The organism is Streptomyces sp. NPDC041124 (assembly GCF_055592385.1).
In genome coordinates this window covers 114,069-169,448 of the sequence record NZ_JBVIYR010000004.1, presented here as the reverse complement: position 1 = coordinate 169,448, position 55,380 = coordinate 114,069, and the positions used below count along the sequence as shown (strand labels likewise).

The window sequence follows — 55,380 nt, the reverse complement described above, 5'->3', positions numbered from 1 at the left end:
CGCCCGCGGGGACGTGGCGCGGGCGCGACTGGCGCTGTGCGCCCTCGCCGCCGCCGTGCTGGTCCCGCTCGTCGCCGCCGGGTTGCGGGGCGTGCTCTGGGCGCTGCTCGGCCTCGCCGGACTGGCGGTGGCGGCGGTGGGACTGTGGTGGACGCTCGCCCACGCCGGGGCGGTGCGGACCCTGGGCGCGCTCCTGTGCGTGACCGCGCCCCTGACGGTCCTGGCCCTGTACGCCGCGGGCGGAATGCTGGGGCCGGCCGCCCTGTCCCTGGCCCTGTGGCTGCTCGCCGTGGGCGCGGCCCGTACGGCGGTGGCGCCCGTGCCCGCCAGGCCGGTGCCCGCCCCGCCGCCGGCCCGTCCCTGGGCCGTGATGAACCCGCGCTCGGGCGGAGGCAAGGTCGACCGCTTCCGGCTGGCGGAGCGGGCGCGTCGGGCGGGCGTCCGGGTGGTGCCGCTCGGCGCCGGGCACCAGGACGTGGCCGCCCTCGCCGAGGACGCCGTCCGCGACGGGGCGGACCTGCTGGCGGTGGCCGGCGGGGACGGCACGCAGGCCCTGGTGGCCGAGGTGGCCGCCCGGCACGACCTGCCGTTCCTGGTGATCCCGGCCGGCACCCGCAACCACTTCGCCCTCGACCTCGGACTCGACCGGAACGATCCGGCGAAGGCCCTCGACGCCCTCGCCGACGGCGTCGAACTCCGCGTCGACCTGGGCTTCGCCGCCGGGCGGGTGTTCGTCAACAACGCCTCCTTCGGCACGTACGCGGCCGTCGTCGGGGAGCCCGCCTACCGGGACGACAAGACCCGGACCACCCTCCGGACGCTCCCCGGGCTGCTGTCCGGCCCGTCGGCGCACCGGCTGCGCATGACGGCCGGCGGGAGCCGGGCGGAGGGGTTGCAGGCCGTGCTGGTCAGCAACAACCCCTACCCGCGGGCGGTCGACGCGGCCCGGCCGGGGCGCCGCGAGCGGCTGGACTCCGGACGGCTCGGCGTGGTCGCGGTGCGTGTGCGGGGAGCGGCAGGGGCCGCCGGCCTGGCGCGCGGCCCGCGCGCGGCCGGGCTGCTGCGGCTGACCGCCGGGGAAGTGGTCGTCGAGGCGGACACGCCGACCGTCCCCGCCGGCGTCGACGGGGAGCACGTCCTGCTGCCGGCCCCGGTGGTGTGCCGGATCGACCCCGGAGCGCTCCGCGTGCGCGTTCCGCGCGCGGTGGCGAGTGGACGGCACCGGAGCGGGGCACCCGACTGGCCGCGGGTGGCCGCGCTCGCGCTGGGACGGCGGGACGGCGGTCCCTGACACGGCGGTCCGTGACACGGCGGTCGCGCCGACGACCGGGAAGGCGGTGGACATGTGCCGTTGGCTGGCCTATTCGGGCACTCCGATCATGCTCGACACCCTCCTCTACAAGCCGGCCCACTCGCTGATCGACCAGAGCCTGCACGCCAAGATGGGCGTGGAGACCACCAACGGTGACGGGTTCGGCGTCGGCTGGTACGGGGCGGACAGCGACAGTCCCGCGGTCGTCCGCGACATCGGGCCCGCCTGGAGCGACCGCAACCTTCGGGAGATCGCCCGGCACGTGGTCTCGCCGCTGTTCTTCGGCCACATCAGGGCCTCCACGGGGACGGCCGTGCAGCAGACCAACTGCCATCCGTTCCGCCACGGGCCCTGGATGTGGATGCACAACGGCGCGATCGAGGGCTTCCACCTCACCCGGCGGGACCTCGCGATGTCCGTCGACCCGGGACTGTTCGCCGACATCGAGGGGTCCACGGACTCCGAGATGATGTTCTACCTGACGCTGTCCCTCGGTCTGGAGGAGGACCCGCCGCGTGCCGTCGCCCGCATGGCCGGCCTGGTGGAACGCACCGGGCGCGCGCACGGCGTGGAGTTCCCCCTGCAGATGACGGTCGCGGTGACCGACGGCACGCGGCTGTGGGCGTTCCGCTACTCCAGCCAGAAGCGGTCGCGCTCGCTCTTCTACAGCACCCGCGTGGAGACCCTGCGCTCCCTCCACCCGGACCTGGACTTCCTGCGCGGTGCCTCCGACGACACGCGCCTCATCGTCTCCGAACCCCTGGGAGACCTGCCCGGCGCCTGGAACGCCGTACCGGAGGGGGCGTACGGCGTCGTTCAGCCGGAGGGCGACAGGATGGCCGACTTCACGCCGCAGGCCGCATAGGGGCCCGCCCCCGCCGCACCGGCAGACCCACGGCCCCGGACGAGAGGGCCGGCAGCACGGGTGGACGGCAGCCCCTGGTCGGCGTCCGCCCACCGCATCCAAGGAGTGTCATGGGCACCAGCGACGTCGGCTCGCACGAGCACCGGACGCAGACCCTGGTCGTCCTCGGCGCGAACGGCGACCTCGCCGCCCGGCTTCTCCTGCCGGGGCTCGGCGGGCTGGTCGCCGCCTCGTCGCTGGACGGCCTCCACCTCGTCGGCAGCGACCGGGGCGACGGAAGCGACGAGGCGTGGCGGACGCTCGTCGCCGGGGCGTTCGCCGAGGGCGGCGCGAGCGGGGCGGCCGTCGACGCCGTCGTCCGCGACGCCCGCTACGTGGCAGCCGACGCCACCGACGAGGACGGTCTGCGCCGCCTGCTGGAGTACCGCCGCGGCCGCCTCACGCTGTACTTCGCGCTGCCGGCGGCCGTCACGGTCGAGGCGTGCCGGGCACTGTCCCGGATCGGTGTGCCGGAGGGGACCCGGCTGGTGCTGGAGAAGCCCTTCGGGACCGACGCGGCCAGTGCCGGCGCCCTCAACGACCTGCTGCACGGCTTCGTGCCGGAGGACCACGTCCACCGCGTCGACCACTTCCTCGGCATGTCGACGGTGCTCAACATCCTCGGCATCCGCTTCGCCAACCGGGTGATCGAACCGCTGCTGACGTCGGAACACGTGGCCGCGGTCGACATCGTGTTCGACGAGGCGCTCGGCCTGGAGGGCCGCGCCGGCTTCTACGACGTGACCGGAGCCCTGCGCGACATGCTGCAGAGCCATCTGCTCCAGGTGCTGGCGCTGGTGGCGATGCCCGCGCCGAGCACCCTCGACCCGCTGGACGTGCGGGACGCCAAGGCGCACGTCCTGCGCGCCACCCACGTCCGGGAACACGACCCCGGGCGATTCAGCCGTCGCGCCCGCTACACCGCCGGCACCGTCGACGGCCGCTCGCTGCCCTCCTACACCGACGAGCCGGGCATCGACCCGGCCCGCGAGACCGAGACGCTGGCCGAGATCGTGCTGGCCGTCGACACCTGGCGGTGGGCCGGCGTGCCGTTCCGGGTCCGCTCGGGCAAGGCGATCGGATCGCCCCGGCAGGAGGTCACCTTCTGGTTCAAGGCACCCCAGCACGTCCCCGACGGGCTCACCGGTGCGGTCCGGGGCAACCGGCTGCGCATCGGCATCGGGCCGCGCAGGCTCCGGCTGGACCTCAACGTCAACGGCCCCGGCGACCCGTCCACCCTCTCCCCGGTGTCGCTCGACGCCGGCTTCAGCCCGGGCGAACTGCTCGAGTACGGCGAGGTCCTCCGGGGCGTCCTGGAGGACGTCAAGCCCCTGTCGGTGCGGGACGACATGTCGGTGGAGTCCTGGCGCATCGTCGAGCCGGTGCTGGACGCGTGGCGCGACGGCCGTGTCCCGCTGGACGAGTACCCGGCCGGAAGCTCCGGCCCGGCGGGCTGGGAGGGCGATGGGCGGTAGCGGGACGGGCTCGAACACACCCCGTAGGCGTTCACCCGAGCCGGGTGAAGGCGAGGAGCGCCGCGTCGTCCTGGAGGCGTCCGCCGGTGTGCCGCAGCACGGCGGTGAGGAGGGCGTCGAGCACCGTCTCCGGATCGGGCGGCAGGGGCCGGGACAGCACCGGTACGGGGTCGAAGAAGAGACCCTCCTCGTCGCGGGCCTCGTCGATGCCGTCGGTGAACACCACCACGGTGGCGCCGACGGGCAGGCCGAAGACGTCGACCGGAACGCCGTCGCCGCCGAGGGCGCCCAGGCCCAGGGGCAGCGACGGCGCGGCCGGCTCCAGGGCGTGGACGGTGCCGTCGTGGACCAGCAGCGGCGGCTCGTGGCCCCGGTTGGCGACCCGCAGTTCGGACCGGCCCGGGGGGAGCTCGGCGACTACGGCGGTGGCGAACGCCTCGGCCTCCGCGCCGGTCGTCTGCGCGGTGCCCGCCTGGAGGCGGTTCTCCAGCTGCCGGACGACCCCCGCCAGGTCCGGCTGGTGGTCGCAGGCCTCGCGGAAGGCACCGAGCAGGGCGTTGACCGTGCGGACCGCCTGGAGTCCCTTGCCGCGCACGTCGGCGAGGAGGATCCGCACGCCGTGCGGCGTCTCGTGGACCGCGAAGAGGTCCCCGCCGATGGCGGCCTCCTCGTGGGCGACCTCGTACCGGGAGGCCACGGCCAGCCGCCCCACCCGCCCGGGCAGCTCCGGGAGGACGGCGCGCTGCACGGCGGCGGCCACCTCGCGGCTCGTCCGCAGCTGCCGCCGGTCGCGCGCCAGCAGCACGTTGAGCACCGCCGCGACGACGGTGAGGAGGATCAGACTGGTGAACGGGACGAGGTCGCCCCCGGTGGGCTCCCTCTCGATGTACACCAGGGCCAGTCCGGCGACGTTCGCCGCCACCCCGGTGGCGATCGTCCCGCGCAGGGAGAGCAGGGGCGCGGCCACTCCGGGGGCGGCCGCGAGCAGGGGGAACACATTGGTGCTCCTCGGGATGAGGAGGTCGATCATGAACGCGCCCACGATCACGGCGGCGGGCAGCCACCGCAGCCGCTGCCGCCGCTCTTCCGCTTTCCTCTGGTGCTCGGGCATTCATGTCCCCGGATCGGCCGGCAGGGGGTCTACCGCGTGATGGCGGACCGCTCCAGATCGCGCAGCGCGGCCACGACGCGGTCGGTGATCTCCTCCGGGGTGCCCGACACGTCCACCGTGACACCCGCCTCGTCCGGCTCCAGCGGCTCGAGCTCGGCGAGCTGGGAGTCCAGCAGTTGCCGGCGCATGAAGTGCCCCTGCCGGCGCGCCAGCCGCTCCTCGATCAGCTCCCGGTCGCCGGTGAGGTGCGCGAACACGATCCCGGGAGCCGCAGCCCGCACCCGGTCGCGGTACGCCCTGTGCAGCGCGGAGCCGCTGATCACCCCGCCGAGCCCGGCCCGCCCGCGCGCCCACGCCCCGATCCGGTCCAGCCAGGGCTCCCGGTCGGCGTCCGTGAGCGGCACACCGGAGGACATCTTGGCGACGGCCGCCCGCGTGTGGAAGTCGTCGCCCTCGGCGTACGGAACACCGAGCCGGGCCGCCAGCAGGACACCGATGGTGGTCTTGCCCGTACCGGTGACGCCCATGACCGCCACGACCCGGGGGCCGCGCCCGCTTCCCTGTGCCATGCCGCGATCCTCTCAGGGAACCGGCACGGCGGCAGTCCGGGAGCGGCACGGCGGGACCCTGCCCGCCCCCGTCCGCCGGACCGGACACTTCGGCCGTCACCGAAGCGTCCCGCTCGTAGCGTGACCGCATGAACGAGAGCACGCAGACCGCAAGCCCCTCCGCGGCCGTCACCGGCATGGTCGACCACGTCCTCGCGCTGGCCGCCACCTGGACCCGCTGGAACGGCGAACCCGTGCACGCCGACGGCCGCGTCCACACCCCGCACAAGGCGATCCGCCGTGTCACCGACCACCTCATCGACCATCTCGCGGAGATGGAGGCCCGCCTCGCCGGCGAACAGCCGCAGCCCGACCACTGGCACGCCTCCACGATCACCACCGGGGCCGATCTCGCCCCCTTCACCCCGCAGGACCTCGACGAGGCCCGCAGCCGCCTCACCCGGCTCGCCCGCATCTGGGCCGCGCGCCTCGACGTGCTCACCGGCGAACAGCTCGACGACTCGCCCGGCGAGGGCTGGAGTTTCCGCGAACTCGCCCGCCACGTCCACGAGTCCGTCTACTACGCCGACGCCGTGGGGGACCTCTCGTAACCGTCTCCGCCGGTCTCCACCGCGCGGGCGACGCGGGCCACGAAGGGTCCCGGGGTCCGGGCGGAATCCCCGGCTCGTCGCGGGGGCCGGGCGAGCCGCCGTGTCCGGGGCAGACGGCGCTCACCCGATGGTCGTTCAACGTTCACGCGGTTCCTCGATCCTCGACGCCGCGGCGCGCTCGCGCCGCGGCGTCGAGGAGACAGGCACACCATGGGGCACGGGCACGCACACGGACCGCATCACCACCACGGACACGACCACCGGCACGAGGCGACGGCGCCCCTGCCCGCAGCCTTCGACACCTCGGTGCCCGACGAGGCGCTGAACCCCGAGCAGAAGTCCCGCCGCACGCTGCTGCGCCGGGCCGGGCTGCTCGGCGCGGGGCTCGCGGCCGGCACCGTCCTGTCCGCCGGGGCCGGTGCGGCCACCCCGGCACACGCGGCGGGCGACAGCCGTCGCGGCAGCGGCAGCGGCAAGGGCAAGGGCTTCCTGTGGCTCGCGGGTGACCACCACATCCACACGCAGTACAGCAGCGACGGCAAGTACCGCGTCGTCGACCAGGTCCGCCAGGGCGCCCGGCACGGCATGGACTGGCTGGTCATCACCGACCACGGCAGCACCACCCACGCGAAGATCGGCGTGGAGAAGGTCAACCCGGACATCAAGGAGGCCCGCGCCGCCTACGGCGACACCCTGGTCTTCCAGGGGCTGGAGTGGAACATCCCGGCCGCCGAGCACGGCACCGTCTTCGTCCACCCGGGCCGCCACGAGGTCGCCGTCCTCAAGCAGTTCGAGACCGACTACGACGGCGGCGTCAAGGGCGCCGGCGACTCCACGCCCGCCAACGAGGCACTCGCCGTCGCCGGCCTGAACTTCCTCGCCGACCAGGTGAGGAGACGCAAGGTCGAGGACGCCCTGATGCTCGCCAACCACCCCTCGCGCAAGGGCATCGACTCCCCGCACGAGATCCGCGCCTGGCGCGACGCCACCGGCACCGGCCGGCAGATCGCCGTCGGCTTCGAGGGCGCCCCAGGCCACCAGGCCGCGGGCCTGCCGAAGCCGCTCGGCATGGGCCGCGCGCGCGGCATCTACGACGGCAGCCCCGGCGCCAACTCCTTCCCCGGCTACCCGCTGGAGAGCTACCGCACCTGGGGCGGCTTCGACTGGATGACCGCCACCGTCGGCGGTCTGTGGGACAGCCTGCTCGCCGAGGGCCGCCCCTGGTGGATCACCGCCAACTCCGACTCCCACCAGGTCTACGCCGACACCGCCGTCCGCGGCCCGGGCGGCGACTTCGCCACCGACGGCCGCTACCCCGACCCCGTCTACGGCGGGCGGATCGACGTCACCGAGGGCGACTACTGGCCCGGCCAGTACAGCCGCACCCACGTCGGCGCCGCCGGCTTCTCCTACGCCGCCGTCATGGACGGCATCCGCGCCGGCCGCATCTGGGTCGACCACGGACAGCTCATCGGCGGCCTCGACGTCCGGGTCTTCGGCGGTGGCCGCTGGGCCACCCTCGGCGGCGCCCTGCACGTCCGCAAGGGCACCAGGGTCACGCTGACCGCGGACATCGCCCTCGCCGGCGGCAACAACTGGGCCGGCTTCACCCCCAAGCTCGCCCGCGTGGACGTCATCCAGGGCGAGGTGACCGGACCGGTCGCCGACAGGGACACGTTCACCGCGCCCACCGCGAACGTCGCCCGCTCGTACGACGTCGACAAGTCGGCCGGCACCGTCCGCGTCACCTTCGACCTCGGCCGCGTCGACCGTCCGGTGTACGTCCGGCTGCGCGGCACCGACGGCAACCGGAGCGCCGTCGGCGCGATGGGCGCGAAGGTCGACCCGGCGGGCCCCGCCCTCGACGTCGTCGGCGACGCCGACCCGTGGCGCGACCTGTGGTTCTACTCCAACCCGGTGTGGGTCCTGCCGTCGTGACCCCGTACACCGTCACCGTGGACGCGGGTATCCGGGACCTGCTCGCCGCCGACCGCCTGCTGCACCGGATGGCCGCCGAACTCGTCCTCCCCGAGGACACCTTCGGCTGCACCCACCTCGTGCGTGACGACCGTCCGCGCGTCGTGGTGTCGCTGTCCCTGCCCGTGCGGCCGCTCCCGGACTCCGTCCGGGAGCGCCTCGCGGGCTACGGCGCCGTCTTCCCGGGCCTGCCCGACGCGGTGGGCCGTGCGGTGCTCTACCCGGGCGCCTGCGCCCTCACCGGCACGACGACCGTCGCGGAGCTGCTCGCGGGCTCCGCGATCGACCGCGTGACGGTGCTGGGCACGCCCGGGCCTCCGGCGCCGGAGACCCGCGTGGTGACCCGCGACCACGTACGGCCGCAGTGGCAGGGCGGCGAACTCGTCCTCGCCGCCACCCCGGCCCTGGGCGGCACCCTCGTGCCGTTCGAGGCCCCGGACCCCACGCCCTGCTGCGCGGACCACTGAGCCGGGTCAGCCGCGCGGCTCCGAGAAGACGAAGGAGAACTCCGTGGGCTCGGCGCACCGGCCGGACGCGCGGGGCCGGCCCGTCGGGGTCAGTCGCCCAGGACGTCCCGGACGAAGGCGTTGGTGAACGTGCCGGCCGGGTCCAGCTCACGCACCAGCGCCCGGAAGTCGTGCAGGCGCGGGTAGCGCGCCTGCAGCTCCGCCGCCGGTGTGGTGAACACCTTCCCCCAGTGCGGCCGCGCGCCGTACGGTGCCAGCGCCTCCTCCACCCGCGTCACCACGGGCAGCACGGTCCGGGTGTCCTCGACCCAGGTGAAGTGGACGGCCACCGTGTCCCGGCCGTACGCGGGGCCGAGCCACTGGTCGTCGGCGGCGACGGTGCGCACCTCGCAGGTCTGCAGCACCGGGGCGACGGTCTCCCGGACCGCGTCCAGCGCCCGCAGCGCGCCGATGGCCGATGCGCGCGGCAGCAGGTACTCCGACTGGAGCTCCGCCCCGCTGCTCGGCGTGAACTCCGCCCGGAAGTGCGGCAGTCGCTCGTGCCAGGGCCCCGGCACCCCGAACTGCTCCGTGCAGTTCACCGCCGGCATCCCCGGCACCGGGTGCATCTTCTCGGCGGCGGGCGGGGCCCAGGGGAAGTCCATCAGCGGCTGGTCGGTGCGCCGCTTCACCCACACCTGGCCGAAGCCCGGCTTGCGCCAGTCGGTGAACAGGCTCACGCTGTACGCCGCCGACATCACCGCTTCGAACACGGCGGCGTCCAGCCCTTCCAGGGGCAGCTCGGTGAACACGTACTGCTCCACCTCGAACGCCGGCTCCAGGTCCAGCGTGAGCGCGGTGACCACGCCGAGCGCGCCCAGCGAGGTGACCGCACCGCCGAACCGCTCGTCGCCGCGCGCCAGGGTCACCGCCGAGCCGTCCGCCGTGACCAGGTCGACCGCGCGCACGGACGAGGCGAGCGGACCGTTGCCGACCCCGGAGCCGTGGGTACCGGTGGCGACCGAGCCGGCCACCGAGATGTGCGGCAGTGACGCCATGTTCGCCAGCGCCAGCCCCTGCCGGTGCACCTCCCGTGCCAGCTCCGCGTACCGCACGCCGCCCCCGACCCGTACCGTCCGGGCGGTCGTGTCCACGTCGATCCCGGGCGGCAGCGCGCCGAGGGAGAGGAGGACACCGTCCTCGCCGGGCTCGGCGATCTCGTTGAAGGAGTGCCCGCTGCCGAGGACGCGCACGCGCGCACTCCCGGCGACCAGATCCCGCAGCGCGTCCAGGCTCCGCGGGCGGTGCGGCTCCCCGGCGGCGAACGTGATGTTGCCCGCCCAGTTGGTGACGCTCTCGGCCATCCCTCCACCTTCCCTGCCCCCGGGGCCGGAAGAGACCCCGGTCGGAACCTATCCCGGGAGTGACCCACGCCATGTGGGGGGACCCGCCACCACGGATGTCCGGCCGGGGGCATACCGTGAGGAGTCGTACGTCCGAACCGGGAGGAGAACACGGGATGGGCAGCCGTACCGCGCTGGTCGAGGATCTGATGGAGCGGTTCCCGCACGTGCCGCGCGAGGCCGTCTTCAAGGAGGACCTGCTGCGCGGCGGTGTGGCCTTCGATCCGTCCGCGCTCAGCGACAACGAGAGCGGCGAGGTCAAACCGAAGTCGTACTTCATCTTCTCCTTCGACCACGGCACCCTGCCCGAGCTGGGCGAGGCCGCGCTGCGGCGCCCGCCGGAGGAGATCATCCTCACGGGAGGTCCGTACGACCTGCGCCGCACGGTGGTGTCGGTGCGGGTGAACCCCGCCTCCCCCTACCGGGTCGCCGCCGACGAGCACGGCGTGCTCGGCCTCTACCTCGACGGCAGGCGGATCTCCGACGTCGGCGTGCCGCCCATGCCCGAGTACTACCGGCACACCCTCTCCAGCGGGAAGTCCGTCATGGAGGTCGCCCCCACCATCCAGTGGGGCTACCTGATCTACCTGACGGTCTTCCGGGTCTGCCAGTACTTCGGCGCCAAGGAGGAGTGCCAGTACTGCGACATCAATCACAACTGGCGCCAGCACAAGGCGGCCGGCCGGCCCTACACCGGCGTGAAGGACGTCGAGGAGGTGCTGGAGGCCCTGGAGATCATCGACCGGTACGACACGGCGAAGGCCTCCACCGCCTACACCCTCACCGGCGGCGCCATCACCAAGACCGTCTCCGGACGCGACGAGGCCGACTTCTACGGCCACTACGCCAAGGCCATCGAGGAGCGCTTCCCCGGCCGCTGGATCGGCAAGGTCGTCGCCCAGGCGCTGCCCCGCGACGACGTGCAGCGCTTCAAGGACTACGGCGTGCAGATCTACCACCCCAACTACGAGGTGTGGGACGAGTACCTCTTCAAGATCTTCTGCCCGGGCAAGGAGCGCTACGTCGGCCGTGACGAGTGGCACCGGCGCGTCCTGGACTCCGCGGACGTCTTCGGCGCGCGCAACGTGATCCCCAACTTCGTGGCGGGCGTGGAGATGGCCGAGCCGTTCGGCTTCAAGACGGTCGACGAGGCCATCGCCTCCACCACCGAGGGGCTGCGCTTCTTCATGTCGCACGGCATCACGCCCCGCTTCACCACCTGGTGCCCCGAGCCCACCACCCCGCTCGGCAAGGCCAACCCGCAGGGCGCCCCGCTGGAGTACCACATCCGGCTGCTCCAGGCCTACCGGCAGACGATGGAGGACTTCGGTCTCTCCTCGCCCCCCGGCTACGGGCCGCCCGGACCCGGCCAGGCGGTGTTCTCGGTCAGCTCCTTCATGGACAGCCTGCCCGCGCAGGACGCCGCGGACGCCGCGGACGGCACGGGGACCGCGGAGGCCGCGGAGACCGTCTGAGACATCGGAGGGCCGTCGTCGAACGGCCGTCGAAGAGGAATCGGGAAGGCCGGAACCGAGACGTTCCGGCCTTCCTTGCGTATTGTCCACGCGAGGGGTTGCCGCGCGGCCACGGAAAGTGAAGGCAGCGCTTGTCAGTTGTGTCGACGACGTGAAAAGCTCTCGTCCACCTCCGCGAGGTTCCCCAAACTCCACTGCCAATAAGGCGAGTTGACCTCGTTCGTGGATGCAGGAGCCTCATGCCCGACCTGCCGAGCCCTCAGGACGCCACCGAAGCGGTCCTGTTCACCGAGTGCTGGGACGCGGTGCTCTCCTACGCCGACCTGTGCACGGCGGGATCCGCCGCCACCGCTGAACTGGCCCGCGAGGCATTCACCCAGGGCATAGGAGAACTGCGCGCCGCCGAGACCGGCTCCCCGCGCGGAACCGGCCGCCGCTCCGCCCGGCTGCCCCGGATACCCCTGCTGCTGACCGCCGTCCGCACCACCGCGGCCGCCTGGGAGGAAGCCGGACAGGGACACAAGCTCGACCCCGACCTCCGCCTGTGGCTGCACTCCGGGCAGGCCGCCCGCTACACCGGGCCGCCGCTGCAACGCCCGGTCGCCGTACGCGGGTTGCGCGACCTCCAGCAGGCGGACGCGGAACTGCTGTGGCTGGCCGAGGTGGAGGCGCTGCCCCTGCCCCTGGTCGCCCGCCGGCTCGGCCTCGACCCCGACACGGTCACCGACGAACTCGCCCAGGTCGGCCTCCTGTTCCGCGACCGCTGCCACCGCAACCACCTCGACTCCCCGCTCGACGCCGAGTGCCGCAGCTACGCCCGGCTCCTCGACGCCGTCACCCGCTCGCCGGCCGCCGACACCCCCGGCGACCTCTCCCGGCACCTCGCCACCTGCCACCCGTGCGCCGAGGCTGCCGCCTGTCTGCGGCTGCACGGCGGAGGCCTGCCCGGCGCACTGGCCGGCGGGGTGATCGGCTGGGGCGGCCTCGCCTACCTGGAACGCCGCCGCCGCGCCGCCGAGGTCCGGCTCGGAGCCGGACGCCCGGACCGGCCCGACGGCGACGACCCGTCAAACGGCGACGGCGGGAACCGCGTCGCCCGGCACGGGCTGCTGGCCGCCGCCGCCCTCGTCTCCCTCCTCGCGCTCGCGGTCTCCCTGATGCCGTTCGGGGACGGTGCCGCCGAGAGCGCCGCCCGCCCCGACACCGACCGCCCGCCGGCGGCCGACTCCGGCCCCTCCCTGCCGCCCGCCCCCACCGCCGAGCCGGACGACACCGCCCCCGGATCCCCGGGCCCGTCAGCCGGGCGCACCCCCGAGCGCACCCCGGAAGGGACGCACCCCGACCCCGAACCCCAGGGCACCTCGTCCGCCACCGCCGCGCCCGAGACCACCGCCGCCCGCGGCGGCCCCGCCCCCTGCCGGGTCGACTACGCCCTCGTCAACCAGTGGCCCGACGGCTTCCAGGCCACCGTCACCGTGACCGCGCCGCACCCGCTCGACTCCTGGCGCGTCGGCTTCACCTTCCCGGACGGCCAGCGCATCACCCAGGCGTGGGACGCCTCCGCGGACCAGGACGGCTCCCGCGTCACCGCCACCCCCGCCGACTACAACAAGACGGTCGCGGCCGGCGGCACACTCGCCTTCGGCTTCCTCGCCTCCTGGCACGGCACCAACACCCCGCCGACCGGCTTCACCCTCAACGGCCGCACCTGCGTGACGGCGTGAGGCGGGCCCCCGGACGGCACGGCATGACACCGGCGTCAGGAAAAACCGGTTGACGGGCCGGGACGCCCACGGGCTACTCTGACCACGGATCGCACGGCGGCCATCCGCCGCCGTACCGGAACTCCGAGCACCGAGGAGGTGTCGAACGATGACTGTCGCCACGCCGGGCGCTGCCCGCGCCCACGCATCCGTCACGTCCACCTCCGTGGCCACCGGCTGACCTCACCTTTTCCTGTCCGCGTACGCCTGCCGCGTCCGTGTGACCGCCGGGGCCGCCCACCCGAAGGGTCACCCCCTTGAGTTCCCTCTCCCCGTCCTCCGCGCTCGCCCCGTACGGCTGGGACGACGCATGGGCCGAACAGTTCGCCCCCTACGACGCCGAAGGGCTCCTGCCCGGACGCGTGGTCCGCGTCGACCGCGGCCAGTGCGACGTCGTCACCGCCGACGGGCTGCTGCGCGCCGACACCGCCTTCGTCACCCCGCACGACCCCCTGCGGGTCGTGTGCACGGGCGACTGGGTCGCCGTCGAACCCGGCGGCAACCCCCGCTACGTACGCGCCTGCCTGCCCCGCCGGACCGCCTTCGTGCGCTCCACCTCCTCCAAGCGGTCCGAGGGGCAGATCCTCGCCGCCAACGTCGACCACGCCGTCGTCGCCGTCTCCCTCGCCGCCGAACTCGACCTGGCCCGGATCGAACGGTTCCTCGCGCTCGCCTGGGAGTCCGGGGCGCAGCCGGTGGTCGTGCTCACCAAGGCCGACCTGGTGCCGGACGCCGCCACCCGGGGGCATCTCGTCCACGACGTGGAGACCAGCGCCCCCGGCGTGCCGGTGATCACCGTCAGCGCCAGGGACGGCGACGGCATCGACGTCCTCGCCGCCGTCACCGCCGGCGGCACCACGGTGCTGCTCGGACAGTCCGGTGCCGGCAAGTCCACCCTGGCCAACGCGCTCCTCGGCGAGGACGTGATGGACGTCCGGGCGGTCCGGGACGTCGACGGCAAGGGCCGCCACACCACGACCACCCGCAACCTGCTGGTGCTGCCCGGCGGGGGAGTCCTCATCGACACCCCGGGGCTGCGGGGCGTCGGACTGTGGGACGCCGGAACCGGCGTGGGCCAGGTGTTCGCCGAGATCGAGGAGCTCGCCGGGAACTGCCGCTTCCACGACTGCGCCCACGAGAGCGAGCCCGGCTGCGCGGTCCTCGAAGCCGTCGAGACCGGTGAGCTGCCGCAGCGCCGCCTGGACAGCTACCGCAAGCTGCTCCGCGAGAACCAGTACATCGTCGCCAAGACCGACGCCCGGGTGCGCGCGGAGATCCGCAAGGACTGGAAGCGCAAGGGCGCCATCGGCAGGGCGGCGATGGAGGCCAAGCGGGGCCGTCTCCGGTAGCCCACCGCCATGTCCGATTTCCGCCAGCCGGGAGCCCCCGGCCGGCGGAGACTGGACGGTGTGAAGGACGACGACAGCAGGTACGAGGCGGTGCGCAGCCGGGACGCCCGGTTCGACGGGGCGTTCTTCTTCGCCGTGGCGACGACCGGCATCTACTGCCGGCCCAGCTGCCCCGCCGTCACCCCCAAACGGCCCAACGTGCGGTTCTTCCCGACCGCTGCCGCCGCGCAGGGCTCCGGGTTCCGGGCCTGCCGGCGGTGCCGCCCGGACGCCGTGCCCGGCTCCGCCGAGTGGAACGTACGGGCCGACGTCGTGGGCCGGGCCGTACGGCTGATCGCCGACGGCGTCGTCGACCGCGAGGGCGTCGCCGGGCTCGCCGCCCGCCTCGGCTACAGCGCCCGCCAGGTGCAGCGCCAGCTCACCGGCGAACTCGGCGCGGGACCCGTCGCACTGGCCCGGGCCCAGCGGGCGCACGCCGCGCGCGTGCTCCTGCAGACCACCGGCCTGCCGGTCACCGAGATCGCCTTCGCCGCGGGATTCGCCAGCGTGCGGCAGTTCAACGACACGGTGCGCGCCGTGTACGCCACCACGCCCAGCGCACTGCGCGCCTCCGCGCCGTCCCACCGGGCCCGGGCACGCGGCGGCACCCCCTCCGCCGGGATCCCCCTGCGGCTCGCCCACCGCGGCCCCTACCGGGCGGGGCCCGTCCTGGACCTGCTGGAGCGGGAGGCCGTCCCGGGCGTCGAGGAGGTCGGCGGCACCCCCGGCGCCCGCACCTACCGGCGCACCCTGCGCCTCCCGCACGGCACCGGCATCGCCGCCGTCGACGAGCGCACGCACACCGGTTCCGGCGCCCACGCCGGGGGCTGGCTGGACGCCCGGCTCCACCTCACCGACCTGCGCGACCTGACCACCGCCGTCCAGCGACTGCGGCGGCTGTTCGACCTGGACGCCGACCCGTACGCCGTCGACGAACGCCTCGGCGCCTTCACCCGGCTCGCCCCGCTGGTCGCCGCCCGGCCCGGCCTGCGCTCCCCGGGAGCCGCCGACCCCGACGAACTGGCGGTGCGCGCGCTGGTGGGCCGCGAGGAGGCCGCGGAGCTGGTCCGGCGCTACGGCAAGAGGCTCGACGCCCCCTGCGGGAGTCTCACCCACCTGTTCCCCGAACCCGGCGTCCTCGCCGGGGCCGAGCCGCACGGCACGCTCGGCGCGCTCACCGCCGCCCTCGCCGACGGCACGGTACGCCTCGGTCCCGGCGCCGACCGGGACGCCGCCCGGGACGCCCTCGCCGCCGTCCCCGGCCTCGACGACCGTACGATCGCGGCGATCCGCACCCGTGCCCTCGGCGACCCGGACGTGGCCCCGCCCGGTCCGGACGTCCCCGACAGCTGGCGCCCCTGGCGCTCGTACGCCCTGAACCACCTGCGTGCCGCAGGGGAGTTGGAGTGATGATGGACACCGTGACGTACTGGACGCGGGTCGACAGCCCCGTCGGGCCGCTGCTGCTCACCGCCGCCCCGACCGGTGAGCTGACCTCGCTCTCCGTGCCCGGCCAGAAGGGCGGGCGCACCGTGCTCGACGACTGGCGGCGCGACGCGGGGCCGTTCCGCGAGGCCGAGCGGCAGCTCGCCGCGTACTTCGCCGGGGAGCTCAGGGAGTTCCGGCTGGCCACGAGCGCCGTCGGCACACCCTTCCGCGAGAAGGTGTGGGCCGCGCTCGACGACGTCCCCTACGGGGCGACCGTCTCCTACGGTGAGATCGCGGCGCGGATCGGCGCGTCCCGGCCCGCCGTACGCGCCGTGGGCGGCGCGATCGGCGCCAACCCGCTGCTCATCGTCCGCCCCTGCCACCGGGTGATCGGCTCCGACGGCTCACTCACCGGGTACGCGGGCGGCCTGGAGCGGAAGGTGCGGCTGCTGACCCACGAGGGTGCGCTGAGGTCCTGAGCACCTGCCCCGGCCCTGAGCACGTGCTCCGGCGAGCCCGTCAGCTCCAGAACACCGCTCCCAGCCAGGCCGCCGCGATCAGCTGGCAGGCGAACAGTTCCGTCAGCAGGCTCCAGCCGCCCGAACGCATCGCCGTGCGCGTCGCCGCGACCGCCTCGCCGCGACGGCCCAGGCGGATCCGCTCATGGAGGTAGATCCCGGCGAGGAACCCCGGGACCGCGCCGACCACGGGCAGCAGCACGAAACCCAGGAACGAGCCGCAGCCCCCGTACGCCAGCATCCGCGTGTCGGCGCCGCCCGCGCGGAGCCGGCGCGGCGGCAGGGCCCAGCGCGCCACCTGCGACAGCAACAGCACCGCGGTCGCCCCCACGCACACCCACCACGCGACGGGCCGGGGGTCCTTCAGCGCCCACCACAGGACCGCGGCCCACACCAGCCACGACCCGGGCACTCCTGGCAGCAGCACTCCGCACAGGCCGAGCAGGAGCACCAGTCCGGCCAGCAGGAGGTCCCACGCTCCCATCTGTCCAGGGTGCAGGAGGCGGGGGAGGGCTGCACCACGGGAGGCCGCGCGGCCGCCCGCCCCGAGGCCGTTCCGCCTCCCGTCGCACAGCCGCCCCGCCCTTCACCCGAGCGGCCCTCCGGCGCGCGGCCACGGGCGGGGATTTTCCGGATGCGCCGTTTTCATCCGGCCCGCCGGGGCGAGAATGGGGGGCATGAGTCAGCAGGGGGGAAGGCCCACCGGTCCTGAGGACGACTGGTGGGCACAGCTCTACGACGACGCCGCCGGCGACACGGGTCCCGCCCCGGCGCCCGATTCCCTGGACGACCGTTTCGCCTCGGCGTCCGGCACGCTGGACTCCGGCCGGCCGACCCCGCCGCCCTCCGTGAGGAGAGTCCCCCCGCCCCGCCACGCCCCTACGTCCCGCGCCCCGTGGGAGCCCCCGCCCGCCGCCCCCACACCCCCGGTCACCTTCCCCCCGAAGCCCCCTCGCCCGCCCACCCCGCAGCACCCGCAGGCCGCGCCGCCCCCGGTCACCCCGCAGCACCCGCAGGCCGCGACCCCCGACACCGCGCGAAAACCCGGCCGGGCCACCCCGCACCACTCCGACCCAGCCGCACCGACCGACGCCGGCCGGGACGCCCGGCAGGGCGTGGACGGAGACGCCCCACGGGACACCCGCCGGGACGTCCCGGCGGGCACCGGTGGTCCGAGGGGGGCTTCTCCCTCCCCGCCACCCATGGCCTTCGGCACGTGGACGCCCTTCCCCGACCCGGCCGCCGACGAGCGGGGACCCGCCACCCCCGTGCCCGCGGACGCGCCGCCACCCGCCGACCCGCGCGTCGCCCCCCGCCCGGCGCCCCCCTCCCGCGGCCACGTCGGCTCCCGGCCGCCCACCTACGACGCGGAACCCACCGCGCTCCCCGAGGCCGACCCCGACGAACTGGACGGCCTGGTACCGGACACCGTGCTGGAGGGCGCCCGGTACGGCGCCTGCACCCTGCGCGCCGCCTCCGTACGCGGGGACTCCGCGCGCTACCGGGGCGAATCCCGGCGCGACGCCCTGCTGACCGCCCGGTTCGGCTCGGGCGAGCGGGCCCTGCTCCTGGTGGCCCTGGCGACCGGCACCCGTGCCGCACCCGGGGCGCACCTGGCCGCCGCGGAGGTCTGCCGCTGGATCGGCCGGGAGGTGGGGCGCAGCCACGCCCGCCTCGTCGACGACATCAGGGCCGCCCGGCGCGGCGAGCTCAAGTCGGGCCTGCACCGGCTCACCGACCGCAGCCTCGGCAGGCTCCGCGCCGGCGCCGCCGAACAGGGCCTCGCACCCGACGCCTACGCGGCCACCCTGCGCGTCCTGCTGCTGCCCGCCGACCCCGAGTGCCGCACCCGGGTCTTCTTCGGGGTCGGTCCCGGCGGGCTGTTCCGGCTGCGGGACGGCGAGTGGCAGGACATCGAACCCGAGGCCGCCGAGGTCAGGGGTGAACCCGTCCTCGGTTTCGGCTCACCGCCCTCCGAGACGCCCGGCGGCGACCGCCTCACCATGGACCTGGGCATCCCCACGCCCCCGAGCCCTTACGAGCCCGCCCCCGAACCACCCCGCGAGCCCTTCCGCTTCCGCACCTCCGTAGCCCGCCCGGGTGACACCCTGCTGATGTGCGGCACCGGCCTCGCCGACCCGATGCGGGGCGAGCCGGAACTCCGTGCCCACCTGTCCGACCGGTGGAACCGGCCCGAACCGCCCGGCCTCGCCGCCTTCCTCGCCGACACCCAGGTGCGGGTCAAGGGGTACGCGGACGACCGTACGGCGGTCGCCGTTTGGGAGGCGTGAGCGCGCCCGGTGTGACTTCATGGAACCCGTCAGGCATCTTCGGCACCGGAGGGGCAGACGGAACCCATGGCCAAACAGAACATCGCGGAACAGTTCGTCGACATCCTCACCCGCGCGGGAGTCAAACGCCTCTACGGCGTCGTCGGGGACAGTCTCAACCCGGTCGTGGACGCCGTGCGCCGCAACTCCGCCATCGACTGGGTCCACGTCCGGCACGAGGAGACCGCCGCCTTCGCCGCCGGAGCCGAGGCGCAGGTCACCGGGAAGCTCGCCGCCTGCGCCGGCTCCTGCGGCCCCGGCAACCTGCACCTCATCAACGGCCTCTACGACGCCCACCGCTCCATGGCCCCGGTCCTCGCCCTCGCCTCGCACATCCCCTCCAGCGAGATCGGCCTCGGCTACTTCCAGGAGACCCATCCCGACCATCTGTTCCGCGAGTGCAGCCACTACAGCGAGCTGATCTCCAGCCCGAAGCAGATGCCCCGGCTGCTGGACACCGCCATCCAGCACGCGGTCGGCCGCTCCGGCGTCAGCGTCGTCTCCCTCCCCGGCGACCTCGCCGACGAGCCCGCCCCGGACCAGGCCCCCGAGACCGCCCTGGTCACCTCCCGGCCCACGGTCCGCCCCGGCGACGACGAGATCGACCGCCTCATCGACATGATCGACCGGGCCGAGAAGGTCACCCTGTTCTGCGGCGCCGGGACCAAGGGCGCGCACGCGGAGGTCATGGAGTTCGCCGGGAAGATCAAGGCCCCGGTCGGGCACGCCCTGCGCGGCAAGGAATGGATCCAGTACGACAACCCGTACGACGTCGGTATGAGCGGGCTGCTCGGCTACGGTGCCGCCTACGAGGCCACCCACGAGTGCGACCTGCTGATCCTGCTCGGCACCGACTTCCCGTACAACGCCTTCCTCCCCGGCGGCGACGTGAAGGTCGTCCAGGTCGACGTGCGGCCCGAGATCATCGGCCGGCGCTCCAAGCTGGACCTCGCCGTGTGGGGGGACGTGAAGGAGACCCTGCGCTGTCTGACACCCCGGGTCCGGGCCAAGGACAACCGCAAGTTCCTCGACCGCATGCTGAAGAAGCACGCGGAGGCGCTCGAGGGCGTGGTCAAGGCGTACACGCGGAAGGTGGAGAAGCACGTACCGATCCATCCCGAGTACGTGGCGTCGGTACTGGACGAGATGGCCGACGACGACGCGGTGTTCACCGTCGACACCGGCATGTGCAACGTCTGGGCGGCCCGCTACATCTCGCCCAACGGCCGCCGCAGGGTGATCGGTTCCTTCTCGCACGGCTCGATGGCCAACGCGCTGCCGATGGCGATCGGGGCGCAGTTCACCGACCGGGGCCGGCAGGTCGTGTCGATGTCCGGCGACGGCGGGTTCACCATGCTGATGGGCGACTTCCTCACCCTCGTGCAGTACGACCTGCCGGTGAAGGTCATTCTGTTCAACAACTCCTCTCTCAGCATGGTGGAGTTGGAGATGCTGGTCGCGGGCCTGCCCTCGCACGGCACCGCCATGAAGAACCCCGACTTCGCCGCCGTCGCCCGCGCCTGCGGCGCCTACGGGGTGCGGGTGGAGAAGCCGAAGGACCTCACCGGGGCGCTGAAGTCGGCGTTCAAGCACAAGGGTCCGGCCCTCGTCGACGTCGTCACCGACCCCAACGCGCTGTCCATCCCGCCGAAGATCAGCAAGGAGATGGTGACCGGCTTCGCCCTGTCCGCCTCCAAGATGGTGCTGGACGGCGGAGTCGGCCGGATGGCGCAGATGGCCCGCTCGAACCTGCGCAACGTGCCCCGGCCGTAGGGCGGTTCACTTCACGCGTGGCCGCCAGCCGCGTGCGGAGGTGTCGTACTCGTAGTGGGGCAGGCCCTCGATGCCGCTGGTGCGGAAGGGACGCCCGCGGTCGTCGACGCGGACCGTGCCGGTGCGGCCCTGCGAGGACCAGTCCAGCTCCAGGTACCAGCGGCAGTCGCAGCGGGCGGTCCGGGCGGTGACCAGCAGCACCTCCGGGTCGCTGGCGGAGACGCTGTAGGGCATCCTCACGGCCGGGATCGGGGTGCCGGCGTCGTTCCCGGCGACCGCGCGGGCGACGGGCCGGTCCTTGTCCAGGTCCACGTCGAAGGACCGGGGGGTGAGCGCCGCGCCGCAGCCCTGGTCCATGGCGTAGGCGTTCCCGGAGGCGGGTGCGGTGCGGCCGGTCACCCGCACCCGCAGCGCGGTGAGGACGACGGCCGTCCCGGACGTCCCCTGGACCGACAGTTCCACCCGTGTCTCGCCCCCGTGCACGGCCGCCTGCGTTCCCGCCCAGGTCCGGGCGTCCTGCGGTGCCGGGGGCGGGGGGACCAGGCCGGGGGGTTTGGCGACGACGTAGTCATGACCGCACCCGTACGCCCACACGTGGGAGTCGACGGACCAGGCGAGGGGCGGCGATCCGGCGGGTGCCCGCCCCTCGGACTCCGGCGGGGCGGACGAGGCGCCCCGGCCGCCGGGGGAAGTGGGGGCATCCTTCCGCGGCGCGGAGGCGGCGGCGGAACCCGGGGAGGAGGACGGCGAGGGGGTACGGCCGCGGGGCGGGGCCGCGGGAGCGGTCGCCGTGGGGTCGGCCGAGGGCGCACCGGGGATCTTCCCCCCGGCGGTCGTCTCCCGGTCCTCCGGCAGCGCGGACAGACTCCCCACGGTCGCCAGCAGTGCGCACACGGCGGCCAGGGCGACGGCCACCCGCTTCCGTCGCCGGTACCAGGGCCGCCGGCCCTCCGCCCCCTGCGGCAGGGGGCCGCTCACGGCCTCCGCACCGGCCGGGGAAGCGCCCGCGGGCGGGTCGACGCACCCCGAGCCCGGCCCTGCGGCCCGCCCGGGGCGACGTGACGGATCGTCGGCGGCGCCACCGGTGGCCGAATCCGGACGGGCCGGCGCGCCCGGACCGGAGGGCGAAGCCGGGCGGGGGTGCGGGTCCGGACCGGGGTGCGAAACCGGGCGGGGGCGCGAGTCCGGGTGGGACGGCGCGTCAGGACCGGACGGCGCGTCCGGGTCGCGGTCCGGGCCCGCCGGTGCTTCCGTCGTCTCCCCCGCGCCCGCCGGGCGGTCCGTGCCACGTGGCTGCCGGCGGGCTTCCAGCGCGCGCAGCCAGTGGCGGTGGAGGTCGAGGCGTTCCTCGCCCGACGCGCCGCAGAGGGCGGCGAAGCGCTCCACGGGCGCGAAGTCGACGGGAACCGCCTCGCCCGCGCAATAGCGGTGCAGTGTCGAGGTGTTCATGTTCAGGCGGCGGGCCAGCGAGCCGTAGCTGCGGTCCGTGCGTTCCTTCAGCGTCCGCAGCAGTGCCGCGAATTCACTCACGTCGTCCTGTGCCGACACCGACACCGCCACCCCGCACTCGCTCCGACCCCGGACCGGGCCCCGGGACGGTGTCCCAGGCTCCCCTGTACCTGCACGTCGGAGGGGCTGGGATGGTTCCATGCCGGGGAATCGGGCGACGGTGCTTGCGTCCGGCTCCCACGGCGGCCGATGCTCGTGGCACCGCCCCGGCGGCCGCCGGACGACCAGCCCGGCGGTGCCGGCGCACGGCTTTGACCTTCCATCACGCACACCTCACGGGGGACACCCATGCCCATCCGCACCCGGGCCGCCGCACTCACCGCGCTCACCGTCGCCGCGCTCGCCGCCGGCACCGTACTCACCGCACCGGCCGGCGCCGCACCGAAGGCCGTGCCGCCGAAGTTCCTCGCCGCCTCCGAACTGCCCCCGCACCCGTCGTCCGCCTGGACCGCGGGCCCGGTCACCGACGGCTTCCCGGTGGAGCTCGCGTACTGCCTGGGCGAGGGCGTACCGGCCTACGACTACCGGCACCGCGTCTTCCACACCGACCTCGACACGGGCGCCGTCCAGGTCACCGTCGTCACCGGCTCCGCCACCAAGGGCAAGGCGCTGGCCGCCCTGTTGAACAAGGAGATCCGTTCCTGCGCCGACCGGATCGAGGCGTCGGACCCGGAGGTCGAGGCCGAGGGCCGCTTCTACGGCACGCTGCCGGTCGAGGAGGGCGCGACGGTGCACGGACTGCACACCGAGGCGTCCTGGGGCGCCACGGACATCCACCTGCTGTCCGTGGGACGGGACGGCAGGACGGTGACCGTCGTCGGCTGGGGGCAGATGGGCGACTTCGACGACGCGCCGGTCGGCGCCTTCAAGAAGACGGCGAAGAAGGCCGTGAACAAGCTCTACTGACCCCGCACGTCCACCACGTCCACCACGACCACCGCGGAACGCCGGGGTCGTCCTCTCGCCACGGGGGTCGGGAGGACGGCCCCGCACACATACGTGGCCACTGCACTTCGGCCAACTACGCACCGTCCACGAGCCGTATGACTGCCGCGTGGGTGACCGGGCAATGATTCCCGTGAACGCGTTCAAGCAGTAGGGGGAACCGACATCGGCACGCGGGCGGGGGCCATGAAGAGTCAGGCTTCGGCGGCTCAGCTGAGGCGCACACTGGGACGGGCGGATCTGAGAGCGGTACCGGAGTCCCGCAGGGCACTGCGGGAACTGCTCGCGCACTGGGGCACGCCGGAGCGGTCCGCGGTCGCGGAGCTCCTCACCAGCGAGCTCGTCACCAACGCGCTGGTGCACACCGACGACGGGGCGGTGCTGACGGCCACCGTCGGACCCCGTGGGCTGCGGGTGGAAGTGCGGGACTTCGTGGCCCGTGATCCCCGGCCGCGCCTGCCGGGCGCCCACGAGGGCACCAACGGCCGGGGGTTGGTGCTGGTCGAGTCCCTCGCCGACGAGTGGGGCGTCAGGAAGCACGACGTGGGCAAGTCCGTCTGGTTCGAACTGGAGGCGGACGCCGCCTGAAGGGCCGTCGGCACGAGAGCGGGGGTGCGGCCCCGGGCGGGCCGCACCCCCGTCGGTCCGGCGGGTGACGTCAGCCGAACTGCTTCTCCAGGTCCTTGAGTTTGCGCTCCAGGGAGTCCAGGCGCGGCAGGGCCTGGGTGTCGTCCTCGGCGGTGAGGTCGACGGTCAGCGGGTCAGCGCCACCGGTGCGTACCGGCTGCAGGGAGTGACGCGCGCGGACGGGCAGGGCCTCCGACGCCGATATGGCAGGCTCCGCGGAGACCAGATCGTCGTCGCGCTCCACGGTCGCCGTCTCCAGCTCCCGCCCACCGCCGCCCCGGCCGGGCAGACCCCGGTGGCCGCGGCTGATCGCCTTCAGCCGGGCCCGCTCCAGCCGCTGCTGGTCCCGTCGGCGCTGCTTCGCCTCGTCCTTGCGGATCTTGTCCTCGCGGACCTCCTCGACCGCCTCGTCGAGGCTGCGCACGCCCTCGAGCAGCATCAGCGACCATGCGCGGTAGGTCTCCCGGGGGGCACGCAGCCAGCGCACGATACGGATCTGCGGGAGCGGACGCGGGACCAGGCCCTGCTCGCGCAGCGCGGCCCGCCGGGTCTGCTTCAGCGCACGGTCGAACAGGACCGCCGCCGACAGGGACATGCCCGCGAAGAAGTGCGGGGCGCCCGCGTGGCCGACGCCCCGGGGGGCGTGCACCCAGTTGAACCAGGCCGCCGCGAAGGCGAACGTCCATACGAGTATCCGCGAGCCGAGCGCCGCGTCACCGTGACTGGCCTCGCGCACGGCGAGCACCGAGCAGAACATCGCCGCGCCGTCCAGACCGAACGGGACGAGGTACTGCCAGCCGCCGGACAGGCCGAGGTTCTGCTCGCCGAAGCCGACCAGACCGTGGAAGGAGAGGGCGGCGGCGACCGCCGCACAGCAGAACAGCAGGACGTAGGAGACGGTGCCGTAGACGGCTTCCTTGCGCCGTCGGCGCTCCTCGCTGCGCTCCCAGGAGTCGTCCGCGCTCGTGTCCTTGACCGAGGAGCGCTTCCCGCGCGCCAGCACCGCCACCGCCGCCAGCATGCCGAGGAGCAGCACGGCGCCCGGAAGCAGCCAGTTCAGCGATATGTCGGTCAGTCTCATCTAGGGGTCCCTTGCATTGGGATAGGGCGTAACGCCCGCCATAGTGGCCCAATCCCGGCGGCCCTCAGGGGGTTTCGGGGCAAGAGGCCGCCACGGGAGCGCGAGGGGGTGCCCAGGGCGGCGATCTGCTCGAACTGCCGTATGAGGGGCGGGAGTTGAGTTCGAACAACATTACCCGTGCGGGTGGTTCCACGGATAGTTCCCGCGACGGGTGGGGGAATTGTGAAACACCCGTGACCTCCGCGGGGGCGTCACGAGGGTGATCCTACGGTCCGCAGAGGGGTGCCGTTGTCCGACGCGGCGTCAACTCGCCTGCGCGAGGGCGCTGGTGACCCGCGCGGTGGTGCCCTCCGTGCCGCAGGTGCGCGGGCAGGCGGCGCAGATGTCCGCGGGGCGCAGGGTGTAGAACATGCAGCAGCTGACCCGGTCCCGGGTGGGGCGCTCCCGCTCCGCGTCCGCTCCGGCCGGCCGGCGGAAGGCCGCCGCGCCGACGTACGGCTTGGTCGCTCCCGGCAGGAGCTGCTCCAGCTCGCGCAGTCCCCGCTCCTCCTCGCCGAGCAGCTGGGAGACGTACCACAGGCTCTCGACGATCTCGTCGGTCGCCATGCCCCACAGGGCGCGGCCGCGCCGGCGCATCCGGGGTCCGAAGCCGGTCAGTACGGGCTCGAGGTGCTGGGCGACCGCCGCACGCACCTCCGCGCGCAGCGCCTCCTCGTCGGGCACCACCCGGGCGCCGGGCAGGGCGGCGGCCGGGTCGTCGGGCAGGCAGGCGAATCCGTCCGGCCGGACGGCCATGCGGCCCACGGCGAGGCCGGTGGCCGTACGGTCGAACGAGACGTGTGTCACGGGATAGCGCGGTACGCGGCGGTGCAGGAACCACGGGACGGTGATCAGCAGGCAGGCGGGCCACGCGTAGCGGTGCAGGCCGAAGCTGGCGATCACGTCCGGGCGGGCCTGCAGGCCGTAGTCCCGCAGCACCTGGGTGTCGTCCCAGGCCAGGAACGTCTCCAGGGCGGCCCCGCCCTCGGCGAGGTCGGACGCGGTGACCCAGCCGCCGCCCCGCGGCGCCTCCTCGTCCGCGCCGAGCTCGGTGACGGCCAGGGCGGGGAAGGCCTCCGCCAGACGGGCGTACGCGTCCGCGACGGCCGAACCGGGCACAGGCATGGGGCCACCTTCACGTCTCGTGGAGCCGGGCAAAAAAAGGTAAGCCTCACCTTACCGAAGATCTCCGGGATGTGAACTGGCGCCCGGTGCGCCTATCGTGCTTGACGGTGGGGCGACAACCCGCCGTAATGGCCGCAAGTACCGACACGTCCGCAGGAGGACCTGGTGAAGCAGGACATGCAGGGCCCCGCGGAGGGGGCGGCCCAGGCGCGGCCCCGGCGGGTGCCCGTCCAGTGGGCCGCCCGGGGGACGGCGCAGCGGCAGGCGGGCGGCGGGAGCGGACGAGCGGGTGGCCGGGGCGTGGAGGACGGTGCTGCGCGCGGTGAGCACACGCACGGTGAGCCGCCGGCCCTTCCCCGTCCCCGGGCCGTCGTGCAGCGGTCCTCCGTGCGCGGGCAGGTCCTCGACGCGCTGCGCACCGCGCTGGTGACGGGTGAGCTGCGCCCCGGTGAGGTGTACTCGGCACCGGTGCTGGGCGAGCGGTTCGGTGTCTCCGCGACGCCCGTCCGGGAGGCCATGCAGCAGCTCACCCTGGAGGGCGCGGTCGAGGTCGTGCCCAACAGGGGGTTCCGGGTCGTCGAGCGCGGGATGCGGGAGCTGGCGGAGCTCGCCGAGGTGCGGGCGCTGATCGAGATGCCGGTGGTGCTGCGGCTGGCCCGTACGGTGCCGGCGGAGCGGTGGGCCGAGCTGCGGCCGCTCGCGGAGGCGACGGTGCGGGCGGCGTCCTCCGGGTGCCGGGCCACGTACGCGGAGTCCGATCGTGCGTTTCACCGTGCGGTGCTGGCTCTGGCGGGGAACGAGGAGCTGGTGCGGATCGCCGAGGATCTTCACCGGCGGGCTCAGTGGCCTTTGGTCGGGGGCGGGGTCGGTGGCGGGGCCGGTGGGCGGGGGCGTCCGGGGGAGCTGGTCGCGGATGCGCATGAGCACACGGCGCTGTTGGACGCGTTGATCGCGGGGGATCTGGACGTGGTGCGGGCGTTGGTGGGGGAGCACTTCAGCGGGGCGGGGTGAAGGGGGCGGGCGGGGGTGGTCGCCGGTTTTTCGCCCCCGCCGCCCCTTCCCTTCCCGTCCCTGGGGGCTGCGCCCCCAGACCCCCCTGCCGGCCCTGCGGGCCACGTCCTCAAACGCCGGACGGGCTGGGTGGGTGGATGACTCGTCCTCGACTGCCGGACGGGCTGGGTGGGTGGATGACTCGTCCTCGACTGCCGGACGGGCTGGGTGGGTGGATGACTCGTCCTGCGCCGGACGGGCTCAATGGGGCGGGCTGGGGCTATGCCGTTGCCGTTCCTGGGGCCGGCGGGGCGAGTTGGGTGGTCAGCCAGGTGGGGACGCCGCCGAGGAGGCGGAAGAGGCGGCGGGCCTCCTCGCGGAGGCGGGAGGCCTCCGGTTCGGTCTCCGTCTCGGCGAGGGAGACCAGGGCGGGGGCTGTGCCGACGAGGTAGCCCAACTCCTCGCGGATGCGGAGCGATTCGGCGAATCCCTGCCGCGCCTCAGTCAACTCCCCCTCGCGCAGCGCGAGTCCGGCGAGGTGGCGCCAGGTGGCCGACAGCAGCAGGGGGTCGGGGTGCGCGGTGGCGCCCGCGTGGGCGCGGCGGTAGGCGGCCCGCGCCGCCTGCGGCGAACGGGTGAGGTTCTCCGCGATGAGCCCGCGCCGGAAGTCCAGCAGCGCCCGCCCCGGCGCTCCCGGCGCGATCAGGGCCGCCGCCCGCCCGAGCGCGGCCCGCGCCTCGTCCGCCCGGTCGCGCACCCGGAACAGCGTGGCCGCGTAGGCCAGGCACCCGCGTTCACAAGCGGCCGCCCCCCGCTCGTCGTCACTGTGGGCCAGCGCCTCGGCCGTACGCAGCGCGTCCTCGGCCTCCTCCCACCCCGCCTCGGTGTAGAGGCACCGCTCGACCAGCAGCGACGCCCGCTGCAGGGCCGTTTCCGGGGTGTCGGGTGCGAGCAGCGCGGCGGCGTCGGCCCAGCAGGCACGGGAGCGAAGCCGCCACACCGCTGTCTGGAGAGGATCGTCATCGGCGGTCGTTCCGTCACCGGACATGGCGGTATGCGCCACGTTGCCCTCCCCGAGCACGCCATCGAGCTGTTGAGTGGTGGCCGCATCTCAGCACGAACCACACGGCCCGGCCAAGAGGGTGGGTGAAGGATTTCACAAAGTCGTGCGCCGCGTGTCCGAACCGCCCGGACGTGTTTCTCTTCGGCTCAACTCATGCGCAGGGCAAGGAAGAAGTCCAGCTTGTCCTCCAGCCGGGAGAGGTCGCGGCCGGTCAGCTGCTCGATGCGTCCGACGCGGTAGCGCAGCGTGTTGACGTGCAGGTGGAGACGGGAGGCGCAGCGGGTCCAGGACCCGTCGCAGTCGAGGAACGCCTCCAGGGTGGGGATCAGCTCGGCGCGGTGCCGGCGGTCGTACGCGCGCAGGGGGTCCAGGAGCCGGGCGGTGAAGGCGCGCCGTACGTCGTCGGGGACGAACGGGAGCAGCAGGACGTGCGAGGCGAGTTCCTGGTGGCCGGCCGCGCAGACCCGGCCCGGGCGTGCCGCGGCCACGCGCCGGGCGTGCCGTGCCTCCTCCAGCGCGCCGCGCAGCCCCTCCGCGGAGTGCACGGCGGCGGAGACGCCGAGGGTGAGCCGGCCGTCGCCGTCCAGGCCTGCCGTGAGCGGGTCGCGCACGGACTCCAGCAGCGCCTCGGCGAGCACCCCCGTAGCGGGGTGGTCGTCGTCGCCGGTCACCGCGGGCAGCGGTACCAGCGCGACCGCCTCGTCCCCGGTGTGCGCCACCGCGATGCGGTCGGCGTGCTCGGTCCCCGTCGACGCCGGGTCGACCAGGATCTCCTCCAGCAGTGCCTGCGCCACCGGGCCGCCGTCGCCCCCGTCGGACTCGCCGCCGTCCCAGTCGACGTGGGCCACCACGACCTGCCAGTGCGGTGCGGCGCCGAGTCCGGGCAGCAGCACCGGCGCGGCCACCCGCAGCCGCGCCGCGATCTCGGCGGGCGCGGCGCCCGCCTGGACCAGTTCCAGCACCTCCTGCGCGAGCCGGCGTCTCACCGTGCGCGCCGCGTCCCGGCGGTCGCGTTCCACGGCGATCAGCTGGGTGACGCCGTGCAGCAGGTCCAGCCGCTCCTCGGCCCAGTCCCCGGCGTCCGCCTCGACGGCCAGCAGCCAGTCGGACAGCACGCTCCCGCGCACGTCCCGCGCGTCCGCCGCGGAGCGCCCGCTGCCCCGTACGGGGAACACGCTGTACGTCGTCTGCCCCAGCGTCACCCGGTGCGGTCCGAGCCGGCCGGTGCGGGCGGCCGCGAGGTGCTCCGCGGCGAGCCGCGCGCACACCTCGGCGGGCAGCGTCGGCCCGTCCCCCGGAGCCCCGGCGACCCTCGATCCCGCGATCAGCCGGCCGGTGGGCGACAGCAGCCAGGCCCGCAGGTCCAGGTCGGTGCCGAGCAGGTCGAGCACCACGTCGGGGCCGCCGCCCGCCGGGCCGGAGGTCATCATCCGCCGGTGCCGGTCCACGACGGCCGCGAGGTCCCCGGCGCGCTCGCCGGAGACCTGCCGGACGACGTGCTCGGTGACGGTCGCGAAGGCCACCGACTCGTGCACCGCGAACAGCGGCAGCCGGTGCCGGGCGCAGGCCGCCACCAGGTCGTCCGGCACATCGCCCAGCTCGGCCGTACCGGCCGCGAGCGCGGCCACCCCGGCCTGGACCAGCAGCCGGACGAACGGCTCGGAGTCGGCGGCGTCCCGGCGCCAGGCCAGACCCGTGAGCACCAGTTCCCCACCGGAGAGGTAGCGGCTGGGGTCCCTCAGGTCGGTGGTCATCACGCCCCGCACACCGCGGTCCAGCTCCTCCTCGCCTCCGAGCAGCTTCAGGCCCAGCGCGTCGGTGTCCAGCAGTGCGCGCAGCCGCATTCTCGTCGCCGCCGTTCTCTGTTTTCCGGAGGAATGTGGGGAGGTTACGGAAGGCCTCCATTCATATGAATCTACAAGATGCCCGCGCTGGCCAGCCAACTCCTTCATGGCTTCCGTGACTGACCCATGCGGAGCACACGGCGGTGTACTGGGCCTCATCCGCGTGAAGACCGCATGAAGAGCCGGACCCGCCGCGGATCGACTCGGACCGTACATCCCACGAGACGAAGAAGAGAGCCGGTGGTCATGGACTTCCTTCGCCCCGCCAGCTGGGAGGAGGCGCTCGCCGCGAAGGCCGAGCACCCCGCCGCCGTGCCGATCGCGGGTGGCACCGACGTGATGGTCGAGATCAACTTCGATCACCGCCGGCCCCAGCACCTCATGGACCTGAACCGCATCGGCGACCTCGGGGAGTGGGAGGTCGGCGAGGACAGCGTACGGCTCGGCGCCTCCGTCCCGTACTCCCGGATCATGGAGCACCTGCGCACCGAGCTGCCGGGGCTCGCCCTCGCCTCGCACACGGTCGCCTCCCCGCAGATCCGCAACCGCGGCGGCGTCGGCGGCAACCTCGGCACCGCCTCCCCGGCCGGCGACGCCCACCCGGCGCTGCTCGCGGCCGGTGCCGAGGTCGAGGCCGAGTCGGTGCGCGGGTCGCGCCGCATCCCGATCGACGCGTTCTACACCGGCGTGAAGCGCAACGCGCTGGCGCCGGACGAGCTGATCCGCGCCGTCCACATCAAGAAGGCCGACGGCCCGCAGCAGTACTCCAAGGTCGGCACCCGCAACGCCATGGTCATCGCCGTGTGCGCCTTCGGCCTCGCCCTCCACCCGGGGACCCGGACGGTGCGCACGGGGATCGGCTCGGCCGCCCCGACGCCGATCCGGGCGCGGGCCGCCGAGGAGTTCCTGGACGCGGCCCTGGAGGAGGGCGGCTTCTGGGACAACGGGAAGATCATCACCCCGTCCCTGGCCAGGCGCTTCGCCGACCTGTGCGCCGCCGCCTGCAACCCCGTCGACGACGTCCGCGGCACCGCCGCCTACCGCCGCCACGCGGTCGGGGTCATGGCCCGCCGCACCCTGACCTGGACCTGGGAGTCGTACCGCGGCGCCCGCCGCACCACGGAGGGAGCCGCGTAATGCGCATCGACTTCACCGTCAACGGACGCCATCAGGAGGCCGACGACGTCTGGGAGGGCGAGTCCCTGCTGTACGTGCTCCGCGAGCGCCTCGGCCTGCCCGGTTCCAAGAACGCCTGCGAGCAGGGCGAGTGCGGCTCGTGCACCGTACGGCTCGACGGCGTGCCCGTGTGCGCGTGTCTCGTCGCCGCCGGCCAGGTCCAGGGCCGCGACGTCGTCACCGTGGAGGGCCTGGCCGACTTCGCCCGGCAGCGCTCCCGCAGCTCACCGGAGGTCACGGGCACCGGTTCGCGGACCGGTGAGGGCGGCGCGCTGGCCCCCGTCCAGCAGGCGTTCATCGACGCCGGCGCCGTGCAGTGCGGCTTCTGCACGCCGGGGCTGCTGGTCGCCGCCGACGAGATGCTGGAGCGCAACCCCGATCCGACCGACGCGGACATCCGCGAGGCCCTGTCCGGCAACCTGTGCCGCTGCACCGGCTACGAGACGATCATGGACGCGGTCCGTCTGGCGGCCGCCCGCCGGTCCGAGGGGGTCTGAGCATGCCGACGAACGGTGTTCCCACCAAGATCACCCAGGGCTCGGGCGCCAGGGGCGGCATCGGCGAGTCCACCCTCCGCCCGGACGGCACCCTCAAGGTCACCGGCGAGTTCGCGTACTCCTCCGACATGTGGCACGACGACATGCTCTGGGGCCAGATCCTGCGCTCCACCGTCGCCCACGCCGAGATCGTGTCCATCGACACGAGCCAGGCACTCGCCGTCCCGGGCGTGTACGCCGTCATGACGTACGACGACCTGCCCACCGACGTGAAGCACTACGGCCTGGAGATCCAGGACACCCCCGTCCTCGCCCACGGCAAGGTCCGCCACCACGGCGAACCGGTCGCGCTCGTCGCCGCCGACCACCCGGAGACCGCCCGCCGCGCCGCCGCGAAGATCCAGGTCGAGTACCGCGAGCTGCCCGTCGTCACCGACGAGGCCTCCGCCCTCGCCCCGGACGCGCCCCTCGTCCACGAGCACCGCGACGACCACCACCTCGCCCACCTCCCGCACCCCAACATCGTCCACCGGCAGCCCATCGTGCGCGGCGACGTGGCGTCCGCACGGGAGCGCGCGGACGTGATCGTCGAGGGCGAGTACACCTTCGGCATGCAGGACCAGGCCTTCCTCGGCCCCGAGTCCGGTCTCGCCGTCCCCGAGGAGGACGGCGGCGTGCACCTCTACATCGCCACCCAGTGGCTCCACTCCGACCTGCGCCAGATCGCGCCCGTGCTCGGCCTGCCCGCGGACAAGGTACGGATGACCCTGGCCGGCGTCGGCGGCGCCTTCGGCGGGCGCGAGGACCTGTCCATGCAGATCCACGCCTGCCTGCTCGCCCTGCGCACCGGCAAACCCGTCAAGATCGTCTACAACCGGTTCGAGTCCTTCTTCGGCCACGTCCACCGCCACCCGGCCCGGCTCTCCTACGAACACGGCGCCACCGCGGACGGCCGGCTCACCCACGTCAGGTGCCGCATCGTCCTCGACGGCGGCGCGTACGCCTCCGCCTCCCCGGCCGTGGTCGGCAACGCCTCCTCGCTCGGCATCGGCCCCTACGTCGTCGACGACGTCGACGTCGAGGCCCTCGCCCTCTACACCAACAACCCGCCCTGCGGCGCCATGCGCGGCTTCGGCGCGGTCCAGGCGTGCTTCGCCTACGAGGCCCAGATGGACAGGCTGGCGGCCCGGCTCGGCATGGACCCGGTGGAGTTCCGGCAGCTCAACGCCATGGAACAGGGCTCGCTCCTGCCCACGGGACAGACCGTCGACTCACCGGCCCCGGTCGCCGAACTCCTGCGCCGCGTCAAGGCGATGCCCATGCCGCCGGAGCGCCAGTGGGAGTCCAGCGAGGGCGCCGACGTGCGCCGGCTCCCGGGCGGCCTGTCCAACACCACGCACGGCGAGGGTGTCGTCCGGGGTGTCGGTTACGCGGTCGGCATCAAGAACGTCGGCTTCTCCGAGGGCTTCGACGACTACTCCACCGCCCGCGTCCGCATGGAGGTCGTGGGCGGTGATCCGGTCGCCACCGTGCACACCGCGATGGCGGAGGTCGGCCAGGGCGGCGTCACCGTCCACGCGCAGATCGTGCGCACCGAGCTGGGCGTCGCCCAGGTGACGATCCACCCCGCCGACACCCGGGTCGGGTCGGCCGGTTCGACCTCGGCGTCCCGGCAGACGTACGTCACCGGGGGCGCGGTCAGGAACGCCTGCGAACTGGTCCGTGAGCGGGTGCTGGAACTCGGCCGGCGCAGGTTCGGCTCGTACCACCCGGCCTGGGCGACCGCGGAACTCCTCCTGGAGGGCGGCAAGGTCGTCACCGACGGCGGCGAGGTGCTCGCCGACCTGGTGGACGTCCTCGGCGAGGAGGCCGTCGAGGTCGAGGAGGAGTGGCGGCACCGGCCGACCGAACCCTTCGACCTGCGCACCGGCCAGGGCGACGGCCACGTCCAGTACTCCTTCGCCGCGCACCGGGCCGTCGTCGAGGTCGACACCGAACTCGGCCTGGTCAAGGTCGTCGAACTGGCCTGCGCGCAGGACGTCGGCAAGGCGCTCAACCCGCTGTCCGTGATCGGCCAGATCCAGGGCGGCACCACCCAGGGCCTGGGCGTGGCGGTCATGGAGGAGATCGTCGTCGACCCGAGGACCGCGAAGGTGCGCAACCCGTCCTTCACGGACTACCTCATCCCCACCATCCTCGACACGCCGGCCATCCCCGTCGACGTGCTCGAACTCGCCGACGACCACGCCCCGTACGGGCTGCGCGGCGTCGGCGAAGCGCCCACCCTGTCGTCCACGCCGGCGGTCCTGGCGGCCATCCGCGACGCCACGGGCCTCGCCCTCGACAGGACCCCCGTCCGTCCGGAACACCTCACGGGCACCGGGTGAGCACGCGGCCGTCGCGGGCGGTCGTGCTTCCCCCCGTGCAACCGGAGCCGAGGAGACCGAGACATGCTGGACATCGCCGAGGAGCTGGACCGGTGGGCCGGGCAGGGCCGTGACTTCGCGGTCGCCACCGTGGTGGCGGTCGGCGGCAGCGCGCCCCGCCCACCGGGCGCCGCGCTCGCGGTCGACACCGACGGCACGGCCGTCGGATCGGTCTCCGGCGGATGCGTGGAGGGCGCGGTGTACGAGCTGTGCGAGCAGGCGCTGAGGGACGGCGAACCGGTCCTCGAACGCTTCGGCTACAGCGACGAGGACGCCTTCGCCGTCGGTCTGACCTGCGGCGGTGTCATCGACGTCCTGGTCACTCCGGTACGCGCCGCGGATCCCGCCCGCCCGGTGCTGGCGGCCGCCCTGACCGCGGCGGCGCGGGGGGAGGCGGTGGCGGTGGCGCGGATTGTCAGCGGCCCGGCGGAACTGACGGGCCGCGCGCTGACGGTCCGTCCCGACGGCTCGTACGAGGGCGGCTTCGGCGCCCGCCCGGAACTGGACCGTACGGTGGCCGCCGAGGCGGGCGCCCTCCTGGACGCCGGCCGCACCGGCACCCTGGAGATCGGGGAGCGGGGCTCGCGCCGCGGCGCACCGCTCACCGTCCTGGTCGAGTCCTCCGTCCCCCCGCCCCGGATGATCGTCTTCGGTGCGATCGACTTCGCGGCCGCACTGGTACGGGTCGGCAAGTTCCTCGGCCACCACGTCACGGTGTGCGACGCGCGCCCCGTGTTCGCCACGCGGGCCCGCTTCCCCGAGGCCGACGAGATCGTCGTCGACTGGCCGCACACGTACCTGGAGCGCACCGCCGTGGACGCCCGGACGGTCCTGTGCGTCCTGACGCACGACCCCAAGTTCGACGTACCGTTGCTGAAGCTCGCCCTGCGCCTGCCGGTCGCCTACGTCGGCGCGATGGGCTCCCGCCGCACCCACCTGGACCGCAGCGCCCGCTTGCGCGAGGTCGGGGTGACCGACCGGGAACTGGCCCGCCTCAGGTCACCGATCGGCCTGGACCTCGGCGCCCGTACGCCGCAGGAGACGGCCCTGTCCATCGCCGCGGAGATCGTCGCGAACCGCCGCGGCGGCAGCGGGACCTCCCTCACCGGCGCCCACACCCCGATCCACCACGGCGACCCGGCCGGACCCGCGGGCCCGCCCGGGTCGCCGTGGTGTGACCAGGTCAGCGGGGAACGTCCTGCCTCGACGTGACGGTGCCCGTGAGGCGCCGCCCCGGTCTCACGCCCTGCGGAGCAGCCGGTTCACCGCACGGCCGAAGAGGTGACGGCCCGCACGGGCCAGTGCGGCGTCGCCGAAGGCGGGCAGGAAGCGGACCCGGATGTCCTCCCGCCACACCACCCGTGCCCGGCCCCCGGGTCCCGGCAGGACCTCGATCTCCGCCCAGCCGGTGACGACGCGGCCCCGCTTCTCCAGGCGGCACACCCCGGGGGTGTCGCCCACCGGGGGCTGCCACACCGTCACTTCCATCGGGTCGTCGAAGGAGAGCGGGCCCAGACCCGTGCGGGCGACGAAGACGGTGCCCTCACCCGTGGGCGGGGGAGTGGTCACCGTGACCCTGGTCATCGGCACCACATCACCGTGGCGGGGCCACGTCGTGAGCCTGCGCCAGGCCTCGTCGAGGGGGAGGGGCGCCGTGCGCTGAAGCTGGAAGGTGGCCACGGGATAATCCTAGGAAACCCCGGCCGGCCGGCGGTGCCCGGCGGTGCGGCTCACCCGTCCGGCCCAGCGGTCCGCGGCTCTCACCGGTACACCTTGCCCGGCTCGGCCTTCCCGGGCGCGAGGAGCTGCGGCACCGTCACGAACACATAGCCGCGCTTCTTCAGCGCGTCGATGATGCCGGGCACGGCGGGGACGGTTCCGTCGTAGATGTCGTGGAGGAGGATGATGCCGTCGCGGGAGGCCTGGGCGAGGACGCGGCGGGTGATCAGGTCGGAGTCGGTGGTCCGGTAGTCCTTCGCCGTCACGCTCCACAGGACCTCCGACAGGCCCAGCTCGCGGCTGATCTCCTGCACGGTGTCGTTCGTCCGCCCCTGGGGCGGGCGCATCAGGGTGGGGCGGCGGCCGGTGAGGCGTTCTATCTCCTCGTTGGTGCGCCGGAGTTCCTCGCGTATCTCGTCCGGCTCCAGCTCCGTCAGGATGCGGTGGGTCCAGGTGTGACTGGCCACCTCGTGGCCCTCGTCGGCCATCCGTCGCACCAGCTCCGGGTACCTGTCGATGTGCCGTCTGCCCAGGAGGAAGAAGGTCGCGGGCACCTGCTCGTCCTTCAGGATGTCCAGCAGCCGCGCGGAGTTCTCGCCGGGGCCGGCGTCGAAGGTCAGCGCGATGCACTTGACCTCGCGGCAGTCGACGGTGCCGAAGCGGGCCTGGACGTCGGTGCTGCGGACGGCGCTGGGGGCGGTCGTCTCCACCTGCGCGCAGCCGCTCAGCGGCAGCGTGAGCGCCGCGACCGCGGCCAGTGCCGACGCCCCCCGGAACGCGGCCCCCGGTCTTCTCGTCTTCCTGGTCAGAAAAGGCATGGCCGGACTATACATTTTGTCTATAAATCGTATGTATAGTCCGATTCGCGTGCCCGCGTGCGAGGTGGCGCGGGCATGTGAGAGTCGTCACGCGGTACGGGCGGCGGTGACCTGATCGGCGCGCAAAAGCCCCCTCTCCGGTCGTAGTGGGACAAGCTGTCTCCAAGTGTTTGAGACAACCGCGAACGCGGCACTCGCGTCCGGGTAGGTCCTCACGCCTCTCAGGGACGGAGCACAGCCCCGATGCGCAGTCCTGGTACCGGAGCCCGGGGGAGGAGGGCGTCCGTATGACGTCGTACGCCGTCGTGATCCCCACGCTGGTGGGGGACGCCCTCCCCGACTGCCTCGCCGCCCTGGCAGCGGCGAACGGGCCGCGCCCCGACGAGATCGTCCTCGTGGACGACCGGCCCGGCCCCGAGCCCTCGCCGGACGCGATGGGCCACGCGCTGAGCGTCCTGGGTGACCTGCGGGAGCGCACCACCGTCCTGACCGGCGCAGGCCGCGGCCCCGCCGCCGCGCGCAACCGCGGGCTGCGCGCCGTGACCGCGCCCTGGGTCGCCTTCCTCCACGACGACGTCCAGGTCGGCGCGCACTGGTGCGCCCAACTGGTGCGGGACCTCCAGGAGGCGTCCCCCGACACCGCCGGCGTCCAGGGCGTCATCACCGTGCCGCTGCCCCGGGGGCGCCGCCCCACCGAAGGGGAACGCGGCACCGACGGGCTCGCCCGGGCCCGATGGGCCACCGCCGACATGGCCTACCGCACCGAGGCGCTGAAGCAGGCCGGCGGATTCGACGAACGCTTCTCCCGGGCCTTCCGCGAGGACGCCGACCTGGCGCTGCGCCTCCTCGACGCCGGCTGGCGCATCCGCCGGGGCCGCCGCGCCACCCTGTGCCCGGTGCGCCCCGCCTCCCGCTGGGCGTCGGTGGTACAGCAGCGCGGCAACGCCGACGACGCCCTGATGCGCCGGCTGCACGGACCCGACTGGTGGGACAAGGCGGTCGCACCGCGCGGCCGGATCCGCCGGCACGCCGCGATCACCGCCGCCTGTCTGCTCGGCGCGACCGGACACCGCCGGGCGGCCACCGCCTGCGCGCTCGGCTGGGCCGCGGGAACCGCGGAGTTCGCCCGCGCCCGCATCGGTCCCGGACCGCGCACCCGCGAGGAGGTGACGACGGTCCTGGCCACCAGCGTGGCCATACCGCCCGCCGCGACCTGGCACCGGCTGGCCGGGGCCTGGCGCCACCGCAACGTCCCCGCCCGGCAGGGGGCGGACCGGTGAGCCCGGTGGAGGCGGTCCTCTTCGACCGCGACGGCACACTGGTCCACGACGTCCCCTACAACGGCGACCCCGCGCGCGTACGGCCCGTCGCCGGAGCCCGCGCGGCGCTGGACGCCCTGCGCGCCCGCGGCATCCGCACCGGCGTCGTCACCAACCAGTCCGGCATCGCCCGCGGACTGCTCACCGAGGCCGACGCCCACCGCGTCAACCGGCGCGTCGACGAACTCCTCGGCCCCTTCGACGTATGGGCCCTGTGCCCGCACGGCCCCGACGACTGCTGCCCGTGCCGCAAACCCCGGCCGGGGATGGTGCTGTGGGCGGCGGCCCGGATCGGCGCGGACCCGGCCGACTGCGTGGTCATCGGCGACATCGGCGCCGACATGGAGGCCGCCCGCCGGGCCGGCGCCCACGGCATCCTCGTCCCCACCCCACAGACCCGCCCCGAGGAGACGGCCGCGGCCCCCCACGTCGCCCCGGACCTCCCGGCAGCGGTACGCCTGCTCCTCGACACCCCGCCCCGGGACCGCGTCCCGGACCCCCCGCGCCCCGCCGCCCACGACCAGGGCCCACCGCCGGGACGCGGCGCCCCCGGAGGCCGGGCGGGCCCCGATCCTGATCCGCGCGCTCGCTCGTCCGCCGGTCCGGCCGGGTACCGGACGGGGCCGCCCGCCGACGGCGGTGACGAGGGCCCGGCGGCGTCCGGCCCGGGCGGCCCGGGCAACGGCCCGGCGCACGTAACGGCTGCGGAGGCGACCGGGGGCACCGCGCCCCGGACGCCGCGGCGCCGCCTCGCCGTCGACTCCGCGCCGCCCCGGACACCGCGGCGCCGCCCCGCGCCCGCTCCGGCCCACGACGGACCGGCCCCGCAGGGGAGGGGCGCGTGAAAGCCCTCGTCACCCGGCTCGACAGTTTCGGCGACGTCCTGCTCGCCGGGCCCGCCGTGCGTGCCGTCGCCGCCCGGGCGAGCCACGTCACCCTGCTCTGCGGACCGCACGGCGAACCCGCCGCCCGGCTGCTGCCCGGCGTCGACGAGGTGCTGGTCTGGGAGTCCCCCTGGACCGGGTTCCAGCCGCCCGAGGTCAGCCGTGCGTCCACCGAGTCGCTGATCGCCGCCGTCGACGCCGACACCGCGCTCGTCCTCACCTCCTTCCACCAGTCGCCCCTGCCCACCGCCCTGCTGCTGCGCCTGGCCGGCGTCGGTCTCATCGCGGCCGACAGCGAGGACTACCCGGGCTCCCTGCTCGACGTACGGCACCACCGCGCCCCCCACGCCCACGAGGCCGAGGCCGCCCTCGACCTCGCCGAGGCCGCCGGCTTCCCCCGGCCCGACGACACACGGCTGCGGGTCCTCCCGCCGCCCCCGGCCGAGCGGCTGACCGGCCCCGGCGGGTACGTCGTCGTCCACCCGGGCGCCAGCGTGCCCGCCCGGGCCTGGAGTCCCGGCCGGTGCGCGCAGACGGTGCGCGAACTCACCGCCGCCGGACGCAGGGTCGTGGTCACCGGCGGCGCGGGGGAGCGGGAGCTGACCGCGTACGTGGCCGGCGGCCGTGCCGTCGACCTCGGCGGCCGTACCGGCGCCGCCGAACTGGCCGGGGTGCTCGCCGGAGCCGACTGCGTGGTCACCGGCAACACCGGCCCCGCCCACCTCGCCGCCGCCGTCGGCACCCCGGTGGTGTCCCTCTTCTCCCCGGTCGTCCCCGCCGAACGCTGGCGGCCCTACGGCGTGCCCTACGTCCTCCTCGGCGACCAGCGGGCCCCGTGCGCCGGCACCAGGGCCCGGCAGTGCCCCGTACCGGGCCACCCGTGCCTGGAGGAGGTCACCGCGCACGACGTCGTCGCCGCCGTCGACAAACTCGCGGAGGTTCCCCGGTGAGCGGCCGCCCGGAAGGCACTCCGGCGGCCTCCACGGCCCCGCCGCGCCTCCTCGTCCTGCGCGCCCTCGGCCTCGGGGACCTGCTGGCCGGCGTCCCCGCGCTCCGGGCACTGCGCCGGGCCCACCCCCGCCACGAGCTCGTCCTGGCCGCCCCCGCCGGACTCGCGCCCGCCGCCGGGGCCTGCGGAGCCGTCGACCGGCTGCTGCCCGCCTCCGCGCCCTCCCGGGCCGTGCCGCGCACCCTCGGCTGGACCGGCCCGCCCCCGGACGTCGCGGTCGACCTGCACGGCAACGGACCCCCCAGCCACCGCCTGCTGCAGTCCCTGCGCCCCGCCCGGCTGCTGGCGTTCGCCCACCCCGGAACCCCGGACATCGAGGGCCCCGCCTGGTACGCCGGGGAACACGAGCGGGACCGCTGGTGCCGGCTGCTGCGGTGGTACGGCATCGACGCCGACCCCACCGACCTGCTGCTGCCCCGCCCGCCCACCGCCTCCCCCGCCCCCGGAGCGGTGGTCCTGCACCCCGGCGCCGGTTCTCCCGCCCGCTGCTGGCCGGTCGAACGGTACGCCGCCGTCGCGACCGCCCTGCGCGCACGCGGCCGCCGCGTCGTGGTCACCGGCGGAGCGGCCGAGGACGACCTGGTCGCACGCCTCGCCAAGCGGGCCGGCCTGCCCGACACCGACGTCTTCGCCGGCGGACCGCCCTTCGCCCTGCTCTCCGCTCTCCTCGCGGACGCCCGGGCCGTCGTCAGCGGCGACACCGGCATCGCCCACCTGGCGGTCGCCCACGCCACCCCGACCGTCACCCTGTTCGGCCCGGTCCCACCCGGCCAGTGGGGCCCTCCCGCGCTGCCGCGCCACATCGCGCTGTCGCACGGCCCGCCGGGCGACCCCCACGGCGACCGCCCCGACCCGGCCCTCCTGCGCATCACCCCCGACGAGGTCCTCCACGCCCTGACCCGCCTGCCCGAGGAAGACGCCCCATGACGGACCACCGCCCCCTCGGCGTCGTCATCGCCACCCGGAACCGCTGCGGCCGCCTCGCCGGCACCCTGCGCCGGCTGCTGGAGCTGCCCGAACGCCCGGAGATCCTGGTCGCCGACAACGCCTCCACCGACGGCACCCGGGACATGGTCACCCGCGACTTCCCCCAGGTGCGCCTCCTGGCGCTCCCCGGGAACCACGGTGCCCTGGCCCGCAACCACGGGACCCGCGCCCTCACCACCCCGTACGTGGCGTTCAGCGACGACGACTCCTGGTGGGCGCCCGGCTCGCTCGGCCGGGCGGCCCAACTGCTCGACGCCCATCCCCGCCTCGGTCTGATCGCCGCCCGGACGCTCGTCGGCCCGGCCGAGACACCGGACCCCCTCAACGACGTCCTCGCCCGCTCACCGCTCGGCCCGGCCACCGACCTCCCCGGCACCCAGGTGCTGGGCTTCCTCGCCTGCGGCGCCGTCGTCCGCCGCAGCGCCTACCTCGACGCCGGCGGATTCCACCGCCTGCTCTTCTTCGGCGGCGAGGAGACCCTGCTCGCCTACGACCTCGCCGCGCGCGGCTGGGGCGTCACCCACTGCCCCGACGTCGTCGCCCACCACCACCCGGCCCCCGCACCCCGCGCCGGCCGCCCCGCGCTCCAGCGCCGCAACGCGACGCTGACCGCCTGGCTGCGCCGCCCCGTCCCGTACGCCCTCGCCCGCACCGGGGCGCTCGCCGCGGACGCCCGCGGCGACCACCACGCACGGCGCGCCCTGCGCGAGGTCCTCGTCCGGCTGCCCGCCGCCCTGCGCGACCGCAGGCCCCTGCCCCCGCAGGTGGAACGGGCCGCCCGACTCCTGGAGGGGGCGACCGCATGACCGACCCGCGCACCACCGTCGTCGTCATCACCCACAACCGGCGCCCCGAACTCCTGCGCACCCTCCGCCACCTCGCCGCACTCCCCGAGAAGCCGCGGGTGATCGTCACCGACAACGGCTCCACCGACGGCACCGCCGAAGCCGTCGCCCGCCACCACCCCGGCGTGCGGCTGCTCCGCCCCGGCCGCAACCTCGGCGCCGTCGGCCGCAACCTCGCCGTGCGCGAGGTCCGCACGCCGTACGTCGCCTTCTGCGACGACGACTCGTGGTGGTCGCCCGGCTCGCTGGCCGGCGCCGCCGACCTGCTCGACCGGCACCCGGCGCTCGGCACGGTCACCGCCCGGATCGTCGTCGAACCAGACGGCACCGAGGACCCCATCGTCCGCGAGCTGCGCGACTCGCCCCTGCCCCGGCCGTCCTGGCTGCCCGGCCCGGCGCTCGGCTCGTTCCTGGCCGCCGCGACCGTCCTGCGCACCGACGCCTTCCGCACCGCCGGCGGGTTCCACCCGAGGCTCTGGCTGGGCGGCGAGGAGGAGCTGCTGGCCGCCGACCTCGCGGCCGACGGATGGTGGCTCACCTACGCCGACGGGCTGACGGTCCACCACCAGGCCTCGACGGCCCGGGACCCCACCCTGCGCCGCAGGCACGGCATCCGCAACACCCTGTGGTTCACCTGGCTGCGCCGCCCGGCCGGGCCCGCGCTGCGCCGCACCCTGAACCTGGCGCGCACCGTCCCGCGCGACACCGTCTCCCTGCTCGCCTTCGCCGAGGCGGCGGCCGCCCTGCCCTGGGTCCTGCGCGAACGCCGCGTCCTGCCCCGGGAGGTGGAGTCCAGGCTGCGTCTCCTCGAACCGTCCCAGCGCGGCTCCACGGCCCGCCGCTACACCGGCTGAGCCGCGCGGCTCAGCCCCCGCACGCTCACTCGCCGGACCACCGGCACAGCAGCCGGAACCCCGCGAAGAGCGTCAGCGGCCACAGGGCGGCGAAGGAGCAGATCGCCCACGGAGCCGAGGTGACCATGCCGGTCACCATCAGCGTGACGGAGACCGCGAACAGAACCGCGACGGTCCGTCCGTGCGGGTGGAAGCACGCGATCCGCGTCACCAGGTGCGTCACGTCGGGGCCCCGGCGGATCCTCAGCGTGCGCAGCCGCCGGTCGAGTCGGCGGTCACGGCGCAGGGCCCGCTCGATCCCGTCGAGGACGTGCTGCTCGTGTCCGGAAAGCCGACCGATGGACACCGTCTCTCCTTCGAAACGACCGCGAGACGCCTGAGCGCCCGACAGGACCGGCGACTATCCGGCGCCGGCGCGGGCTGCCAGCACCTCCGCCAGACGGTCCGCCCCGTCCGGCGCCCGGCCGTCCCGGAACGCGTCACGGATCTGCCGCGCGGCCACCCGCCCCGATGTCAGACACCAGTACCACCAGCGTTCCAGCCGGCGTTCGTCCACCTGCTCGGCGGACAGCAGCGCCGGCCAGCCGCAGGCCCGGGCCTGCGCGCTCACCTTGGCGCCGCCCGCCACCGGGTCCACCGCCAGCACCGGGGTGCCGACGCGCAGCGCGAGCACCAGCCCGTGCAGCCGGTCGGTGACGACGAGGTCGAGGCGCGCCAGCACCGACTGCACCTGCGCGGGTGTCGCGCTCAGGTGCCAGTCACGGGTGTCCAGCCGGGTCTCCAGCTCCAGCCGGGCGCAGTCCTTCCCGGCCAGCCAGCGGGTCACCGCGTCCGCGACCTGCCCGTGCCGGCGCCGCTCCCCGTACTCCTGCTGCCCGTGGGTGAGGATCACCCCGACCACGGGCCGCGCGGGCACCGCCGGGGCGTGGGCCGCCAGGTCCTCGGACGGCTCGCGGCCGGGGGCGTCCCGCGCCAGCACACGGTGGAAGCCGGCCGCGGCCGGGTCCACCGGGTCGATCACCGACGTCCCCACGGCGATGCGCACGCAGTGTGCGAAGCGCCGGTGCAGTTCCTCGATCTGCGGTCCGTGCAGCGGCCCGCACACGAACACCAGGTGGGAGTAGTCATGGGGCCTCACGTCGTCGAGGTGCAGCGCGTCCGGCAGGAAGCCGGGGCTCCAGGCGACGTCGTAGGCCGTCCCGGAGCCCAGCAGCACCTCCTCCACGCGGCGCAGTGCCAGCACGTCACCGGCGGTGGCCTCGCCGTCGCGGAAGCTGAACCACCCGGTCAGCAGGACCTTCCCCGGCACGGAGCGTTCTCGTTCGTCCACGGGGCCCCGGGTGCCCCACTCCGGTGCGAGGCAATCGGCCGGGCCACGGGCCGTACGGGCTCAGCGCGCCGCCCGCTCCCGGCGGGGGCCCGGGGAGGAGACGGGATGGCCGGCCAGGCCCCGCCGGGCCTGGTCCAGTGCCTGTTCGGCGACCTCGCGCACCTCGGCCACGACGTCGCCGCGTTCGCTTACCAGACGGTCGTAGACGGGCAGGTGGTCCTCGGCGGGGGGAGGGGATGTCACGTCGGTCCTGTCCTTCTGTGTGGGGGAGTCGTGCCGGGCGCGGTCGGACCGTCCCGCGATGACGAGGACGGACGTACGGGCCCGTAGAGGACAGCGCCGTCCGGTCGCCGCGGTGTTACTCCCGGTCCCGGGATGTCCCGAATGTGTGCGGACGGCCCCCGTCTCGCGGACAGGACCTGGCCGCGAGCCCCGCTACCGTGCCGGTATGACGAAGACGAAGCGGAGCGGCCCTCCGTCGGCCGCCGTGCTCGGTACGCGGGCCCTCAACCGGGCCACGCTCGAACGGCAACTGCTGCTGCGTCGTTCTCCGATGTCCGCCGTGGACGCGGCCGGGCACCTGCTGGGCCTGCAGGCGCAGAACGTCAAGCCGCCCTACTACGCGCTCGCCGCCCGCCTCGACGGGTTCACCCCCGAGGCGCTGTCCCGGCCGATGGCCGACCGTGACGTCGTCCGCATCGTCACCCTGCGCTCGACCATCCACACCCACACCGCCCGCGACTGCCTCACCCTGCGGCCGCTCGTGCAGCCCGCCCGCGACCGCGAGATCCACCAGTTCCGCGCGGGCCTCACCGGCGTCGACCTGGACCGGCTCGCCGCCCTCGCCCGTGAACTCGTCGAGACCGAGCCGCGCACGATGGGGCAGCTGCGCGAGGCCCTGCTGGCCGAGTGGCCCGACGCCGACCCGCAGGCCCTGGGCATCGCCGCCCGCTGCAAGCTGCCCCTGGTGCAGATCACCCCGCGCGGACTGTGGGGGCGCGGCGGGCAGGTCGTGCTCACCACCGCCGAGCACTGGCTGGGCCGCCCCGCCGAACCGGCACCGGCCACGCCCGACGAGACGGTGCTGCGCTACCTCGCCGCCTTCGGACCCGCCTCCGTCAAGGACATGCAGACCTGGGCCGGACTGACCCGGCTGCGCGACGCCTTCGAACGGCTGCGTCCCCGGCTCGTCAGCTTCCGGGACGAGGGCGGCACCGAGCTCTTCGACCTCCCCGACGCACCCCGCCCCGACCCGGACACCCCGGCTCCGCCCCGCTTCCTGCCCGAGTTCGACAACCTGCTCCTCTCCCACGCCGACCGCACCCGCGTCGTACCGCCCGAGTACCGGGGCCGCAGCTGGACCGGCAACGTCGCCCACCGCACCCTCCTCGTCGACGGGTTCCTGGCGGGACTGTGGCGGCTGGACGAACACGCCCTCGTCGTCGAGGAGTTCGCCCCGCTCGGCCGGGCACGGAGGGAAGAGGTCACGGCGGAGGGCGAGCGGATGCTGCGGGTGATGCACCCGGACACGGCGTACGACATCCGCTTCGGGACGGTCCGTGCCTGAAGGCGGGCGTGGATAGGGGGCGTTGCGGGCTGCTCGTGGAAGCTCGCAACGCCCCCTGGCTTGCCACCTGAGGGGTGCTCAGGAACTCATGGGGTCCGCCGGCCCGCAGGTCCGGGCGCGGTGACGGGGAGGAGAGAGCCGCGCGGGGGCGGCGGCAGCGGCCTGTCGTGCGCGGGTGAGCCCTGACATGGGTCTCCTCACGGGTTGCCGGTGTGGGGGCGCGCGGGTCGGAGGTCGAGCCCGGGGGCTCCGGCCTCCGTGTGCCCGGCGGGCGGCACGGCGTTCACGCTACGACCGCGGCGCGGGCCGCCCCAATGAGGGAACCCCCTAAGCGATTCGGGGCAGGGAAAACCCTCGGTCCCCTCCCCGGGGAGGGGACGTCACGTCGAGCGGCGGCCCGCCGCCAGCCGGACGATGTCCACCCGGGACCGTATGCCCAGCTTGCGGTACACGCGGGTGAGCGTCGCCTCCACCGTCTTGACGCTGATGAACAGCCGGCCGGCGATCTCCCGGTTGGTGGCGCCCTCCATCACCAGCGCGGCGACCTGGCGTTCCATCGAGGCGAGCCCGTCCAGTACGGCCGGAGTGGCGGCCGGTACGGGCTCCGCCTCCGCGGGACCCGCGGCCACGGCCTTGTCCACCTGGCGCAGCCACGGCAGGGCGCGGCAGCGCCGGAACAGCCGGGCCGCCTCCTCGTACCCGCCCGGCCCGGGGTTCCTGGAGCGCAGCCGGGCCAGCGCGAACGCCGCCCGGGCCTCCTCCAGGCCGTACCCCAGCTTGGCGAGCCGGTCCTGCGCCGACGACAACTGGGCCAGCGCTGCCTGGTGTTCACCCCGGGCGGCACGCACCATGGCCTCCGCGCGGTCCAGCACCGCCAGCACACTCGCCCGGTTCAGCCGCACCGCGTGCACCCGGGTGACGTTGATGAGCTCCTGCGCCTCGCCGGGCTCACCGATCCGCACCAGCGCCTCGGCCAGATCGCCCTGCCAGCGGCCCCGCGCGGGGTCGTTGATGCCCATGGCGTGCTCCAGCTCCCGCACCCGGCGCAGCGACCGCACGGCGGCCTGCGCGTCCCCGGCGACCAACTGGGCGTAGCCCAGGGCGGCCAGGGCCAGGGACAGGTACAACTGGTCGCCGTCCACCTCGGCGTGGTCCGCGGACTCGCGGGCCAGCGCCAGCGCCCGGTCCACGTCACCGCCCGACGCCTCCGCGAGGGAGGCGAGCATGGCGGAGGCGCTCTCGCCGATGCCGGAGTCGCGGGCCAGCCGCAGGCTCTCCCCGGCCACGTCCAGGGCCCGCCCGCAGTGACCGTGGCGCAGTTCGGTGTCGGCGAGCAGCCGCGAGAAGTGCACCTCGCTCTCGACCATGCCGCGCCGCCGCGCCTCCCGCAGCAGCGCGGTGATGGCCGTACGGGCCTCGGGCAGCTGGTCGCTCATCAGCAGCCAGCGGAACCTCGCCATCGCGGCGCCGTTGTGGTGGGAGGCCACATCGGGGACCTGCGGCTCCTGGAGGGCCCGCTGGATCGTCCGGGGAGCGTCGGGGTGGCCCATCAGGGTCTCGGTGGACGACTGGAAGGCGAGCGCCATCAGTTCGGTGCGCCGGTCCCCGCCCCGGGCGGCCAGCTCCGCGGCGTGGGCGGCCTCCTGGCGGGCCTTGGCGAAGTCACCGTCCACCACCACCTCGCGCCAGGCGAGCTGGTAGTGCACCAGCGCCAGCAGCCGGGGGTCGTCACCGGCGTCGGCCAGCACCTGCGGGAAGACGGCGTCGACCTCGCCGAGCGCCTGACCGGCCGCCTCGATGACCACCATCCAGGCCCGCACCCGCTCCGCCGGCACCGTCGCCCGGGTCAGCACGTCCCTGGCGATGTCCCGGGCCAGGTCGACCTCGCCCGCGGTGATCGCGTCCTCGGCGGCCTGGAGCCGCCGCTCGTCCGGGCCCGGCTCGCCGTCGGCGGGGGTGTGCCGGGCGGCGAGCAGCCCGAGCGAGGCGGCGACCGACGGCGCCCCGCGGTCCCGGGCCAGCGCGGCGGCCTCCGCGAGCCGGGCCGCCACCTCCGGGTCGGCGCCGTTGGCGGCCAGCGCCAGATGGCGGGCCCGCTCGATGGGATCGGACGCCGCCGTGGACAGCGCCGTGTGCACGGCCCGCCGCTCCTGCGCCGGCGCCTCCGCGTACAGGGCGGCCGAGATCAGCGGATGCGCGAACCGCACGGCCGGCTCCTCCGGATCGGTCGCCAGCAGCCCCAGGGCGGCGGCCTGGGCCGTCTCGGCCTCGGCGTTGTCCCGGCCGGCCGCGTGCAGCAGCGCCAGCGTGGGGCGGGCGCCCGCGCTCGCCACGAGCAGGGTGCGGCGCGCCTCGTCCGACAGCATCTCCAGCCGGCTCAGCACCAGCGCCCTCAGTGACGTCGGCACCGGCAGCGGCTCGCCCGGGCGTGGCCGGGCGGAACTCTCCGCGAGGGCGCGGCCCAGCTCCAGCGCGAACAGCGGGTTGCCCGCGCTGGTGCGGTGGATGTCACGGACCGTGGAGCGGGACAGGCCCGTGTAGCCGCGGTGGTCCAGCAGCGCGGACACCTGCGTGCGGGAGAACGGGCCCAGCCGCACCGCGAGCGTGTCCGGCGGGCAGGCGCGCAGATGACGGTCGTACTCCTCGCCGTCCGTGCGCACCGCGCACACCATGCGCACCGGGCTGTCCCCGAGCCGCCGGGCGGCGAACCCGAGCAGCTCGGCGCTGGCCGGATCCAGCCACTGCAGGTCGTCGGCGACGACCAGGACCGGCCCCTCGTCGGCCAGCGCGCGCAGCGTGGACAGCACCGCGAGCCGCAGCGCGAGCCCGTCCCGCTGGAGCGTCGACTCGCCGCGTCCGGTGAGCGCCGACTCCAGGGCGGTGCGCTGGGCGGCGGGCAGCCGCGGGGCCACCTCGTCGAGGACCAGGCCGAACAGGTCGGCCAGCGCCAGGAACGGAAGATGCGATTCGGACTCCGTGGCCGAGCAGCGCAACACCGTGTGCGCCGCCCCGGCGTTTTCCGCCGCGAGTGCCCGCAGCACGGTCGACTTTCCTATTCCGGCGGGCCCGTGCAGCAGCACGCTGCCGCCCCGGGCGAGCTGCTCCCGCGCGTCGGAGAACAGCTCCTCCCTGCCGATGACCAGGTCGGGGCGGTACCTGGCAGACTCCTTGAAGTCCCGTCGCACGGTCACCGCTCCCCTCCGTGTGGCGTGTCCTGGCCAATATTAGGCAACAGGCTCCTCAATTCCGGACGGACGGTGTAGTGAGGCAAATTACAGCGGGCGCGGCAACGATAAATCCAAACATGTACCACTGGTAATGCCCGGTTCGGGTCATCACCGCAAATCTAGGGCAACCGCCCCGCCCTCCGTGCCGCTACCACCGCCCGCCCCCCGTGTCCGCACCCCCCCCGGCTTCCGCATCGCGGAGCGCGGATACGCCCTGACCGTCTCCGCCGTCACTCCCAGCTTCCCCCACTGCCCGGGCTCCGCCGGCCCGCCGAAGGCGACCGGGAGCCCTCTCGCGCGCCGCAGCCGGGCCGGCGCCCCGCGGATCTCCACCGCGTCCCCCGCCCTCGTCGGGTCAGCGTTCACCTCCTTCGCCCTTTCATCACGCCTCCTGTGCGACGCCCACCCCCGTTCGGGGTAGTGAGACCTGCGTCACGGATCACACGATGGCGGAGAGCCGCCCGGCAATGGTCCGGCACGAGGAGGAGACATGACAACGGGGACGGACGTGTTCCGCAGGGCCCGGGACTTCCTGCTGGAGCACCGCGAGGACTACGCCACCGCCTACCGTGACTTCGTCTGGCCCCGGCCCGACCGGTTCAACTGGGCGCTCGACTGGTTCGACGTGATCGCGGACGGCAGCGACCGCACCGCCCTGCACCTCGTGGAGGAGAACGGCGACGAGGCCCGGCTGTCCTTCGCCGCGCTCTCCCGCCGCTCCGACCAGGTCGCCACCTGGCTGCGGGCGCGGGGGGTGGCCGCCGGGGACCGGGTGCTGGTCATGCTCGGCAACCAGGCCGAACTGTGGGAGACGGCCCTCGCCGCGATGAAGCTGCGCGCCGTCGTCATCCCGGCCACCCCGCTGCTCGGCCCCGCCGACCTGCGCGACCGGGTCGACCGGGGCCGGGTGGCGCACGTGATCGCGCGTGCCGCCGACACCGCGAAGTTCGACGAGGTCCCCGGCGACTACACCCGGGTCGCGGTGGGGGAGGGGGCCGCGGGGAACTGGCTGCCGTACGCCGACACCCACGCCGCCGCCGAGCGGTTCGCGCCCGACGGGCCGACCCTCGCCGACGACCCCCTGATGCTGTACTTCACCTCCGGCACCACCGCCCGGCCCAAGCTGGTCGAGCACACCCACACCTCGTACCCGGTCGGGCACCTGGCGACCATGTACTGGATCGGGCTGCGGCCCGGAGACGTGCACCTCAACATCTCCTCGCCCGGCTGGGCCAAGCACGCCTGGTCCAACCTCTTCGCCCCGTGGAACGCCGAGGCGACCGTCTTCCTGCACCACTACACCCGCTTCGACGCGCCCCGTCTGATGGCGGAGATGGACAGGGCGGGCGTCACCACCTTCTGTGCCCCGCCGACCGTGTGGCGCATGCTCGTCCAGGCCGACCTCGGCCGGCTGCGCACCCCGCCCCGGGAGGCCGTGGCCGCGGGTGAGCCGCTCAACCCCGAGGTCATCGAGCAGGTCAGGCGCGCCTGGGGCGTCACCGTCCGGGACGGCTTCGGGCAGACCGAGACCGCCGTGCAGGTGTCCAACAGCCCCGGACAGGTCCTCAAGACCGGCTCCATGGGCCGTCCCAGCCCCGGCTACCGCGTCGAACTCCTCGACCCGGTCTCCGGCGCGCCCGGCGCCGCCGAGGGTGAGATCGCCCTCGACCTCTCCGGCCGCCCGGTGGGCCTGATGGCCGGTTACCACGGGGACCCGGAGCGGACGGCGGAGGTGATGGCCGGCGGCTTCTACCGCACGGGCGACATCGGCGCCCGGGACGAGGACGGGTACCTGACGTACGTCGGACGCAGCGACGACGTCTTCAAGGCGAGCGACTACAAGATCAGCCCCTTCGAGCTGGAGAGCGCCCTGCTGGAGCACCCGGCGGTCGCCGAGGCGGCGGTCGTGCCCGCGCCGGACGAGCTGCGGCTGGCCGTGCCCAAGGCGTACGTCGTGCCGGCCGAGGGCTGGGAGCCGGGCCCGGACACCGCGAAGGTGCTGTTCGAGCACTCCCGCGAGGTGCTCGCCCCGTACAAGCGGATCCGGCGGCTGGAGTTCGGCGAGCTGCCCAAGACCGTCTCCGGCAAGATCCGGCGCATCGCACTGCGCGAGGCCACGGCGGCCGGCTCCGCCGACGAGTACCGCGAGGAGGACTTCCGGTGACGGATTCCCCGCCGTGCGCCCCCCGCGGCACCGGTGGGGCGGCCCCGGATCGGTGACCCCTCCGGCGTCCGCGCGGGCAGGGCCTTGCGCCGTCAGGCGATCGACCGCCGGGAGACCTGGCGTGAGCCGCCCTCCGGGCCCGCGCACCCACCGGCTCACCGCCGCCGCCGTCCGTGCCCTGCCGACGCCGGTGCCCCAGGGCCTGCCGGGCCCGTCGGCCGAAGGGCCGAACCACTCCTCGGCCTGCTCCGCCGGGCCGAGGCAACCGGCGACAAATCGGCGACGTCCCGCCCACCTGTGGGTCTGATCATCAGTCCGGCAGGCCCGCCGGTATCCCGCCGGTGCGCGGGACGTCGACGCGCGTGCTCGCGCCCGGGGCATCGAGGGCTCAGTCCGAGCCGCCGCCTCCTGCGCACCCCCCGCCGGAGCCGCCGCCGCAGTAGAGGTGGCCGGCGCTGCCGTAGGCGTCGCCGCGGGGTGAGTGGCGGAGCAGGCGCTTGTGCCGGAGGCTCACCCGCTCGGTCAGTCCCGCCCGGAGCGCGAAGCGGGGGACGAGGACCCGCAGGGCGGCCTCGCCGTGCAGGGCGACGGCGAGGAGCCGCTCGTCGTCGGGAAGGTCACGCCTGCTCGCCGGCAGCGGGAACGCCTTGCGCAGCACCTGTATCCGGCGTCGGGCCGCCCTGGTGGACCCCAGCAGCGGGTAGCGCAGCATGCCCGCCTCCGCGAGCCCGACACGCAGTTCGGCCACCGCCCAGCGGACGTCCAGGTCCCGGACCAGCTCCCGTGTCCCGGTCGGCTCTTCCAGGCGGTGGTACACCGCGCTCTCCAGGTACGCCGCCCGCATCGCGCCCGTGAGGTCCCCGGGCCCGCTCTCCGGCTCCGGCAGCGGCGGCAGGGCCCGTCCCGCCTCGCCGTCGACCGCGTGCACCGTGCCGGGCGCGCCCGCCTCGACGGCGCCCCGCAGGTGCAGGGCGACGACGGCGACGGTGACCGCGGCGCGCGGCCCGCCGGCCAGCAGGGCGATCTCGTGCGGCGTCCCCCGGACGCGCGCGGTGTCGGCCATGGCAGGACACCCCCTCGACGGGGGCCCGCCGCCCCCGTGCCGGCGGGCCCCGTGTGGGAGGAGTGTGCCCGCCGGCGGGGACGGCCGAAGCCTTCGAGGGCCGTCTTCAGAGGTTCATTTGAGGGTGCCGTAGCCGGGCTACGGCCGATGCCGTACCGGCGCTCACGGCGCTCACGGCTCGTGGTGCTCCGACAGGCCGGGCCAGTCGTCGGGGCCGCCGCCCTGCCACTCGATGAGGTCGCTCTCCTCGACGTCGGTGACGTACAGGTCGGCCAGCCGGAGGATCTCGCCCACGTCGTCGGCGTGCGTGGCGAGACCCAGCGTCTCGTCGCCCGAGGTCACCCGCCGTGAGCCGTCCAGCGCGGGGGAGTGCACGACGATGTGGGGGTGCTCGGTTGGTTCTGCCATGTCCCCAGGCTGCTGCGCCGCGCGCGGATCCGCACCCCGGCGGCCGAGGGCGCCCGGACACCGAACCGTCCGCGTCCGGGCGGCCGGCGGGGGGATCGCGGCGGCTGGGCCGGCTCCCGAGGCCGGAAGCGGGCCCGCGGCCGGGAGCGGCCGTCGGCGGGGGGAGCGACGCGTCTCCCCCGCCCGCGCCGGAGCGGCTAGGTTGGGGCCCGTGCGACTGAGAGTGGAGTTCACGACCGAGCCCTTCGACCTCGACGAGGCGCCCGCGCACGCCGTGGTGGCCCGGCAGGTGATCGAGGCCGCCGGGCTGGACGCGGTGGACGTCGGCCCGTTCGGCAACACCGGCGAGGGCGGCGCGGAGGCGGTGCTCTCGGCCGTGGACGCGCTGCTGCGCCGGAGCCTGACGGCCGGCGCCACCCGCATCTCGCTCCAGATCAACGTGGTCGAGGAGGACGGCCGGTGACCGGCACCGGCGAGGACGCCTTCATCGCGGCGGTGAAGCCGCTGGTCGACGCCATGGGCGGCGAGATGCTCCCGCCCGACGAGGCGGGGACCGACGACGTCGTGCTCTCCTGGGAGGGCGCCGCCGCCGTCGCCGTACGGCTGCCGCAGCTCGGTGACTCGCTCGACCACATCCTCGCGGCCCTGGAACGCCGCAAGGGCGTGCCGCTGGCGGATCTGGACCGCAGGGCGAAGCAGGAGATCGTGCGCGGTCTGGAGGCGCGCGGGGCCTTCGCCGTGCGGCACGGAGTGGAGACCGTGGCGAGCGCGCTCGGAGTCAGCCGCTTCACGGTCTACAACTACCTCAACCGCGAGAAGGGCGCCTGACCCGCCCCGGCGGCCGGAACTCCTCCTCCACCGCCACGCAGGTTTCAACAAACTGTTGACGCGCGGTCCGTGACGGCGTTCACTGTCGGCACGCCCGTTCGCAGCGTCAGGCCGTTCGCGGCCACGGAGGCTCCCGTGACGTCGACATCCCCGCCCCCGGGCCTGGCCCGGTTCAACGCCCTGGCGGAGCACGCGGCGCTCGCCGCGCTCCACGAGGTCTGCGCGGCCGACGCCTGGGCCCGCCGGCTGCTCGCCGCCCGCCCCTGCGCCACCGTCGACGACCTGTACGCCGCCAGTGACGCCGCCACGGCGGAGCTGACCCGGGCGGACCTTCGCGAGGCGATGGCGGCGCACCCGCCGATCGGCCGCCCCCGGCCCGGCGACCCGGCCTCCGCACGGGAGCAGAGCGGGATGGCCGGCGCCCCGGACGAACTCAGGGCCGAGATGCTCGAACTGAACCTGGCCTACCAGGACAAGTTCGGCCACGTGTTCCTCATCTGCGCCACCGGCCTGACCGGCGAGCAGATGCGCGACGCCGTCAGGGAACGCCTCGGCAACGCGCCGGAGCGGGAGCGCGAGATCGTCCGCGCCGAACTGGGGAAGATCAACCGCGTCCGGCTGGCCCGCCTCGTCGACGTCGAAGGGGACTGACGCACATGAGCACCGACATCACCGCCTCCGTGTCCACGCACATCCTGGACACCAGCGTCGGCCGCCCCGCCGAGGGCGTCACCGTCCACCTCTCCGCCCGTCAGGGCCGGGAGGCCGGCTGGCGGCCGCTCGGCGACTCCCGCACCGGCGCGGACGGGCGGTGCGAGGACCTGCCGGCCCTGCCGGCCGCGACCACCCACGTACGGCTCGACTTCGCCGTGGAGCCCTACCTCGAGCAGCGCCGGGACGGCGGTACCGGCGCGTTCTTCCCGGAGGTGGCGGTCACCTTCGCCGTCGTCCCGGGCGAGCACTACCACGTACCGCTGCTGCTCAACCCGTTCGGCTACTCCGTCTACCGAGGGAGCTAGCGCACCATGCCCACGATCCTGGGACAGAACCAGTACGGCAAGGCCGAGAACCGCCTCGTCAAGATCACGCGGGACGGCGCCACCCACCACATCAAGGACCTCAACGTCTCCGTCGCCCTCTCCGGCGACATGGAGGAGGTCCACTACTCCGGATCCAACGCGAACGTCCTGCCCACCGACACCATGAAGAACACCGTGTTCGCCTTCGCCAAGGAGCACGGCGTCGAGTCGGCCGAGCAGTTCGGCATCCACCTCGCCCGTCACTTCGTCACCTCCCAGGACGCCATCCACCGGGCCCGCGTCCGCGTCGAGGAGTACGCCTGGGAGCGCATCGCCGTCTCCGACGCCGCGAAGGCCGGGCACTCGTTCGTCCGTGAGGGCCGGGAGACCCGCCTGGCGCAGATCACCTACGACGGCGAACGGTGGGAGGTCGTCTCCGGCCTGAAGGACCTGACGGTGCTGAACTCCACCGGCTCCGAGTTCCGGGGCTACCGCAAGGACAGGTACACGACGCTGGAGGAGGCCCACGACCGCGTCCTGGCCACCTCGGTCTCCGCCCGCTGGCGGTACCACTGGTCCGGTGACGACCAGCCGGCGCCCGACTGGGACGACTCCTACACGCAGGTCGGACGGCACCTGCTGGAGGCCTTCGCCGAGACCTACTCCCTCTCGCTCCAGCAGACGCTCCACCGGATGGGCGCGCGCGTCATCGACCACCGCGGCGAGATAGACGAGATCCGCTTCTCCCTCCCCAACAGCCACCACTTCCTGGTGGACCTCGAGCCGTTCGGGCGGGAGAACGACACCGCCGACGGAGCCGTGTACGTCGCCGCCGACCGGCCCTACGGCCTGATCGAGGGCACCGTCCTGCGGGAGGGCTGCGAGGCGCGGATCCCGGTGGACCTCACCAACCTCTGACCGCACCACCTTCCGGCAGCAGCAGCGAAAGGACGGACCATGGCAGCGGACCGCCGCATCGTCATCGAGAACTGCGCGATCGCGACCGTCGACGGCGAGGACACCGAGTACGCGTCCGGTCACCTCGTCCTCGCCGGCAACCGCATCGAATCGCTCGGCCCGGGCCCGGCGCCCGCGGGACTCGACGATGTCGCCCGGCGGATCGACGCCACCGGGCACCTGGCGACCCCCGGCCTGGTCAACACCCACCACCACTTCTACCAGTGGATCACCCGGGGCCTGGCCACCGACCACAACCTGTTCGACTGGCTCGTCGCGCTCTACCCGACCTGGGCGCGCGTCGACGTGCCGATGGTGCGTGCCGCGGCCCGGGGCTCGCTCGCCATGATGGCCCGCGGCGGTGTCACCACCGCCGTGGACCACCACTACGTCTTCCCCCGGGGCTCCGGCGACCTGTCCGGCGCGATCATCGCCGCCGCCCGCGACATGGGCGTCCGCTTCACCCTCGCCCGCGGCTCCATGGACCGCGGCGAGAAGGACGGCGGCCTGCCCCCGGACTTCGCCGTCGAGAGCCTCGACGACGCCCTCGCCGCCACCGAGGAGACCGTACGGCGGCACCACGACGCGTCCTCCGACG

General features: G+C 74.6%; 51 protein-coding genes (2 of these 51 running past the window's edge). 34 read left to right on the top strand and 17 right to left on the bottom strand.

Going from position 1 to position 55,380, the window contains the following annotated elements; all coding sequences use genetic code 11:
* From ACZ6A9_RS12470 to ACZ6A9_RS12460, 3 genes are all read left to right on the top strand, one after another.
* Window positions 1-1,291, top strand: partial view of a diacylglycerol/lipid kinase family protein gene (locus ACZ6A9_RS12470; RefSeq protein ID WP_468983414.1) — the 3' portion only. Its footprint begins 14 nt before the window's first position; the window shows 1,291 of its 1,305 coding nt (coding positions 15-1,305); its start codon lies beyond the left edge, outside the window; its stop codon occupies window positions 1,289-1,291.
* Window positions 1,292-1,343: 52 nt separating this feature from the next.
* Window positions 1,344-2,177 (top strand): class II glutamine amidotransferase, encoded by an 834-nt coding sequence (locus tag ACZ6A9_RS12465; protein ID WP_468983412.1) that lies wholly within the window; start codon window positions 1,344-1,346, stop codon window positions 2,175-2,177.
* A gap of 110 nt (window positions 2,178-2,287) precedes the next feature.
* On the top strand, window positions 2,288-3,691 hold the full coding sequence (locus ACZ6A9_RS12460; protein ID WP_468983410.1) for a glucose-6-phosphate dehydrogenase: 1,404 nt from the start codon (window positions 2,288-2,290) through the stop codon (window positions 3,689-3,691).
* A 31-nt stretch (window positions 3,692-3,722) separates the two neighbouring features.
* Here ACZ6A9_RS12460 and ACZ6A9_RS12455 read toward each other — a convergent pair whose 3' ends face one another.
* Both ACZ6A9_RS12455 and ACZ6A9_RS12450 read right to left on the bottom strand, forming a co-directional pair.
* Window positions 3,723-4,802: a PP2C family protein-serine/threonine phosphatase gene (locus ACZ6A9_RS12455; RefSeq protein ID WP_468983407.1), complete on the bottom strand. Its 1,080-nt coding sequence runs from the start codon at window positions 4,800-4,802 to the stop codon at window positions 3,723-3,725.
* A 29-nt stretch (window positions 4,803-4,831) separates the two neighbouring features.
* Window positions 4,832-5,371 (bottom strand): gluconokinase, encoded by a 540-nt coding sequence (locus ACZ6A9_RS12450; RefSeq protein ID WP_468983405.1) that lies wholly within the window; start codon window positions 5,369-5,371, stop codon window positions 4,832-4,834.
* 128 nt (window positions 5,372-5,499) lie between these two features.
* On the opposite strand from ACZ6A9_RS12450, the gene ACZ6A9_RS12445 reads away from it, so the two are divergent.
* From ACZ6A9_RS12445 to ACZ6A9_RS12435, 3 genes are all read left to right on the top strand, one after another.
* Window positions 5,500-5,961 carry a hypothetical protein gene (locus tag ACZ6A9_RS12445; protein WP_468983403.1) on the top strand — a complete coding sequence of 154 codons (462 nt, stop codon included), beginning with the start codon at window positions 5,500-5,502 and terminating at the stop codon, window positions 5,959-5,961.
* Between the two features lie 210 nt (window positions 5,962-6,171).
* Window positions 6,172-7,899, top strand: a complete 1,728-nt coding sequence (locus tag ACZ6A9_RS12440) for a PHP domain-containing protein (RefSeq protein ID WP_468983401.1) — start codon at window positions 6,172-6,174, stop codon at window positions 7,897-7,899.
* Window positions 7,896-8,405 (top strand): hypothetical protein, encoded by a 510-nt coding sequence (locus ACZ6A9_RS12435; protein WP_468983399.1) that lies wholly within the window; start codon window positions 7,896-7,898, stop codon window positions 8,403-8,405. Before ACZ6A9_RS12440 ends, ACZ6A9_RS12435 begins: the two co-directional genes overlap by 4 nt.
* An 89-nt stretch (window positions 8,406-8,494) precedes the next feature.
* Here the strand turns inward: ACZ6A9_RS12435 and ACZ6A9_RS12430 are convergent, their stop codons facing one another.
* Window positions 8,495-9,748 carry a D-arabinono-1,4-lactone oxidase gene (locus ACZ6A9_RS12430; protein WP_468983396.1) on the bottom strand — a complete coding sequence of 418 codons (1,254 nt, stop codon included), beginning with the start codon at window positions 9,746-9,748 and terminating at the stop codon, window positions 8,495-8,497.
* A gap of 155 nt (window positions 9,749-9,903) precedes the next feature.
* On the opposite strand from ACZ6A9_RS12430, the gene ACZ6A9_RS12425 reads away from it, so the two are divergent.
* The 5 genes from ACZ6A9_RS12425 to ACZ6A9_RS12405 all read left to right on the top strand — a co-directional run bounded on the left by ACZ6A9_RS12425 (window position 9,904) and on the right by ACZ6A9_RS12405 (window position 16,320).
* A complete protein-coding gene (locus ACZ6A9_RS12425) occupies window positions 9,904-11,262 on the top strand; it encodes a radical SAM protein (protein WP_468983394.1) in 1,359 nt (452 codons plus the stop codon).
* Window positions 11,263-11,501: 239 nt separating this feature from the next.
* Window positions 11,502-12,986 carry a cellulose binding domain-containing protein gene (locus tag ACZ6A9_RS12420; protein ID WP_468983391.1) on the top strand — a complete coding sequence of 495 codons (1,485 nt, stop codon included), beginning with the start codon at window positions 11,502-11,504 and terminating at the stop codon, window positions 12,984-12,986.
* A 296-nt stretch (window positions 12,987-13,282) separates the two neighbouring features.
* Window positions 13,283-14,374 (top strand): ribosome small subunit-dependent GTPase A, encoded by a 1,092-nt coding sequence (rsgA, locus tag ACZ6A9_RS12415; protein ID WP_468983388.1) that lies wholly within the window; start codon window positions 13,283-13,285, stop codon window positions 14,372-14,374.
* Between the two features lie 9 nt (window positions 14,375-14,383).
* On the top strand, window positions 14,384-15,823 hold the full coding sequence (locus tag ACZ6A9_RS12410; RefSeq protein WP_468983386.1) for an AlkA N-terminal domain-containing protein: 1,440 nt from the start codon (window positions 14,384-14,386) through the stop codon (window positions 15,821-15,823).
* 2 nt (window positions 15,824-15,825) lie between these two features.
* Window positions 15,826-16,320, top strand: a complete 495-nt coding sequence (locus tag ACZ6A9_RS12405) for a methylated-DNA--[protein]-cysteine S-methyltransferase (RefSeq protein WP_468984580.1) — start codon at window positions 15,826-15,828, stop codon at window positions 16,318-16,320.
* 40 nt (window positions 16,321-16,360) lie between these two features.
* Here ACZ6A9_RS12405 and ACZ6A9_RS12400 read toward each other — a convergent pair whose 3' ends face one another.
* On the bottom strand, window positions 16,361-16,843 hold the full coding sequence (locus ACZ6A9_RS12400) for a DUF456 domain-containing protein (RefSeq protein WP_468983384.1): 483 nt from the start codon (window positions 16,841-16,843) through the stop codon (window positions 16,361-16,363).
* Window positions 16,844-17,036: 193 nt separating this feature from the next.
* On the opposite strand from ACZ6A9_RS12400, the gene ACZ6A9_RS12395 reads away from it, so the two are divergent.
* Together ACZ6A9_RS12395 and ACZ6A9_RS12390 are read left to right on the top strand one after the other, a co-directional pair.
* Window positions 17,037-18,650: a protein phosphatase 2C domain-containing protein gene (locus ACZ6A9_RS12395; protein WP_468983381.1), complete on the top strand. Its 1,614-nt coding sequence runs from the start codon at window positions 17,037-17,039 to the stop codon at window positions 18,648-18,650.
* Between the two features lie 66 nt (window positions 18,651-18,716).
* Entirely contained in the window at window positions 18,717-20,462 is a 1,746-nt protein-coding gene (locus ACZ6A9_RS12390; protein ID WP_468983378.1) for a pyruvate dehydrogenase, read from the top strand.
* A 6-nt stretch (window positions 20,463-20,468) separates the two neighbouring features.
* Here ACZ6A9_RS12390 and ACZ6A9_RS12385 read toward each other — a convergent pair whose 3' ends face one another.
* The gene (locus ACZ6A9_RS12385) at window positions 20,469-21,992 is read right to left on the bottom strand and encodes a helix-turn-helix domain-containing protein (protein ID WP_468983376.1); all 1,524 of its coding nucleotides are present in this window, start codon (window positions 21,990-21,992) and stop codon (window positions 20,469-20,471) included.
* 267 nt (window positions 21,993-22,259) lie between these two features.
* Here ACZ6A9_RS12385 and ACZ6A9_RS12380 point away from each other — a divergent pair, with 267 nt between their 5' ends.
* Complete coding sequence (locus tag ACZ6A9_RS12380) at window positions 22,260-22,877, top strand: hypothetical protein (protein WP_468983374.1); 618 nt, start codon at window positions 22,260-22,262, stop codon at window positions 22,875-22,877.
* 225 nt (window positions 22,878-23,102) lie between these two features.
* The gene (locus tag ACZ6A9_RS12375) at window positions 23,103-23,504 is read left to right on the top strand and encodes an ATP-binding protein (RefSeq protein ID WP_468983368.1); all 402 of its coding nucleotides are present in this window, start codon (window positions 23,103-23,105) and stop codon (window positions 23,502-23,504) included.
* Between the two features lie 70 nt (window positions 23,505-23,574).
* Here ACZ6A9_RS12375 and ACZ6A9_RS12370 read toward each other — a convergent pair whose 3' ends face one another.
* Both ACZ6A9_RS12370 and ACZ6A9_RS12365 read right to left on the bottom strand, forming a co-directional pair.
* Window positions 23,575-24,624, bottom strand: coding sequence for a DUF2637 domain-containing protein (locus tag ACZ6A9_RS12370; RefSeq protein ID WP_468983365.1), 1,050 nt, complete (start codon window positions 24,622-24,624; stop codon window positions 23,575-23,577).
* Window positions 24,625-24,927: 303 nt separating this feature from the next.
* Window positions 24,928-25,788, bottom strand: coding sequence for a (2Fe-2S)-binding protein (locus ACZ6A9_RS12365; protein WP_468983363.1), 861 nt, complete (start codon window positions 25,786-25,788; stop codon window positions 24,928-24,930).
* A 177-nt stretch (window positions 25,789-25,965) separates the two neighbouring features.
* On the opposite strand from ACZ6A9_RS12365, the gene ACZ6A9_RS12360 reads away from it, so the two are divergent.
* Window positions 25,966-26,799 (top strand): GntR family transcriptional regulator, encoded by an 834-nt coding sequence (locus ACZ6A9_RS12360; RefSeq protein WP_468984577.1) that lies wholly within the window; start codon window positions 25,966-25,968, stop codon window positions 26,797-26,799.
* Between the two features lie 259 nt (window positions 26,800-27,058).
* Here ACZ6A9_RS12360 and ACZ6A9_RS12355 read toward each other — a convergent pair whose 3' ends face one another.
* Entirely contained in the window at window positions 27,059-27,826 is a 768-nt protein-coding gene (locus ACZ6A9_RS12355) for a hypothetical protein (protein WP_468984573.1), read from the bottom strand.
* A 161-nt stretch (window positions 27,827-27,987) separates the two neighbouring features.
* Window positions 27,988-29,685, bottom strand: coding sequence for a PucR family transcriptional regulator (locus ACZ6A9_RS12350; RefSeq protein WP_468983360.1), 1,698 nt, complete (start codon window positions 29,683-29,685; stop codon window positions 27,988-27,990).
* Between the two features lie 246 nt (window positions 29,686-29,931).
* Here ACZ6A9_RS12350 and ACZ6A9_RS12345 point away from each other — a divergent pair, with 246 nt between their 5' ends.
* The 4 genes from ACZ6A9_RS12345 to ACZ6A9_RS12330 all read left to right on the top strand — a co-directional run bounded on the left by ACZ6A9_RS12345 (window position 29,932) and on the right by ACZ6A9_RS12330 (window position 34,996).
* Window positions 29,932-30,822, top strand: a complete 891-nt coding sequence (locus ACZ6A9_RS12345; RefSeq protein WP_468983357.1) for an FAD binding domain-containing protein — start codon at window positions 29,932-29,934, stop codon at window positions 30,820-30,822.
* Complete coding sequence (locus tag ACZ6A9_RS12340; RefSeq protein ID WP_468983355.1) at window positions 30,822-31,358, top strand: (2Fe-2S)-binding protein; 537 nt, start codon at window positions 30,822-30,824, stop codon at window positions 31,356-31,358. The genes ACZ6A9_RS12345 and ACZ6A9_RS12340 overlap by 1 nt, the downstream gene beginning before the upstream one ends.
* A gap of 2 nt (window positions 31,359-31,360) precedes the next feature.
* Window positions 31,361-33,745, top strand: coding sequence for a xanthine dehydrogenase family protein molybdopterin-binding subunit (locus ACZ6A9_RS12335; protein ID WP_468983352.1), 2,385 nt, complete (start codon window positions 31,361-31,363; stop codon window positions 33,743-33,745).
* 63 nt (window positions 33,746-33,808) lie between these two features.
* Window positions 33,809-34,996 carry an XdhC family protein gene (locus tag ACZ6A9_RS12330; RefSeq protein ID WP_468983349.1) on the top strand — a complete coding sequence of 396 codons (1,188 nt, stop codon included), beginning with the start codon at window positions 33,809-33,811 and terminating at the stop codon, window positions 34,994-34,996.
* Window positions 34,997-35,023: 27 nt separating this feature from the next.
* Here the strand turns inward: ACZ6A9_RS12330 and ACZ6A9_RS12325 are convergent, their stop codons facing one another.
* Entirely contained in the window at window positions 35,024-35,464 is a 441-nt protein-coding gene (locus tag ACZ6A9_RS12325; RefSeq protein ID WP_468983344.1) for an SRPBCC family protein, read from the bottom strand.
* An 80-nt stretch (window positions 35,465-35,544) separates the two neighbouring features.
* Window positions 35,545-36,321 (bottom strand): polysaccharide deacetylase family protein, encoded by a 777-nt coding sequence (locus ACZ6A9_RS12320; protein WP_468983341.1) that lies wholly within the window; start codon window positions 36,319-36,321, stop codon window positions 35,545-35,547.
* Window positions 36,322-36,608: 287 nt separating this feature from the next.
* On the opposite strand from ACZ6A9_RS12320, the gene ACZ6A9_RS12315 reads away from it, so the two are divergent.
* Genes ACZ6A9_RS12315 through ACZ6A9_RS12290 form a run of 6 tightly spaced genes read left to right on the top strand, consistent with a single transcriptional unit; the run spans window position 36,609 to window position 42,219 of the window.
* Entirely contained in the window at window positions 36,609-37,601 is a 993-nt protein-coding gene (locus ACZ6A9_RS12315) for a glycosyltransferase family 2 protein (protein WP_468983338.1), read from the top strand.
* Entirely contained in the window at window positions 37,598-38,485 is an 888-nt protein-coding gene (locus tag ACZ6A9_RS12310; RefSeq protein WP_468983334.1) for a D-glycero-alpha-D-manno-heptose-1,7-bisphosphate 7-phosphatase, read from the top strand. Before ACZ6A9_RS12315 ends, ACZ6A9_RS12310 begins: the two co-directional genes overlap by 4 nt.
* The gene (locus ACZ6A9_RS12305) at window positions 38,482-39,474 is read left to right on the top strand and encodes a glycosyltransferase family 9 protein (RefSeq protein ID WP_468983332.1); all 993 of its coding nucleotides are present in this window, start codon (window positions 38,482-38,484) and stop codon (window positions 39,472-39,474) included. Before ACZ6A9_RS12310 ends, ACZ6A9_RS12305 begins: the two co-directional genes overlap by 4 nt.
* A complete protein-coding gene (locus ACZ6A9_RS12300; RefSeq protein WP_468983330.1) occupies window positions 39,471-40,460 on the top strand; it encodes a glycosyltransferase family 9 protein in 990 nt (329 codons plus the stop codon). Before ACZ6A9_RS12305 ends, ACZ6A9_RS12300 begins: the two co-directional genes overlap by 4 nt.
* Window positions 40,457-41,326, top strand: coding sequence for a glycosyltransferase family 2 protein (locus ACZ6A9_RS12295; RefSeq protein WP_468983327.1), 870 nt, complete (start codon window positions 40,457-40,459; stop codon window positions 41,324-41,326). Before ACZ6A9_RS12300 ends, ACZ6A9_RS12295 begins: the two co-directional genes overlap by 4 nt.
* A complete protein-coding gene (locus tag ACZ6A9_RS12290; RefSeq protein WP_468983323.1) occupies window positions 41,323-42,219 on the top strand; it encodes a glycosyltransferase family 2 protein in 897 nt (298 codons plus the stop codon). Before ACZ6A9_RS12295 ends, ACZ6A9_RS12290 begins: the two co-directional genes overlap by 4 nt.
* A 25-nt stretch (window positions 42,220-42,244) precedes the next feature.
* Here the strand turns inward: ACZ6A9_RS12290 and ACZ6A9_RS12285 are convergent, their stop codons facing one another.
* From ACZ6A9_RS12285 to ACZ6A9_RS12275, 3 genes are read right to left on the bottom strand one after another with little or no spacing between them, the layout of a single operon-like run.
* On the bottom strand, window positions 42,245-42,565 hold the full coding sequence (locus ACZ6A9_RS12285; protein ID WP_468983320.1) for a DUF3040 domain-containing protein: 321 nt from the start codon (window positions 42,563-42,565) through the stop codon (window positions 42,245-42,247).
* Window positions 42,566-42,619: 54 nt separating this feature from the next.
* Window positions 42,620-43,549: a polysaccharide pyruvyl transferase family protein gene (locus ACZ6A9_RS12280; protein WP_468983318.1), complete on the bottom strand. Its 930-nt coding sequence runs from the start codon at window positions 43,547-43,549 to the stop codon at window positions 42,620-42,622.
* A gap of 60 nt (window positions 43,550-43,609) precedes the next feature.
* Window positions 43,610-43,792: a hypothetical protein gene (locus ACZ6A9_RS12275; RefSeq protein ID WP_468983316.1), complete on the bottom strand. Its 183-nt coding sequence runs from the start codon at window positions 43,790-43,792 to the stop codon at window positions 43,610-43,612.
* A gap of 205 nt (window positions 43,793-43,997) precedes the next feature.
* On the opposite strand from ACZ6A9_RS12275, the gene ACZ6A9_RS12270 reads away from it, so the two are divergent.
* Window positions 43,998-45,116: a winged helix DNA-binding domain-containing protein gene (locus ACZ6A9_RS12270; RefSeq protein WP_468983314.1), complete on the top strand. Its 1,119-nt coding sequence runs from the start codon at window positions 43,998-44,000 to the stop codon at window positions 45,114-45,116.
* A gap of 380 nt (window positions 45,117-45,496) precedes the next feature.
* On the opposite strand, the gene ACZ6A9_RS12265 is transcribed toward ACZ6A9_RS12270, so the two are convergent.
* Window positions 45,497-48,307 (bottom strand): ATP-binding protein, encoded by a 2,811-nt coding sequence (locus tag ACZ6A9_RS12265; protein WP_468983311.1) that lies wholly within the window; start codon window positions 48,305-48,307, stop codon window positions 45,497-45,499.
* Between the two features lie 526 nt (window positions 48,308-48,833).
* Between ACZ6A9_RS12265 and ACZ6A9_RS12260 the strand changes: the two genes are divergently transcribed.
* On the top strand, window positions 48,834-50,507 hold the full coding sequence (locus ACZ6A9_RS12260) for an AMP-binding protein (protein ID WP_468983308.1): 1,674 nt from the start codon (window positions 48,834-48,836) through the stop codon (window positions 50,505-50,507).
* A 388-nt stretch (window positions 50,508-50,895) separates the two neighbouring features.
* On the opposite strand, the gene ACZ6A9_RS12255 is transcribed toward ACZ6A9_RS12260, so the two are convergent.
* On the bottom strand, window positions 50,896-51,570 hold the full coding sequence (locus tag ACZ6A9_RS12255) for a TIGR04222 domain-containing membrane protein (RefSeq protein ID WP_468983306.1): 675 nt from the start codon (window positions 51,568-51,570) through the stop codon (window positions 50,896-50,898).
* Window positions 51,571-51,741: 171 nt separating this feature from the next.
* Window positions 51,742-51,978, bottom strand: a complete 237-nt coding sequence (locus tag ACZ6A9_RS12250) for a hypothetical protein (protein ID WP_468983304.1) — start codon at window positions 51,976-51,978, stop codon at window positions 51,742-51,744.
* Between the two features lie 211 nt (window positions 51,979-52,189).
* Between ACZ6A9_RS12250 and ACZ6A9_RS12245 the strand changes: the two genes are divergently transcribed.
* The 6 genes from ACZ6A9_RS12245 to ACZ6A9_RS12220 form a co-directional block, all read left to right on the top strand.
* Window positions 52,190-52,441, top strand: coding sequence for a YkoF family thiamine-binding protein (locus ACZ6A9_RS12245; RefSeq protein ID WP_468983301.1), 252 nt, complete (start codon window positions 52,190-52,192; stop codon window positions 52,439-52,441).
* Window positions 52,438-52,806: a helix-turn-helix domain-containing protein gene (locus ACZ6A9_RS12240; protein WP_468983299.1), complete on the top strand. Its 369-nt coding sequence runs from the start codon at window positions 52,438-52,440 to the stop codon at window positions 52,804-52,806. Before ACZ6A9_RS12245 ends, ACZ6A9_RS12240 begins: the two co-directional genes overlap by 4 nt.
* Before the next feature lie 135 nt (window positions 52,807-52,941).
* Window positions 52,942-53,457: a 2-oxo-4-hydroxy-4-carboxy-5-ureidoimidazoline decarboxylase gene (uraD, locus tag ACZ6A9_RS12235; RefSeq protein WP_468983297.1), complete on the top strand. Its 516-nt coding sequence runs from the start codon at window positions 52,942-52,944 to the stop codon at window positions 53,455-53,457.
* A 5-nt stretch (window positions 53,458-53,462) separates the two neighbouring features.
* Window positions 53,463-53,825 (top strand): hydroxyisourate hydrolase, encoded by a 363-nt coding sequence (gene uraH / locus ACZ6A9_RS12230; RefSeq protein ID WP_468983295.1) that lies wholly within the window; start codon window positions 53,463-53,465, stop codon window positions 53,823-53,825.
* Between the two features lie 6 nt (window positions 53,826-53,831).
* Window positions 53,832-54,743 (top strand): factor-independent urate hydroxylase, encoded by a 912-nt coding sequence (gene pucL / locus ACZ6A9_RS12225; protein ID WP_468983292.1) that lies wholly within the window; start codon window positions 53,832-53,834, stop codon window positions 54,741-54,743.
* Window positions 54,744-54,782: 39 nt separating this feature from the next.
* A protein-coding gene (locus ACZ6A9_RS12220; protein ID WP_468983289.1) for an 8-oxoguanine deaminase crosses the window boundary here: on the top strand, window positions 54,783-55,380 show its 5' end (the start). Its footprint extends 782 nt past the window's final position; only the first 598 of its 1,380 coding nucleotides appear in the window; it begins with the start codon at window positions 54,783-54,785; the stop codon falls past the right edge of the window.

Bases quoted from the DNA above. Each gene is read 5' to 3' on its own strand.
- ACZ6A9_RS12465 (WP_468983412.1), top strand. From the start codon at position 1,344: ATGTGCCGTTGGCTGGCCTATTCGGGCACTCCGATCATGCTCGACACC.
- ACZ6A9_RS12460 (WP_468983410.1), top strand. From the start codon at position 2,288: ATGGGCACCAGCGACGTCGGCTCGCACGAGCACCGGACGCAGACCCTG.
- ACZ6A9_RS12455 (WP_468983407.1), bottom strand. From the start codon at position 4,802: ATGCCCGAGCACCAGAGGAAAGCGGAAGAGCGGCGGCAGCGGCTGCGG.
- ACZ6A9_RS12450 (WP_468983405.1), bottom strand. From the start codon at position 5,371: ATGGCACAGGGAAGCGGGCGCGGCCCCCGGGTCGTGGCGGTCATGGGC.
- ACZ6A9_RS12445 (WP_468983403.1), top strand. From the start codon at position 5,500: ATGAACGAGAGCACGCAGACCGCAAGCCCCTCCGCGGCCGTCACCGGC.
- ACZ6A9_RS12440 (WP_468983401.1), top strand. From the start codon at position 6,172: ATGGGGCACGGGCACGCACACGGACCGCATCACCACCACGGACACGAC.
- ACZ6A9_RS12430 (WP_468983396.1), bottom strand. From the start codon at position 9,748: ATGGCCGAGAGCGTCACCAACTGGGCGGGCAACATCACGTTCGCCGCC.
- ACZ6A9_RS12425 (WP_468983394.1), top strand. From the start codon at position 9,904: ATGGGCAGCCGTACCGCGCTGGTCGAGGATCTGATGGAGCGGTTCCCG.
- ACZ6A9_RS12420 (WP_468983391.1), top strand. From the start codon at position 11,502: ATGCCCGACCTGCCGAGCCCTCAGGACGCCACCGAAGCGGTCCTGTTC.
- ACZ6A9_RS12410 (WP_468983386.1), top strand. From the start codon at position 14,384: ATGTCCGATTTCCGCCAGCCGGGAGCCCCCGGCCGGCGGAGACTGGAC.
- ACZ6A9_RS12405 (WP_468984580.1), top strand. From the start codon at position 15,826: ATGGACACCGTGACGTACTGGACGCGGGTCGACAGCCCCGTCGGGCCG.
- ACZ6A9_RS12400 (WP_468983384.1), bottom strand. From the start codon at position 16,843: ATGGGAGCGTGGGACCTCCTGCTGGCCGGACTGGTGCTCCTGCTCGGC.
- ACZ6A9_RS12395 (WP_468983381.1), top strand. From the start codon at position 17,037: ATGAGTCAGCAGGGGGGAAGGCCCACCGGTCCTGAGGACGACTGGTGG.
- ACZ6A9_RS12390 (WP_468983378.1), top strand. From the start codon at position 18,717: ATGGCCAAACAGAACATCGCGGAACAGTTCGTCGACATCCTCACCCGC.
- ACZ6A9_RS12380 (WP_468983374.1), top strand. From the start codon at position 22,260: ATGCCCATCCGCACCCGGGCCGCCGCACTCACCGCGCTCACCGTCGCC.
- ACZ6A9_RS12375 (WP_468983368.1), top strand. From the start codon at position 23,103: ATGAAGAGTCAGGCTTCGGCGGCTCAGCTGAGGCGCACACTGGGACGG.
- ACZ6A9_RS12370 (WP_468983365.1), bottom strand. From the start codon at position 24,624: ATGAGACTGACCGACATATCGCTGAACTGGCTGCTTCCGGGCGCCGTG.
- ACZ6A9_RS12365 (WP_468983363.1), bottom strand. From the start codon at position 25,788: ATGCCTGTGCCCGGTTCGGCCGTCGCGGACGCGTACGCCCGTCTGGCG.
- ACZ6A9_RS12360 (WP_468984577.1), top strand. From the start codon at position 25,966: ATGCAGGGCCCCGCGGAGGGGGCGGCCCAGGCGCGGCCCCGGCGGGTG.
- ACZ6A9_RS12355 (WP_468984573.1), bottom strand. From the start codon at position 27,826: ATGTCCGGTGACGGAACGACCGCCGATGACGATCCTCTCCAGACAGCG.
- ACZ6A9_RS12350 (WP_468983360.1), bottom strand. From the start codon at position 29,685: ATGCGGCTGCGCGCACTGCTGGACACCGACGCGCTGGGCCTGAAGCTG.
- ACZ6A9_RS12345 (WP_468983357.1), top strand. From the start codon at position 29,932: ATGGACTTCCTTCGCCCCGCCAGCTGGGAGGAGGCGCTCGCCGCGAAG.
- ACZ6A9_RS12340 (WP_468983355.1), top strand. From the start codon at position 30,822: ATGCGCATCGACTTCACCGTCAACGGACGCCATCAGGAGGCCGACGAC.
- ACZ6A9_RS12335 (WP_468983352.1), top strand. From the start codon at position 31,361: ATGCCGACGAACGGTGTTCCCACCAAGATCACCCAGGGCTCGGGCGCC.
- ACZ6A9_RS12330 (WP_468983349.1), top strand. From the start codon at position 33,809: ATGCTGGACATCGCCGAGGAGCTGGACCGGTGGGCCGGGCAGGGCCGT.
- ACZ6A9_RS12320 (WP_468983341.1), bottom strand. From the start codon at position 36,321: ATGCCTTTTCTGACCAGGAAGACGAGAAGACCGGGGGCCGCGTTCCGG.
- ACZ6A9_RS12315 (WP_468983338.1), top strand. From the start codon at position 36,609: ATGACGTCGTACGCCGTCGTGATCCCCACGCTGGTGGGGGACGCCCTC.
- ACZ6A9_RS12295 (WP_468983327.1), top strand. From the start codon at position 40,457: ATGACGGACCACCGCCCCCTCGGCGTCGTCATCGCCACCCGGAACCGC.
- ACZ6A9_RS12290 (WP_468983323.1), top strand. From the start codon at position 41,323: ATGACCGACCCGCGCACCACCGTCGTCGTCATCACCCACAACCGGCGC.
- ACZ6A9_RS12270 (WP_468983314.1), top strand. From the start codon at position 43,998: ATGACGAAGACGAAGCGGAGCGGCCCTCCGTCGGCCGCCGTGCTCGGT.
- ACZ6A9_RS12260 (WP_468983308.1), top strand. From the start codon at position 48,834: ATGACAACGGGGACGGACGTGTTCCGCAGGGCCCGGGACTTCCTGCTG.
- ACZ6A9_RS12255 (WP_468983306.1), bottom strand. From the start codon at position 51,570: ATGGCCGACACCGCGCGCGTCCGGGGGACGCCGCACGAGATCGCCCTG.
- ACZ6A9_RS12250 (WP_468983304.1), bottom strand. From the start codon at position 51,978: ATGGCAGAACCAACCGAGCACCCCCACATCGTCGTGCACTCCCCCGCG.
- uraH (WP_468983295.1), top strand. From the start codon at position 53,463: ATGAGCACCGACATCACCGCCTCCGTGTCCACGCACATCCTGGACACC.
- pucL (WP_468983292.1), top strand. From the start codon at position 53,832: ATGCCCACGATCCTGGGACAGAACCAGTACGGCAAGGCCGAGAACCGC.